Genomic DNA, 41,410 nt, shown 5'->3' on the forward strand with positions numbered 1-41,410 from the left:
AATGCCAGCCTGGCCGCTCGGTTCCGCTACGCTTCACCTCCCGGCCAGGCTGGCATCAGAAGCGCATATCAACTAACTATGAAACCGGACCAGTCATCGCAGGCAGCCCAGAGTAGCCTGTGTCGAGATTGAAGTTCCGAAATGGATTTACAAGGAAGTTACTGACGGTAAGCGGCCGGACGTCCTGACAGTCGATCCTGACTATTTTCTGATTTCCACGGGTATTGGACGTTTTATCTACCGATTGGCACGTCAAGCTGCCGGTAAGGGGCAGGCAAGATGGAGCTTCCAGACAATTTACGAACGCAGCGGTAGCGTCAGTTCATTAAAAGAGTTCAGCCGTATCCTCCGTAAGATTATCGCAACCAATGACCTGCCTGATTACGTCTTGCGAGAAGAGGTGGGGCAGAGGGGGCCGCAACTGATGATGCTTCATCGGAAAGCAGCTTTCGATGAACTTCTGGCTGGTGCCAATGGGGTAGTCGATAGGACGGTTTTGGGTGGGGCGATAAGTGATCAGACCTGTGGATAGGCCGTCTATTACACACTGATCACCGTCTATCGCACACCGTTTACCGTCTATTACACACCAGATGCCGTCTATCACACACCGAACAAACTTATAACCATTTGATATAATTGAATAAAAATTCGTTTTTCGCGACTAAAACTTTAAAACTATATAAAACTCTTAAAACCCCCTTGGGTGTGGATAACTCGTCGACCAGTAAGTGCCTGAAGCTTCCAAAATGAGATGAGGGTTTCTGTGCGGATGTGGTATTGGCCTCCCGAACGTCCATGAGGCATCTCGTACGGTCACCGGAGCAGAGAAAAGCTCAATCTTTCGGCGCAGGGCTGAGCCAGTGTCTGATTTTATCGGGATCTGGATCCGGATCAAAGTGGACGGGACGAGCCGTAAAGGAATGACGTTTGGGAGAGGGTTGTTCTTCAATTGTCGAGCGAGGAGTTGCGACGAGGTTAGGTATCGGCTGAACATTGGTTGAACGCGCCACAGAGGGCTGCACGATGAACTTCTGGATATGCCGAGTGAACTGGCTGTAGCTCATTAGCAGAGCATCATGATGCTTTTGGAAAATATCCGTTCTGTTGTAGCCTTGTTCCAACTCTTTGGTGATGACGTCCTTCAGGGCGATAAATCTGACCCGCGCCATACCTTTTTTGCTTGGCGTCATTGAAACGTCTTTTCCTTTCCAAAAGAATGCCTCTCTTGCGGCGATGTGTTTAAACGCATAGGCCTGAGGCTATCATGAAGCGCAAATAAGCTAATATAGGCAATTAAATGCAATTATATGCGAACATAAGCAATAACTTATCATCCTGTTATTTTTGCATATAATTGCACAAAATTGCATAATCTCTGAAAGCAAGATAGGTTGCCCCATAGGGGGCAACGTGCTTGTTCGCCTTCGGCTCAACGCGAAATCAGGAGAGCAGGGGAAACATGTCAGGAGAAAATGACACCAAGAAAAGGCGAGAGAAGCACATCGGTCCGCGCTCAAAGAAACCTATTTGGGTAAGCGTCACAGAGGACGAGAGGAAAGCCATTCAGGATACAGCCCGGCAAGTACGGCTTCCTGTTTCTGCCCTGCTTCGGAAGCTGGCCCTTGGCTATGAACCGCCGAGCATGATTGACCTTGATACCCTCTCGACCCTGACCCGATTGCGGGGTGATTTCGGGCGGTTGGGTGGTCTCTTGAAATTGTGGCTTGTGGACGCGCCTGGCCAAGCTGTTTTAGAGAGCGAAGTGAGAGCCGCGCTCGATACGATTTTGGCTAAGCAAGGCGAGCTTTCCAACCTTATTGTAGCCATGGAGAAAGCAACTGGTAACTGATGGCTCGTTTGGAATGGAGTCATGAGAACAATGCAAGAGTGCCCAGAAAACGATGGTTTTCTAAACGCCATGAAAACATCGCAATTTTCGTCGTGAGAACCGCTTGGGATTTAATATATCCGTCAAGTTTTCAATGTCCTGGTTGAGTTCATGAATCAACGTATAGGGTACGCTCGCGTATCGACTGACGATCAGCACCGCGGCCTACAGCGCGACATGTTTAAGAAGGCTGGACGCCAGCTTAGCTATCGTGACAGGCCGGTGTATAGCTGTTATCGTCACCCTGTTAGTGCATGTTAAGTGCTTTGTTATTGCAAGGGGGCCCGGTTTGGAGCAAACAAACTTTACATGCCGAGTCGATGTTGATCTCAAGCAAGCTTTTCTTAGAGCTGCTAAGGCGAATGATCGCCCTGCTTCCGTGCTAATTCGTGACTTCATGCGTGACTATGTGCAGCAGTCTGTTCAAAGACAGCAAAACAGCCTGCCGTTTGAATGGTAGGCAGACAGTCCCGATGATTGATATGAGTTTAAGGCATGGGAACGGGGTTACATCTTTGAGATGGTAGAGTGTAGATGGAAATAACTCTGGATCAAGAGTTTAATGCAGCTAAAGCGCTCAACTATTCTGCATTTTCTGATTGTGTGCAGCCGAGCGATGATCAGCATTTTCTCGATATTGTTGAAAAGGAGCGTACTAGCGCTTTGCCGTGGAGGGGGCAGTTCAGTCCACAACTCATTGAATACTTACTTGCAAAGCATTGCAAGGAAGGGGACTACATTTTCGATCCTTTTTGTGGGAGTGGCACCGTTCTTCGCGAAGCAGCCAGGGGCGGCTTTAATTCTCTTGGGATGGATGTTAATCCTGCTGCAATCTGCCTTGCCAAAGTTAGTGAGTTGCTAGGGGTTGAGCCAGAGTGTAGGCAGTTGCTTGTTGATTGTGCGCGCAAGTTCTGCCGAAACCTGCAATTAATCTCATCCGGAGATCAAGGGATTATTTTGGTTGAGCAAGCAGTAAGAGTACTCTTTGATGCGGAGTTGAATGAAAAGGAGAGAGTTTTATTGGAGGGTTCTCTTCTGTTTCTATTTTCAAATGGCAATTCAGTTTCAGGCACAAAGTTGTCAAAAGGGATTGAGCGTTATTTGAATGTTGTTTTTGACTTTTATGCTCCTAAATGCTTGATTTCTGCGAGGCTTGGTGATGCTAGATCAGTAGATATTCCGCCGAATACTTTTGATTATCTAGTCACTTCTCCTCCATATATAAACGTATTCAATTACCATCAAAACTATCGCCCTGTTATTGAGGCTCTCGGTCATGAACCTCTCTCTGCCGCTAGGTCTGAGATTGGTGCTAACCGAAAATTTCGACAGAACAGATACATGACTGTTGTGCAGTACTGCATGGATATGGCGCAGTTTTTTATAGAGGCAAGTCGAGTTCTAAAAGAGCAGGCAAAAATAACGATAGTGCTTGGGCGAGAGTCTAATGTTCGATCTGTATCGTTTAAGAACGGAGAGTTGATTAGTGCTGTTGCTTGCCAGGGGATGGGGTATGACCTCATTGAATGGAATGAGCGAAAGTTCACAAATCGTTTTGGAGAATCTATATTTGAGGATGTGCTTACAATGACGCCTCAGCAATTCAGCCTCGATAAAGCTGTGGAGATTGGGCGTGCTGTAGGTGCTCAGGCGTTGAAAAATGCCTTGAAGTATTGCCCTGCAGAGAGGCGAGAAGAAATCTCAGAAGCAATTTGTTCAGCAAATAAAATTTTGCCATCACCAGTGATTAGGGATGCAGCCAATGATTGATGTTGTCTATGTTCGGGCACATGGAGATAAACTTCATGCGTTAGCGCAGAATACTAAGCTTCCTGACAGTGATAAGCCCATGGTAGAGAAGCAACTTCAGGCTTATGCCTCTTGGGTGAAGAGCATGGACTCTCTTACAAGCGAGGGCGATGAACTCCTAGAAGAGCTGGTGACCCTCCTTAATGCATACAAGAAAACGGTAGAGTTCGACCTTATTTTTTGTTCTGGGGAAAACTTTCTTTACAGGCAAAAGGGACAGCTTAAGTTAGACAATACTATTCTTGAAGAGTTTTTGCCTCGATTGTTCGATGCTCGGCTTATTCCGGGTTTTGCTAGACAAAATGGCCTTGAGTGTGGGCCGAAAGCTAGTTTTGCTGGGTTGTCATTCGAAAGTCCGTTGCTTGCGCTGTCTGGTGGAGGAGTTTATATCAAGCGGAAAGATCAAGATTTTTCTGTGACTCGTAGGCATAAAATGCGGATCACGACTCCCTCTAATCCAAATGATATTTTTGAACAAGATTTTCATGTTTCTTATTTCGCTACAGAAATAAAAACTAATCTCGATAAGACTATGTTCCAGGAGGCGGCTGCTACCGCTGGTGAACTGAAAAGAGTCTCGTCAGGGTCAAAATATATTTTACTCTGCGAATGGTTGGATATGACACCAATCAACACAAAACTAACAGCGATGGATGAAGTAATTGTGCTTCGGCGTGCTAAGCGCATAGCTTCTAATCAGCGTTCAGAGTTTTCCACAGCAGCAGGGCGTCAGGAAAAAAGTCAGTGGTATAGCGATTATCTTGATAAACACCCTCTCAGTCTTGAGGGGTTCAAGAGGTTGATTTGGCATCTTAACGAATGTTTTCCTGCTGAGGAGCATGATTCTGAGGACATTGTGCTTGAGCGTGGATATTTTTGAGGGGAGAGCGCATGTCTAATGCTCTAGGCCTGATCGACATTCAGGATTTCCTTTTTGGAATGAGTGATTCATAGAGCAGCATGTTGGCGCACGGAGCATGGGATAGGGATCAAGCGTTATGAGTTGAACGAGGTGCAATGGCAGAGGATTGCGCCTCTGCTATCCGGCAAGGTCGGTGATGCGGGCCGCAGCGGGACGGATAACCGCATGTTCGTGAACGGCTGTCTTTGGGTTCTGCGCTCCCGCGCGCATTGGAAAGACCTGCCTGAGCGGTATGGCAAATGGAAGATGGTACATCGTCGGTTCAACCGATGGTGTCATGCCGGGGTGTGGGAAAAGGTTTTCGAGACGCTGACGGCCGATCGGAACAATCAGTATCTGATGCTCGATTCAACCATCGTTCGCACTCATCAGCAGGCCGCGAGCGGAAAAGGGGGATCAAAGATCAGGCGCTGGGGCGTTCTCGAGGTGGTCTGACGACCAAGATCCATATGCTGGCCGATGCGCTGCGCTCAATTCGTATCGCTTGATCCCCATCGCACGCTCCGCCCATCAACACGGAGACCTATGAAGCAGCGATTAGCCTATTTGGGAATCCTGAATGTCGATTGGCCCTAGATCAGTTTGCTTTCTTGAATGACGAAGAGCCATCTAATGATCTGCCTGCGTTCATCTCCCCACCAACGCCCGCGAGCTATACGGGCTGCGCGAGGGCGAAACCGTGGTTGAAGCCATAGCTCGGCACCGGAGTGACGCGTTAGACATGCGTGACCCTGAATGACTGCGGATTAGCGGCACATGGTATTTTTCATGGAATTTAGATTGATATTTCAATTAACATTTTAATAAATATGATATTTTCTCAGAAATTGATAATCGAGTGGGAATGATTTCGGCCTGCCCGCTCGTATCCCGCAGCGACCCGGAAACCAATCTAACCAATTGATATGAAAAGTTAAGCCGACCGATAGCCTTCGAAGGCTATCGGTCGGCAAAGATCGCGGCTGACGGTCGAAGTCCGCATTGTGAAATGCTGATTTCGGAAGATACCGTCGGAGGAGCGCCGGAAACTCAGCCTTTCCGAACCGCCCCAAGCGTAGCGCGCGGATGGTTCGTGACCAGGATATCGACCGGCCGCGTCCGGACGAAGGCAGCGATTTCGGCGGCAGAAAGCGCATCCATCAGCGCATCGCGGGTCAGCACGTCGCTGATCACGACACAGCCGCGCCGATGGGCGGCGGCGAACAGGTCCGGTGGCGCGGTGCGGGGAATATAGGCCGCAAAGCGCCGCCCGCCCGCCATGGCGGCATAGGTCGAAAGATCCGGCTCCCCTTTCACCAGGCAACTCACCAGGGTCCGGCCGGCCCCGGCAAACGCCCGCGCGGCATTGTCAGCGCTGAAGGTCAACAGAACCGCGCGATCCTCCAGCCCTGCATCCCGAACCAGCCGCGCGACCCGTTCGGGGCCGACGGCCTTGATGTCGAGCATCAGCAGGGCCGGGGGCGTGCCGGCCGCCCAGCGCAGCAGTGCGTCGAAGCCCGGAACACCCTCATCCGTCACCCCGCGCCGATCCCGCAGCCGCAGGCCGTCGATCTCGCGGCGGGTGAGTTCCGCCACGGCACCATGGCCGGTCGTCGTCCGGTCCACCGTTTGGTCATGCATCAGGACAATCGTACCGTCGCGTGTTTCCGCCAGATCGACCTCGACCATGAACGGCCCCGCATCCGTCGTACGCCCGATCTGCGCAAGGTCGTTTTCCGCCTGCTCCGGATCGAGCCACCCCCGATGGGCACAGATCAACGGCCGGGGCGACAGCCGCGCGGGCAGGCCCTCCGACCGGTCCGGCGCAATCCCGGCCGACCGGGCATGCACCGCGTGGAGGGAAGGTGCGAGGCCGCAAGCCGTAACGCTCGCAACAAGTCGGCGGCGGGTCATCATGTCGGCCAGTCCTTTGTCGTTTCTCAATCCGATCCCGTCTCGCCCGCGTCTTTCGGCCGCACCAGTCCGGCCATGAGCGCATCGAACAACACGACGTTCGCAGACCTGATGTCGGCGACGGGCGTACCCTGCATGAACAGCGTCAGTACCCCGTTGGCGGCCGCCCAGACGGCCAGCGCCGCCGTGTCGACGTCGGTCGTCAGGCGGCCGTCATGTCCCAAGCGCTCGACGGTCGCGCGCATCAGCACGAAAGCCTCCTGGCTCGTGCCGGGGTCGGATCGGGTGCTCTCGATCATCAGGCGAAACAGGTTCGGCCGTTCGAGCGCGAACGCGATCCAGCCGTCCCAGCCGCGCTTCAGATCGGCCAGGGCATCCGCCGTCTGACGGTTGGCGCGCTTCTGCGCCATGAACGCGGCGACACCCTGGGCCAGGACGGCGCGCAGCAGGCCCTCCTTGTCGCCGAAATGATGATAGAGCGTCGGCGCGGTAACCCCCGCCACCTGGCAGACGGCGCGCGTCGTCAGCGCCGCGACGCCGCCTTCTTCAAGCAGGCCGGCGGCAGCGGTCAGGATCTGGTCTTCGGTCTTCATGGTCGTTCTCAAAAGCAGGTCTTGCCCTTCTCTATATCGTCGCTATATTCTCACCTATAACGACGCTATAGGTTTATCATGAAAAAGGCATTCGTGACAGGGGGCTCCGGCTTTATCGGCGCGCCGCTGATCCGTCGATTGGTGGCGCAGGGCGTCACTGTCGTGGCCCTGGCCCGCAGCGAGGCCGCGGCGGCGGCGGTCGGCCGGGCAGGGGCCGTCGTCTGTCGCGGCGATCTGCTGGACGCCGGGGCCATTACGGAAGGCATGCGGGGCTGCGACACCGTCTTCCATGTCGCCGGGTATCTGGGCGACTGGGGCCCTTACGCGGTCTTTTACGACACCAACGTCGTCGGCACGCGCACGATGCTCGCCGCCGCGCAGGCCGTGGGCGCCGCGACCTTCGTCGCCGTCGGGGCAGCCGGCGTCGTCATGGGCCGACCGATGCCGATGAAGAACATATCCGAAGACCTGCCGCTCCAGGCCCCGTCATGGGCGCCCTACATCGCGACGAAGGCGGAAGCCGAACGGCTGGTCCGGCAGGCGAATACAGCCACGCTGCGCACAATCGTGATCCGGCCCCCCATGATCTGGGGCGAAGGGATGCCGACGCTCAGGGAAATGGTCGCGGCGGCCGGCAACCGGTACTTCGCGCTGCCCGATGGCGGGCGCCAGATCATATCCACCTGCCACACCGACAATGTCGTGGAATGCCTGCTCCTGGCGGCGGAAAAAGGCCGGGGCGGCGAGGCATACCACGTAACGGACGGCGAGGAGGCAACGCTCAAGACCGTGCTGAACGGCCTTCTCGGCACACGCGGCGTTCCACCGATCGAACGCAGCGCCCCTTTCGGCGTCGTCTGGCGCATGGCGGCCGTCATGGAGGTCGCCTGGCGCTTGTTCCGCCTTCGCGCCAAGCCACCCCTGACGCGCCAGACCCTGCGGATGATCGGCCAGGATTTTGCCCTCGACATCTCCAGGGCACGCCGGGACCTCGGCTACGTGCCGATCATCGACCGCGCCACCGGCATCGCGCGCATGCGCGACAGCCACGGCGAAGGATGACGGCCGAATGGATGCTCCGCGACACCTTTGGCGTCCAGGCGCTCCAGGATCGCCGACAGATCGTCCCCCGCGAAATTGAGCGCCCGGACGGTTCCATGTAGGCACTGGCGCGGTCGAACGCATTCAGCACCAGGACCGGCGGATGGTGCGGCGCATCGTAGGACAGTATCGCGCCGCCCCGGGATTCGATCCTGATGCCCAGCATGTCGCGCGGCCACACGCCGGTCAGGCCGCCAGATGCAATATGCCCAGCACTTCGGTCACCAGTTCGTCCGCCGGTGCCCCCGTATCGATCGTGATGGCGGGTTCGTCGGGGCCGGGCTCTTCAAGCGTGGCGAACTGGCTCTCCAGCAGGCTCGCCGGCATGTAGTGGCCCTGCCTGGCAGCGAGACGCTGCGCGATCGACGGGGAACTGCCGCGCAGATAGACGAAGTGGACATCGTCCGCCCCGCCGGCGATGGTCTCGCGGTAGCACCGGCGCAGGGCAGAGCAGGCGATGATGCCGGCCTTGTCCGCGCCCCGCCAATCCCGGATCGTGCGGGCGATTTCGTGTAGCCAGGGCTCGCGGTCCGTATCGTCCAGCGGGATGCCCTGGCGCATCTTCTCGACATTGGCGGCTGGGTGCAAGGCATCGCCCTCGATGAATTCCCAGTCCAGCCGTCCGGCCAGGAAAGCCGCGACCGTGGATTTTCCACAGCCGGAGACCCCCATGACCACGATGAAGCGCACGGCGCTCATTGGGGCGACGGGATCGGCTCGATCCCCCCCAGGGCCATGAAGATGCGGCCGAAACCGCTGAAAAGAAGCCCGATATCGGTGGCCATGAGGTGAAACGCCGCCCGAATCTGCGGCGCCGCGACCGACAGAGTGATGCGATCGATAGAATTGACAAGCACACCCCTGCCGAGCAACCCGCCAATAATCCAGCGGCGCCGTGGGACTTGCGTGGAAAGGCTGGCCATACTTCCCCCCGATACGTTGATTATGGAGCTTCTCTTGATTGTTGCTTATGAAGCTGCGGTTCGTACCTTGATTGTTGATTTTGGCCTAATTGTTAGCGCTAACATATTTTGCCTGTAAAGTGGAAATTGAGGAGACACCCGATCGATGGCTGCCAGGAAACCACGCACGTCCGTCAGGGGGCGCGTGACGATCGAAGAGGTCGCCGCGGCAGCCGGCGCCAGCACAATCAGCGTTTCCCGCGCTTTTCGGGGCTCCGCCCGGCTCAGTCCCGACCTGCGGGCACGGATCGAGAATGCCGCGGCGGCGCTGGGCTATGTGCCGGACCGGGCGGCCAGCGCGCTCGCCTCCGCACGGTCCATGAATGTCGCGGTACTGGTCCCGTCCATCACCAACATGGTGTTTGTGGACATGCTGGCGGGCATCGACGCGGTGCTGTCGCAGGCGCGTTATCAGATCATCATGGCGACCACGAACTACTGTCCGGCGGAAGAGCAGCGGCAACTGCATGGATTGCTGGCCTTTCGGCCGGATGGGGTGCTGCTGACCGGCATCGACCATCTGCCCGGAACGCTGAACCTGCTGAAGGCACCCGCCCTGCCTGTCGTCCATATGATGGAGCTGAACCATCAGGTGGGCAGCTATTCGGTAGGCTTCTCGCAGGACGAAGGCGGCGCCGCCATCGCGCGGCATTTCGTGGGGCGCGGTTATGGGCGGATCGGTTTCGTGGCGGCGCAACTGGACCCGCGGACCCTGGCGCGCGGGGCCGGATTCCGGCGCGCGCTGAAAGAGGCCGGGCTGGATGCCCCCTACGAACTGATGGTACCGGATCGGTCTTCCATAGCGCTCGGTGCGACGCTGCTGGACCGCGTTCTGACGGAGTGCCCGGACATCGAAGCCGTGTTCTTCTGCAATGACGACCTGGCGCACGGCGCGCTGTTCCGTTGTCAGCGGCTTGGCATCGCCGTGCCGCAACGGCTTGCGATCGCGGGGTTCAACGATCTTCCGGCCTCGTCCTGGACCGTGCCGGCACTGAGCACCGTCGCCACGCCACGCCACGAGATCGGCAGGAAATCCGCCGCGATGCTGCTGGACCTGATGTGCGGTCGAACACCCGAGGCCGCCCGGCTCGACTTGGGGTTCACGCTACACGCAAGGGAAAGCAGCTAGGCGACCTGTGCGCGGGTGATGGAAATCGCCGATCCCGCCATCAAGGCCGTTCCGCTCCGATGCCCGTTCGCGCCGGAATCGAAAATGCGCCGTTTTCCGGAATTATAATGTAATAAGGTCAGGAAATGACGGGATTGGGGCGGGAAGGAATGTCCGAATGTAACACCAGGCGCCCGGTCAGCCTGCTGGACGTCGCGAAGGCGGCAGGGGTTTCGCGTGCGACGGCCTCGCTTGTCTTGCGGCAGAGTCCCCTGGTGGCGGACAAGACACGTTTGCGTGTCGTCGAGGCAATGCAAAGCCTGGGTTATATTTACAACAGGGGGGCCGCCAACCTGCGGCGCAACCGCACCGGGACGATTGGGCTGGTGTTGAACAATATCGGCAGCCCGTTCTACAGCGCGCTGATGGCGGGGGTGGACGAGGTCAACGAGGACGGGTCCGTCGTGACGCTGGTGGCCAACAGCGTCGATTCCCCGGACCGGCAGATACGGCAGATCAGGCGTCTGCGCGAACATAATGTCGATGGGATCATCCTGTGTCCGGCGATCGGGAGCGATGAGACGCTGGCGGTCGAACTGGCGCGGCTGGACCTGCCATGCGTGCAGGCGCTGCGGCATGTTGAATTGCTGGGCGGGGACTATGTCGGTGCCGATTATCGGTCGGGGATCGAAAAAGCGGTGCGCCATCTGGTGGGCTCGGGGCACAGGCGGATCGTGTTCGTGGGGGCCATGGCGCTGCATTCGGCCGCGCGGGAGCGCAATGAGGGCTTTCGGCATGCGACCGGGCTGCATGGCCTGGAGGGCGGCCTGGTCGTGGCGGGCGGGCCCGACAATGTCTATGACGTCGCGGCGTTCGACCGCCTGCTGAAGACGCGCAATTCGCCAGATGCCGCCGTGTGTTATAACGATGTCATCGCCCTGAACGTCATGAACAGGCTCCGCTCCCTCGGGCGCCAGCCCGGCCGGGATTTCGCGGTGATCGGCATGGATAATCTGCCGCAGGCGGCAGGGGCCTTTCCGGCACTGACGACGATCGACACGCGTCCGCACGAAGTCGGGCGGAAAGCGGCGGCACTGTTGCAGAAGCGAATCGCGCAGCCCGGACTGGCGAATGGGGAGCATATCATCGTGCCGCCCAGCCTGATCGTCAGGCAAAGCTGCGGAGAGACGAGCGCCGCGGCCTGAGCGGCACCGTCCGAAGCGGCATTATCCAAAGATGATACAATCGTGAATGCAGGCGGCCTGTATGCCGTGCGCGTGACGGCAGGCGGAATCATGCCCGGGAAACAGTGCCTTGCGGCGCCTGATGCCGGGCTGGCGCCGGATATCCGGCCTGGCACGAAGAGGCAGCCAAAAAAATGATTTTGCATCTTTGCCCGATTTGGATCGATCTATATCCGTCGTAGCAACCTCTTAGCCAAGAACAAGAACAGGCGCGCAGGATGATTCCTGATGCCGTCACGAGGGGGACGCATGAAAAATTCACTCGGCTGGGGCCTGATCGGCGCCAGCAATGTCGCACGGGAGTGGATCGTCGACGCGATCCGTGCCCAGCGCGGCAATCATATCCGGACGGTCCTGAGCCGCGATGCGGCCCGTGGCGCGGCATTCGCGCAGGCGTGCGACATTCCTGCCAGCACGACGGATCTGGACGATATCCTGCGCGACCCGATGGTGGACGCGGTCTATGTCAGCACCGAGAATGCGCTGCACCATGACCAGGTTCTGGCGGCGGCGCGTGCCGGCAAGCATGTGCTGTGCGAGAAGCCGCTGGCGCTGAGTGTCCACGACGCGCAGGAGATGGTCGATGCCTGCCGGGCGGCCGGCGTCGTCATGGCCACCAATCACCATCTGCGGTGTTCCGCACTGCATATCGCGCTGCATGAACATCTGAAGGCTGGGGCGATCGGGCGGCTGAATGCCGTGCGGGTCTTTCATGCCAATTTCCTGGCCATGATGGGCGGCTGGCGGCTGAACGACGCGGGTGGCGGCGTCTTTCTGGACAGTACGATCCATGACGTCGACACGTTGCGCTTTCATCTGGACGCAGATCCGACGGACGTGTTCGCCATGGCCCAGAGCGGCAGGCGGGGTGCCGCAGGGGTCGAGGACGGCATCATGGCCGTCCTGCGCTTTCCCGATGACGTCCTGGTACAGATCCATGGTGCCTACAGCGTGCCTTTCGCGCCGGGCGGGATCTCGTTCTTTGGGGAAAAGGGCGTGCTGGTCGGGCGTGACTGCATGAGCCAGCGGCCGGCTGGCACGCTGGCATTGCGCGACGGAGACGGCGAGCGGGATATTCCGCTGGTGCATCACAATCTTTACCATTTCGCCCTGCGACGCTTCACGCAGGCCGTCGCGGGCGAGGGGCGGCCAGCCGCGACCGGCGAGGATGGCGTGGCGTCGCTGGCGATCGTGCTGGCGCTGAAGGAAGCGGCCAGGACCGGGCGCCAGATCCGGGTCGGTGCAACATGAGCGCGGTCGTGGCAACGCATGGGCGGTCCGCCTATGCCGTGGCGTCCGGCCCGCAGGCCGGTCGCGGCAACGATCATGCGCTGGACCGCGCGTCGGATCAGGAAAGCATGAGCCCGGCGGAACTGCGGCGGGCCACCTGGACCTGCTCGATCGGCAGCGCGATGGAGTATTACGATTTCGCGTTGTACAGCCTGGCGTCGGCCCTGGTTTTCGGCCCGCTGTTCTTTCCCAGCACGGTGCCGTTCATGGGGCTGGTGGCCAGTTTCGCCACCTATTTCCTCGGGTTTGCCGTACGGCCCCTGGGGGGCATCTTCTTCGGGGCCCTCGGCGACCGGGTCGGGCGCAAGACGGTGCTGCTGGCGACGATCACGCTGATGGGACTGTCGAGCACCGCGATCGGCCTGATTCCGACCTATCAGTCGATCGGGGTCTGGGCGCCGATCCTGCTGGTCCTGATGCGGCTGCTCCAGGGGTTCGGCGCCGGGGCGGAGCAGGCCGGGGTCGCCATCATGATGACCGAGTCCGCTCCCCGTGGCCGGCGTGGCTTCTATGCGGCCCTGCCGTTCCTGGGGATCCAGGTCGGGACGGTCGGTGCCGGGCTGGTCTATTTCACCATGCTGGTCGGCGTGCCGAACATCGCGGCCACCTGGCTGTGGCGCCTGCCGTTCCTGGGCAGCGCCATCCTGCTGGTCACGGCGATCTACATGCGGATGCGGCTGAAGGAATCGCCCGCCTTCGCGCGCCTGCGCGAAGAGCGGCATGTGGAGACGACGCCGATCCGCGAGACCCTGCAATCGGCCTGGAAGCCGATCCTGTGCGGGCTGGGACTGCGGATGGCCGAGAACGGCAGTTCATCGATCTATCAGGTTCTGGCCATCAGCTATCTGGTTCATACCGTCGGGATGAGCGGCCGCTGGGGCACGATGGCACTGATCGGCGCCGCCTGCGTCGGGGCGGGGACCATTCCGGTGGCGGGGCTTCTGAGCGACCGGTTCGGGCGGGTGCGCGTCTATCGCGCCTTCGCCATCCTGCAAGTCGTTTCCGCCCTGCCGATCTGGTTCGTCTTCAGTCGCGGCAATCCGTGGCTGTGCCTGGCGGCGCTGTCGCTGGGGTTGGGTATTGCGACTTGGGGCATGTTCGGGACCCAGGGCGCGTTCCTGCCGGAAATGTTCGGGGCGCGGCATCGCTATACCGCTGTGTCGTTCACGCGTGAGTTTTCCTCGGTCATCGCGGGCGGCGTGTCGCCCATGGTGGGGCAGTTCCTGATCGCGATGTTCGTCCATTTTCATGTCGGTGGAACGGATGCCGGCAAGATCGCATGGCTGCCTCTGGCGATCTATGTGGTGTTTCTGGGCGTCCTCGCGATCATCGCGACCTATTTCATCCCCGAGACGCGCGACCGCGATCTGCTCGACGATCGGGATGCCTTCTGAACATGTATGGGAGATCATGCGGTGATGGACAGTCTTGAATGCAGTCGCGTCCCGCCGGATGCGACCGGGCAGGTCGATGCGGACATGATCGCCGTCCTGAGCGACGCGCTGCTGGAGGCCCGACGCGCGCAGGGCGGAACGGTCGATACCCTGCCGGCGGGCCTGTCGCTGCCGGATGACGCCGCGGCCTATGCCGTGCAGGATGCGGTGGCCAGATGCCTGCGGGAAAGCGCAGGGCCGGTGGTGGGGTGGAAAGTCGGAGCCCCCAGTCCGGACGCCACGCCGTTCTGCGCGCCGCTGCATCGCGCGACGCTTTTTTACGGCGATACGCAATTGCCGCCCGGGCTGTGCCGCGTCTTCGGTGCCGAGGCAGAGATCGTCTATCGGATCGGCAGGGACCTGCCCTTCAGGGAGGGCGGCTGGGACGAGGCCGCGGTGCGCGATGCCATCGCCTCGGCGCATCCCGCGATCGAAATCTTCGATACGCGCTTTCCCCGCCCGTTTCAGTATGCGCGGCTGATTCATCTGGCCGATCAGGGCAATCACGGCGCGTTGGTCATTGGCGAGGGCATCACGGACTGGGCGTCGCTGCATCCGGTGACCGAGCCGGTGCGCCTGGTCGTGGATGGCGCGGTCCGGATGGCGCATCGGGGCGGCAATTCGGCCGGAGATCCAATCCGGCTGCTGGTCTGGCTGGCCAATCATGCCGCCGCGCGCGGCATGCCGTTGAAGACAGGGGATGTCGTGACCACGGGGTCGATGACGGGGACCGAATTCGTGCCGGCCGGTACGGTGGTGCGTGTCGAATTCGGGTCGCTGGCGCCCGTCAGCGTCACGATGCCCTGACCGTCTGTCATCATTTTCAGGAGTTGAAGCGTGAAGCCGGAAATACTTTTGATCGAACCCATGATGGCGGAAATCGAGGACGCGCTCCGCTCCGCCTATATCGTGCATCCCTATGACGGCGCGGCCGATCCGACGCATTATGCCAGGACGATCCGGGGCATCGCGACCGGTGGCGGGACGGGTGTCCCCCGCGCGGTAATGGACAGCCTGCCGGCACTGGAGATCATTGCCATCAACGGCATCGGCACCGATGCGGTAGACCTGAAGGAAGCGGCGCGCCGCTCCATCGCCGTGACGACGACGCCGGGCGTGTTGACGGACGACGTCGCCGACCTGGCCCTTGCCTTCATTCTGACGGCGATGCGCGACCTGCTGGCGGGCGATCGCTTCGTCCGGGACGGGCAGTGGGGAAAGGGCACGCTGCCGCTGGCCCATACGGCCTCCGGACGGCGTCTGGGGATTCTCGGCATGGGGCAGGTGGGACGGGCCGTCGCGCGCCGCGCGCGGGGCTTCGACATGTCCATCGCCTATCACGACCTGAAGGATCTCGAGATCGAGGGCGCCGCGTATGTTGAATCGCTGGTGGAACTGGCCCGGCAGAGCGATATTCTGGTGATCGCGGCCTCCGGCGGCCCGCAGTCGCGTCATATCGTCGATCGCGCGGTCATGGAGGCTCTCGGGCCGCATGGCCTGCTGGTCAATGTCGCCCGTGGCAGCGTGGTGGATGAAGAGGCCCTGGTCGCGGCGTTGCGGGACGGCGTTCTGGGCAAGGCGGCGCTGGATGTGTTCGAGCATGAACCGAACGTGCCGCCGGCCCTGTGGTCCATGGAGAATACCGTGCTGCAACCGCATCGGGCGAGCGCCACGGTCGAAACCCGTCTGCGCATGGGGCGTCTGGTCGTTGACAATCTGGCCGCGCATTTTGCCGGCCGGCCATTGCTGACGCCTGTGCGGTAGAGACACGATCCGGCCGGCTGCCTCACGCAGCCGGCCGCGGGCCCGAAGAAGCAAGAATAAAACAAGCAGGCATCCCGCAAGAGATGACCTGCGGACGGGATCCGGTATTCGATAAGCGATTACTGGCATTGGATCGATCCACAACGTCCTGCAATCAGGCGTTGTTTCGAGGCATGTCATCATGAACAAGAAAAAGACGATCGCCCTTTATGGCGTGCTGGCCTGTTTTGTCCTGACGGCTTTTTACGGAACGGCGCGGGCGCAATATCGCGGCCCGGTTTCCTATACGGCGCCGGTTTTTGCGCTGGATGCGCCTGGTGCCTATGCGAATACGCCGTTTACGCCGGATGTCGAGAATATGCTTCTGCCCTGGGAAAGGGTGGTCAAGAAGCTGAATTCCTACGGAATCGGCATTGTCATCGATTATACCAGCGAAAGTGCGATTGCATTGAATGGCGGGCGTCCCGGCGATGCAGCCTATGCCCACCAGATCGGTGCGGAACTCGATCTGGACTGGGAAAAGCTGATCGGCTGGAAAGGACTGATCATGCATGCCGTCTTCGTCAACCGGGCCGGCCGCAATCTGGCATCGGATTTCGGGGATGTATCGCTCAACGGATTCCAGGAAATCTATGGCGGCGGCGGGAATGTGGGCGTCCATATGGTCTACGCGTATGCGACGCAGGATCTGTTCAGAAAGCGCGTGCAGATCGCGGTCGGCAAGATGCCGGTCAATATCGATTTTGCAAATTCCTTTCTGTTCTGCACATTCATGAACAAGTCGAACTGCGGCATTCCGAAATCGCTGACCCGTGGGGCGGCCGGGTTTGGCACCTATCCCGGCTCGACATGGGGCATGCGCGTTCGCTACTGGCCGCTGCATGGCGTTTACGGGCAGTTCGGGCTGTATGGCGTCAACCCTTATCTGAATACCAACCAGTATGACCGGACGGGATTCAATGTCGGCACGGATCTTTACACCGGGGTGTATGTGCCGGTGGAAATCGGCCTGGTGCCGTCCTTCGGGCCGAACCGGCTGCTGGGGCACTACAAGGCCGGCTTCGGGTACGATTCATCGCAATATCGCGATGTCTATTACGATGCGCAGGAAAGGCCGGCGCTCGCGACCGGGCAGCCTTATCGCTGGACGTCCGGCAAGACGCAGTTCTGGCTGGAAGGCGACCAGATGCTGATGCGCAACGGCAAGGGGGCCATGGACGGCCTGTATCTGCTGGGCGGCATGGTACGCAACGAGCCGGGGAACGGACCTTATCTGTATCAGTTCTATGCCGGTGTCGTGGATCGCGGCATGTTTAGCGCGCGACCGAAGGACATGTTCGGTATCGAGTGGTCGCGTACGACGGTGAGTCCCGATCTGCAATCTTCGCAATGGCTGGCCTATGACAATGGAAGTCGCACCTTGCCCGGCAAGGCGACCTATCCACAGAGCTATGTCCAGACACTGGAAGTCACCTACGTCATTCACGCTTTCCGGGGGCTGTCGATACAGCCTGACTACCAGCATATCTGGCGTCCGAACCTCCAGCGCAACAAGTCCCAGATCGACGCGCTGGGACTGAAGATCCATGCGGCCCTGTAGGGCGGCGCGACACCCCGGCCGACGCCGGCAGCCCCAGGTCCTCGCGGCCCCGATCGGTGCCCTCCGCCATGCCCCTTGATCGCGCGCCCCCGCCCCGGCACGGTTCGGGGGGCACGTGCCGGGGAGGAATCGGAGGTCCGATGCACAAGCGTTTTCTCATGGCCGGTTTTTTTCTGCTGGCCGCTTCCGTCGCCAGAACGAATGCTCCGGCACGCGCGGCCCCGGTCTCGGCCGCGTCGGAAGAGGCCATGTCGGCCAGCCAGACACAGCGGGCCGTCGCGGCCGCAACGGCGTTTCTCGCGACGTTCGATGCACGGGGCAGGGCGGCAGTGCAGTTTCCCTTCGTGGCGGAAAAGCACGGCATGTTGGCACGGTTCCGCCGCAGCACGCCCGACGGGCCCTCGGTACCGGTAACCGACGCGCAGGCAGCGGCTCCGGCGGCACGCGGACCGGGCATGGGGCCGCCGGGCGGCTTCATCGGCGAGCGGTACGGGGCGGCGGTATGGTCGAACTTTCCCGTCAGCGACGTGCCGCGCCCGGGTGTGCGGATGGGGCAACTGACCGGGGCGCAGCGTGCGGCGTGCATGCACCTGCTGGAGGTTCTGCTGAGCGCGAAGGGCTACCGGAAGGTCCTCGACATCATGGGCTCGGACCAGGCGCTGGCCGATAGCGGCACACCGTTCGCCTCCGGCCGCGCGGTCTATACGATCGCCCTGTTCGGCACGCCATCGGCCACGGCACCGTGGATGGTGCAGTTCGGCGGCCACCATCTCGGGCTCAATCTGGTGATCGACGGCGCGCATGGGGCGATGACGCCGACCCTGACCGGGGCGCAGCCGGCGGTGTACCAGGCGGATGGCAAGACGGTGCGGGTGCTGGCGGGCGAAAACGACAAGGCCTTCGCCCTGCTAAACGCACTGGACGCGACGCAGCGCCGGCAGGCCATCCTGCCCTATGCGGTGGACGACCTGGTATCCGGCCCGGGGCATGACGGCGAGACGCTCGTCCCCGAAGGGATCCGGGGCGCCGCGCTGACCCCGGCGCAGAAGGACCTGCTGATGGATGTGATCGGCGAGTGGGCCGGGATCATCGACGATGCCTACGCCGCGCCCCGCCTGAAGGAAATCCGCGACGACCTGGACGAGACCTGGTTTGCCTGGAGCGGACCGGTCACGCACCCGCAAGGCCGGAACGGCTCCTCCTATTACCGCATCCAGGGACCGCGCCTGCTGATCGAATTCTCGCCGCAGGGCGTGGGCGGCGACGCGACGATGCACGTTCATACGGTCTATCGCGACCCGACGAACAGCTACGGCAGCCGGTTCACCCTCCGATGAGGCACGGAGGATGGATGGCCCTCATGGCCCTGCTGGCGGCCATCGGGGCCCCGGCGCAGGCGCATCGGCTGGATGAATATCTCCAGGCGACGACGATCGACCTCGCGCGCGACGGCATCACCCTGCGGCTGCGGCTGACCCCCGGGGTGGACGTGGCGGCGCGGGTGATCGGGCAGATCGACCGGAACGGCGACGGTGTGCTGTCGGCGCAGGAACAGCAAAATTATGCGGAGCAGGTCGCGCGGACCCTGTCGCTGTCGCTGAACGGCACATCCATTGCCCTTCACCCCGACGCGGGCGCGTTCCCGACCGTGGCGGCGATGAGGGGCGGCGCCGGAACCATCGATCTTGCGTTCGACGTGCGGACCCGCCTCGAAAACGGGGCCTATCGTCTCGCCTACAGCAACGGTGCCTCCGGCCCCGATACGGTCTGGCTGGCGAACTGCCTGCTGCCCCGGGATTCGTCCATCCACGTCACGCAGCAGCACCGCTCGGCGGACCAGTCATCCTACCGGCTGGATTTCGTCGTCGGTGACGGGAAATCCGCGCGATAACCCGATCTTGTCGGGTCTTTTCCTCAAGGCGCCCACCGACCCGGTCGCGCACGATGACGCTGTATTGCGCGCAGGACAATTGCGGATCGGGGCGATTGGGCGTTTGCTCCCGGTGCGGGAGGTCAGCCACCGGGGCGGCTCCCATGACACAGGAGGCCATCATGTCCGACCTTGTGGTACTCGGTTTCGATACGCTCGACGGCGCGACGCTTGCCCGCGAAGAGATATGGAAACTTGAAAACGAATATCTCGTTGATGTGGAGGATGCGGTCGTCGTCCGTCGCACCGGCGACGGCAGGCTGCATCTCGATCAGTCCGTGCATACGGTGGCCCTCGGGGCACTGGACGGATTCTGGAGTGGAATGCTGCTTGGAACATTGGTGGGGCTGGTTTTCCTCAACCCCCTGGCCGGTTTCGCCATCGGCGCGGTGGCGGGGGGAACGGCCGGCACCGTCGGGGGTGCCCTGACGGATTTCGGCATCAATGACGACTTCATCCGGCATGTCGGCGAGAGCCTGGCGCCCGGCACGTCGGAACTCTTCGTCCTGGTGCGGAAGGTGGAGCCGGAAAAAGTCGTCGCGCATCTGCGGGCGCTGACGGGCCATCCCCATATCGTCCAGACCTCGCTTTCACCCGAGGCCGAACAGAAGCTGCGCCTGGCATTCACCCAGGCAGGCCCCCAGGGAAGCGCCGGCACGGTCTGACCTTCGCGCGGATAACGGGAGAGATAGTGTGGCAACCATCTACGATCAGGTTCAGCGGCTTCGCTCCGACCTCGAGACACTGGGCGCCGACCTTCTGGATACGGACCAGGCGCTGCGGACCGAATTCAAGTCCTGGGGATTGCGGAGCGGCGCGAAGGCGCTGCGAAAAACCGCCAAGCGCCTCCAGGACCTGGGCGATACCGCCGTGAACCAGGCCAACGACCTGAACGCGAAGATCCTGGAAAAGGTCGGGGATTCGCAGGAACGCGCGCAGAAGGTCTCCGTGCTTCTCGGCGAGACCGCCGCCAGGCTGGAACGGAGCAATCAGGTCGTCAAATCGGGCGGCATCGGCCGCAAGCTGGCCGGCGTGGCCATCGGGCTGGCCGCCGCCGGGGCCATCGCGGCGGTGGCCAGGGAAATGTGCCGCAAGCCATAGTCGCCTCCGTCCCGGAACAAGGATGTCGCCATGGCCGCGCGGGCAAGCTGGAAGGGCACGCTCACGATCGGGAAGCTGGCCTGCCCGGTTGCGCTCTTCGCGGCGGTATCGACGTCCGAGCGGATTGCCCTGCACCTGGTCAACCGCGCGACGGGCAACCGCGTGCATCGCCATTATGTCGACAGCGAGACCGGCGACGAGGTTGCGCGCGACGACCAGGTCAAGGGCTACGAGACGAAAAACGGCGACACCGTGCTGCTCGATCCCGAAGAGATCGCGGCGGCGGTGCCCGACAGCGACAAGAACCTGGCAGTTTCCGCCTTCATCCGCTGCGGGGAGGTGGACGATGTCTATCTCGACCGGCCCTATTATCTGGGCCCCGCCGAACCGGCGGCGGAAGAGGCCTTCGCGCTGATCCGCGAAGGCCTCGCGCAACGCAAGGTCGTGGCCCTGGCCCGGACCGTCCTGTTCCGCCGCGTGCGGACCCTGCTGATCCGGGCGCACGAAGGCACCCTGATCGCCACGACCCTGAATTTCGATGACGAGGTACGCGCCTCCCAGGACGCGTTCAGGGATATTCCCGACCACCCGCTGCCGCAGGAAATGCTGGATCTGGCGGCCCATATCATCGAGACCAAGAGGGGCCATTTCGACCCCTCGGCCTTCGAGGACTGGTACGAGGCAGCCCTCGCCGCCCTGGTCGAGGCCAAATTGAAGGGAAAGGCGCCCGTCCCGCCGCCCCATCCGGCCGAAAGCAAGGTCGTCAACCTGATGGACGCCCTGCGCCAGAGTGCCGGGGCATCATCGCGGCCACCCGGGCGGAAAAAGCCCCGGTCGCGCGCGCGACCCACCGGTGAAAGTCGCAGGGCGAGCTGACCGATGGCGCTCGACACCTATCGCCGGAAGCGCGATTTCACCCGGACCGGCGAACCGGCGGGCGAGAGGGCGCAGGCCGAGGGACATCGCTTCGTCGTCCAGAAGCATGACGCCCGGCGGCTGCATTACGATTTTCGGCTGGAACTGGATGGTGTCCTGAAAAGCTGGGCCGTGACCAAGGGCCCCAGCCTGGTGCCGGGCGAAAAGCGCCTGGCCGTCCATGTCGAGGATCACCCGCTGGATTATGGCGATTTCGAAGGTACGATCCCGCAGGGCCAATATGGCGGCGGCACGGTCTCCCTATGGGACCGGGGAACGTGGACACCGCTCGAGGATGCCGAGAAAGGGCTGGCCAAAGGCCATCTCGATTTCGAACTGCATGGCGAAAAGCTCACCGGGCGCTGGCATCTGGTCCGGATGAAAGCCAGGCCGCGTGAAAAGCGCGACAACTGGCTGCTGATCAAGGGCGATGACGACGCGGCCCGCGACGCCGACGACCCGGATATTCTCGAAGAACAGCCGGATTCCGTCAAAACCGGCCGCACGCTCGCCCAGATCGCCGGCGGCGCACCGTCGATCGAGGGGGCAAAGGCAGGCAACCTGCCCGCCTTCGTCGCGCCCGCCCTGGCCACCCTGGTCGCCACGCCGCCCTCGGGCCCGCGCTGGATTCACGAAATCAAGTTCGACGGCTATCGGCTGGAGGCCCGGATCGCGGATGGCGCGGTCAGGCTCCTGACGCGGAGCGGCCTGGACTGGACGGCGAAATTCGGCAGCGCCATCCGCGATGCGCTGGCGGCGCTGCCGGTCGAAACGGCCCTGATCGACGGCGAACTGGTGGTGGAAATCCGCTCCGGCGCCAGCGATTTTTCGGCATTGCAGACCGATCTCAGCGACGGACGGACGGACCGTTTCCTCTTCTACGCCTTCGACCTGCTGTATCTGGACGGCAAGGATCTTCGCGCGTCACCATTGCGCGACCGCAAGGCGGCGCTCCGCCGCATCCTGCCGGAGACACCCGGCATCCTGCGGCTCAGCGCGGATTTCGCCGATGACGGCGCGCGCGTGCTGGACCATGCCTGCCGCCTGGGCCTGGAAGGGATCGTCTCCAAACAGGCGGATTCGCCCTATCGCTCCGGCCGGGGCAAGATCTGGGTGAAGGCGAAATGCTCGGCGCGGCAGGAATTCGTCATCGGCGGCTACGTGCCCTCGACCACGGGCCGCAGGAGCATCGGCTCGCTGGTGCTGGGCGTGCACGACGCACAGGGTCTTCGCTATGTCGGCCGCGTCGGGACCGGGTTTTCGGCCCATGTCGCCCGGGATCTGTTCGGCGCGCTGGAAGCCATAGGCACGCCCAAAAGCCCATTCGCGGACCGGCTGTCCGCCGACGAGGCACGCGCCGTCCACTATGTGCGCCCCGAGCGCGTGGCAGAGGTGGAATTCCGGGCCTGGACGGCCGATGGCCGGCTCCGGCACGCTGCGTTCCGGGGCATCCGTGACGACAAGCCAGCAGCGGAGATCGTACGCGAAATGCCCGTTCCCGAAACGCCGCCCACCCGATCCGCGCCCGCGCGGAAACGCACCATCGCCCTGACCCACCCGGACCGGATCTACTGGCCCGATGCCGGTGTCACCAAGCAGGGGCTGGCCGAGTATTACACCGCCATATGGCCGCATATTGCGCCGTTCATCGTGGACCGTCCCCTGGCCCTGCTGCGCTGCCCGGAGGGCATTGCCGGCCCGCGTTTCTTCCAGAAGAATGTCTGGAAAGGCATGAACGCCCATATCCGCGCGCTGGACGATCCCGCCGGCGATGCGGAGGAGCACCTGATCGGCATCCACGATCTCGACGGCCTGATGGGGCTGGTGCAATCGGCGGCGCTGGAAATCCACCCCTGGGGCGCCTCCTGCCGCGACTGGGAGAAACCGGACCAGCTGGTCATGGATCTCGACCCCGGCGAGGACGTGGCGTGGGAGAGGGTGATCGACGCGGCGCGGCAGGTCCGCGCGCGCCTGGAAGCCTCCGGCTTGACCCCCTTCGTCAAGACCTCCGGCGGCAAGGGGCTGCACGTTGTGGCACCCCTGAAGCCCGAGGCGGATTGGGAAACGGTCAAGAGCTTCTCCAAAACGCTGGCGCAGACGATGGCCGCCGATCGTCCGGACCGCTTTATCGCAACGATCACCAAGGCGAAGCGGCACGGGAAGATCCTGCTCGACTATCTGCGCAACCAGCGGGGCGCGACTTCCGTGGCCCCTTACTCGACACGGGCACGCCCCGGCGCCCCCGTCTCGATGCCGCTGGCATGGGACGAACTGGGGGCAATCGTCGGGTCGGCGCAGTTCACGGTGGGCAACGCCATGGCCCGGCTGGCATCGCTCCGCACCGACCCGTGGGAAGGATTCCACGCGGCGCGATGTCCGGTTCCTAGCCCTTCGGCGCCGATTTCAGGCTCGCCCTGAGCGCGTCCATGATGTTCACGACACGATCCTCCGCAACCGGTTCGGCCCGGGCCGGCTTCCTGGGCCGCCCACGCTTCTTGGCGGCGATAATGCCCTGTAGCCGCGCCTGCACAGGGTCCTGGATCATCTCCGGGTTCCAGGACCGCAGGCGCTCACCGATCACCTTGCCCAACTGCGTCAGGGCCTCCGGCTCGGGCCTCGATGCCTTTTCCGCCGGCAGACATTCCGCCGGCGGGCGAACCTCCTCGCCATAGCGGAGCGTCCAGACCACGATCCCCTTGCCGCGCGGTTCCAGCAGCACGGCATGTTCCCGCCGATACAGCACCAGTCGCGCAATGCCGACCGTGCCCGTATGGCGCATGGCATCGCGGATGACGGCAAACGCTTCCGCGCCGACCGCGTCATCCGGCATCAGGTAATGGGGCGTATCGTACCAGATCCAGCCGATCTCATCCGCATCGACAAAGCGTTCGATCTCAATGGTATGCGTGCTGTCCAGGGCCACGGCATCCAGTTCGTCATCCTCAAGCAGCACATAGCGGTCGCCCCCGCGCGGATAGGCTCTCACCAGGGCATCGTCATCGACCGGCTTGCCGGTCGCGGCGTCGACATACTGGACGACGACCCGATGCCCGGTCTTTCGGTTCATCATATGGAAGCGGATGCGCTCCGCCTGTGTCGTGGCCGGCGTCATCGACACGGCACAGGTCACCAGCGAGAGCTTCAGATATCCCGTCCAGAAAGGTCGCGGCGCCATCGGCCGGTCCTCCTCCATTCACTGGTTTCCCCGCGCCCGCCACCCATATCGACAGACGACCCCATGGCCGAGGAAGGGAGCCGTTTCATGACCGTCCGGAAGAACGCCGACCCGCCTGCGCAGCCCAGGCGCTGGTCGGCAGACGTCACCCACCACAGCGACGCGCTCGATCTCGAACCCGATATCTTCAACTCCGACGATCCGCACCGCATCGCGGAATCCCTGAAACAATCTGCCGAGCGCAGCACCCGCCGAAAGGCCCCGCCGTTCCGCTCGGCCATGTCGATGCTGGTCTTCTACATCAACCGGGCAGGGCGCGCGCTCTCGCCACAACGGCGCAAGGTGCTCGACCGCGCGAAGGTGGAACTCCGCCGGGTGTTCGGCCGCCAGGGTTGAGCCCGTGGGCCGCGTACACCCTATTCCACCGTTTTCTTCCGGCGGGTCTCGGCGGCCTTCCGCGCGGATGCCGAGCGCTCCTCCGCCGGGCGCCCGGCGGCGGCGGCACCCCCCAGCCGGCCACCCTTGCGGGACGGCTCATGCGTCACCGCATGCCCCCTGCCGGAGCCACTTTTCTTGCCACCCCCCGTCTCCTTGTTGACGGTGGCCCATGCCCGGCGCTCGGCTTCCTCCTCGCCCACGCCACGCTGTTCATAACTTTGCTCGATATGCTCGGCCTGTCTCTTCTGCTTGTCCGTGTATGCGGACTTGTCGCCACGCGGCATGGCTCATGCTCCCGTTCGCAGGAAATGGGCGCGGCCCCATGCCCCATGCGGGGGCGCGACCGCGTCCGATAACAAGGCCGGACAGCGGAGAAAGTTCTCCCGATGTGCCGTGCGGGGCAAGGATGTGCGGCAGGGCGCGAGCGCATGGCATATGCAGGATCATCGCCCCTCTTCGACGCGCCGAAATGGTGAATGAACTGAAAATTCATATATTTTATCAGGAAAAATATTACGAATAGCCAATCATGGGTAAACATGATTGCGGAACCTCTCCGCCCACTGTGCGTAGCAGGAGGATGATGTCGGGCGTGGGCGGTCGGTCTCCCGGAACGGCGATCCTGGCGCCCCGTCAGCAACGGCGGCGAGGAGAGAGATCATGACCCTCAAGGGCAGGAAGTCGGGAGACGCGCCGAAAAAGACCCCGGCCGCGCAGGCCGGACCAGGTAGCGAGGCGCCCCTGGGCGCGGGCGGCGAGACGCACCAGGTGGCGGGCGGCGATGTCGCGACGCTGACGACCGCGCAGGGCGCGCCGGTCGCCGACGACCAGAACACGCTGCGCTACGGCGCGCGCGGCCCCGCGCTGATGGAGGATTTCCATTTCCGCGAGAAGATCTTCCATTTCGATCATGAACGCATCCCCGAACGCGTGGTCCATGCGCGCGGATACGGGGCGCATGGCTATTTCGAACTGACCGACAGCCTGGCGGACGTGACGCGCGCGGATATCTTCCAGCGCGTGGGCGAACGCACGCCGGCCTTCGTGCGCTTCTCGACCGTCGCGGGCTCGAAGGGCTCGTTCGATCTCGCCCGCGACGTGCGCGGCTTCGCGGTCAAGCTCTACACGCAGGAGGGCAACTGGGACCTGGTTGGCAACAATATTCCGGTCTTCTTCATTCAGGACGCGATCAAGTTTCCGGACATGGTCCATGCGGTAAAGCCCGCACCCGACCGCGATTTCCCGCAGGCGCAGTCGGCCCACGACAATTTCTGGGACTTCATCTCGCTGACGCCGGAAAGCCTGCACATGATCATGTGGGTGATGTCCGACCGGGCGATTCCGCGCTCCTTCCGCTTCATGGAAGGGTTCGGCGTCCATACATTCCGCCTCCTCGACGCGCAGAACCGCTCGACCTTCGTGAAATTCCATTGGAAACCCAAGCTCCGATTGCAATCGGTGGTCTGGAACGAGGCGGTCAAGATCAACGGCGCCGACCCCGATTTCCATCGCCGCGATCTGTGGAACGCCATCACCAGCGGCGATTTTCCGGAATGGGAACTGGGCGTGCAGCTTTTCGACGAGGCATTCGCCGAGAATTTCGCCTTCGACGTGCTCGACCCCACCAAGCTGATTCCCGAAGAGGACCTGCCGGTGCGGATCGTCGGCAGGCTGGTGCTGGACCGCGTGGTCGACAATTTCTTCGCCGAGACCGAGCAGGTGGCCTTCTGCACCCAGAACGTGCCGCCGGGGATCGATTTTTCGAACGATCCGCTGCTCCAGGGGCGCAATTTCTCCTATCTCGACACGCAGGTGAAGCGTCTGGGCAGCCCCAATTTCACCCATATTCCCATCAATGCCCCCAAATGCCCGATGGCCCATTTCCAGCAGGACGGGCACATGGCGATGCGCAATCCGATCGGCCGCGCCAATTACGAGCCCAATAGCTGGGGCGCCGCCGGCGGCCCGCGCGAAGACCCGGTGCGCGGCTTCCGCAGCTTCGCGGCAGAGGAAGCCGGCCCCAAAGTCCGCCTCCGCCCCGAGAGCTTCGCCGACCATTACAGCCAGGCACGGCAATTCGTGATCAGCCAGACGCCCATCGAGCGGAAGCATATCGGCGACGCCATCACCTTCGAACTGAGCAAGGTCGAACGCCCCGATATCCGCGCCCGCGTCGTCGCGCATCTGCGCCATATCGACGAGGACCTGGCGGGCACCGTCGCCAACGGGCTGGGCCTGCCCCTGCCCGAACCGGCGAAGGCGGCATGGCCCCCCATCACCGACCTGCCGCCCTCGAATGCGCTCAGCATCGTCAGGAACGGCCCCGACAGCTTCGCCGGGCGCAAGTTCGGCATCCTGCTGACCGACGGCGCCGATGCGGGCCTGTTCGACGCGCTGGTCACGGCGGCGGAGAAGGAAAAGGCCGTTTACGAGATCGTCGCGCCGAAGATCGGCGGCGTGACCCTTTCCGACGGCAGGCATGTGGCGGCACAGCAGAAGATCGATGGCGGCCCGTCGGTGCTGTTCGACGCGGTGGCGGTGATCGCCGCCAAAGACGGCGCGGCACTGCTCGCCGGCGATGCGGCGGCCAAGGATTTCGTCACCGATGCCTTCGCCCACTGCAAATTCATCGGCTACACGCCGGAGGCGACCATATTGTTCGACAAGGCCGGCCTGGGCGGCGATCTCGACGCCGGTTGCATCGCCCTCAAGAGTGAGGGCGACATCGCAGCCTTCGTGACGGCATGCCACGCGCTGCGCTTCTGGGATCGCGAAGCGAAGGTCGATCTCGACGCCAAAGCGTGACGCCCTTGCCCACTGCGACCCTCCCCGCCATGCGCCCCACTTACGCCATCGCCATCCCGGCGCGGGACGAGGACAGGCGCATCGTCCCGTGCCTCGACGCCTGCCGCGCGGCCATGGCGCGATGGCCCCAGCCTGGGGTCATCGCCCTTCTGGTCAATAACAGCCGCGACCGCACCGTGGCGCGCGCGCTGGCATGGGCACGGAAAACGGGCGCCCCGCTTCGGCTGGCGGAACGGCGCTTTCCCGACCGGGCGGCTCATGCCGGCACCGCGCGTCGCGCGGCATTCGATCTCGCGCGCGCCCAACTCGAAACGGGCGGCTATCTGCTGGCGACCGATGCCGATTCCCGGCCCGACCCGGACTGGGTCCGCGCCTGCCTGGCCCCATTGGAGGCAGGCCGGGCGGCCATGGTGTGCGGCACCATCGCACTCGATCCAGCGGAATTCGCGCAACTGCCCGCCTGGGTCACGGCCAATGGCGCGGTCGAGGACCATTACCGCCGCACCGCACTGGAACTGACGAGCCTGCTCGACCCCGACCCCCTCAATCCATGGCCGTTCCACGGCACGATATCGGGGGCCAGTCTCGCGATGTCGGTGGCCGCCCATGACCGGATCGGCGGGGCGCCGATCGTGCCATATGGCGAAGATCGCGCATTGGTCCGCCGCTTTCTCGACCACGACCTGCCCGTTCTCTACAGCGACGCCGCGCATGTCGTCACCTCCTGCCGGCTGAAGGGACGGGCACCGGGCGGCATGGCGGACACCATCGCCTCCCGCCTCGCGGGCGGGCCGCATTGGTGCGACGAAACCCTGGAGCCCGCGCGCCAGACATGGTTCCGGGCGCAGGCGCGCGCGCACCTGCGCAGGGCGTTTCGCGACCATCGGCACCGGGACGAGGCCTTGGCCGAGGCCGGATTGTCCGCCGACCAGCGCCGGACGATACCGGCCTTCACCGGCTTCGGCGCCTTGTGGGCCTTTGTCGAAACCGCCAGTCTCCGCCTCGCGCGGCGCCGGATGTCGTGGGACGAGATGGCGGCCGAACTCCCCCGCCTGGAAGTGTTGCGGGACGAAGCGGCGGCGGCTGCGACGGGCGCGCGGATCAGGTCGTCGGGGGAAATCGCATGAACCATCCGGCCCTGTCCCCCGGGCGCCATCAGGCGGACGGATACGACGCGTTGATGCGCCGGATCGCGCAGCGCGCCGACAGCGCCGAAACCGATCCGGCGGGCCTGGCGCCGGAGATGGACGCACTCCGCCAGGCCGGCCTGCTGACGGCCTGCCTGCCCACTTCCGAGGGCGGGCAGGGTCTGGGGCTCGGGGCCGATACCGCGCGCGTCGCCTTCGACCTGCTGCGGCGGCTGGGTCGCGCCAACCTCTCGGTCGCACGCCTGTTCGAGGGCCATATGAACGCGGTGAAACTGCTGCATCTGTACGGCACCCCGGGCCTGCGGCAGCATGTCGGGCAGGCGGTCCGGAACGGCGCCCTGCTCGGCGTCTGGGGCGCCGACGGGACGCATCCGCTTCGCTGCTTCGGGGTCGGCGGCCGCCTGTGGCTGGAGGGCGAAAAGATCTTCGCCTCCGGCCTGGGCCTGGTGCGCCTCGCCGTCGTCACCCTGCGCGCCGACGATGCCGATGACGGGCTGTCCCGTCTGGCCCTGGTCGACGTGTCCGACCCCGCGCGCCAGGACCTGTCCTCCTGGAGGGCGTCGGGGATGCGCGCCACGGCCTCAGGCTGCTTCGCGTTCACCGGGCTGGAACTCGACCCCGGCCATATCGTCGGCCGGCCGGGCGATTACACGCGCGAGCCGTTTTTCGAAGGCGGAATCTGGCGCTATTGCGCCGCCCATCTGGGGGGCGCCGAGGCGCTGGTCGATCTGTGGCGCGACGCGCTTGCCGCGCGCGGCCGGCTGGACGACCCGATGCAACTCGGGCGCTATGCGCGCGCGGTCGGCCTCTGCCACGCCATGGCCAGCCTGCTGCGGGAGACAGGCCACACTGTCGAGGCCGCGGCGGAAGACCGAGACAGCATCGATGCAGCCGTGGCCGGCGCCCTGCTGGCGCGCCAGTTCGTCGAGGAAAGCTGCGTCGAAATCCTGCAACTCGCCGAAAAATCGCTGGGGACCGCCGCCCATATCAGCGGGACCAGCATCGAGCGCATCCGGCGGGACCTGTCGATGTTCCTGCGCCAGGCGGCGCCCGACGCCAAACTGCTCCAGGCCGGCCGGCTCCTGGCCGGCGCGGGCGGCGGTGGTCCGCCATGGTGACACCCTTTGCCGAGGGCGTCATCGTCCGGGCGGCCGGCCGCGCGCCCTCCATCGCCATCGCGACGCTGACCGGGCCGGGCAACGTGCTGGTGCTGACGCCGCATCCCGACGATGAATCGCTGGGCTGCGGCCGCGCCATCGCGGCGGCCAGCCACGCGGGCAGGGAGGTCCTGGTCGTCGCCCTGACCGACGGCCGGCTGTCGCACCCCCACTCGCATCTCTTCCCGGCGGACAGGCTGATCGCGCTCCGGCAGGCGGAACTGGTCGCGGCGACGGCGATCCTGACGCGGGGGACCGGCGATACCATCATGCTCGGCTTTCCCGACCAGGGCGCCCCGGAGGCACCGGCCGACCGCGCCGCCGTGCGCAACCGGCTGCTGCACCTGATCGACGCCCGGAACGTCAGCGCGCTGTGGACGACCTGGGAGAAGGACCCCCATCCCGATCACCGCTGCGCAGCCGTCATCGCCCGCGAGGTCGTCCGCGCCCGGCCCGCGCTCCGGCTCTGGCGCTTCCCGGTCTGGGGCCGCTTCACCGAGGACGCGCCGGGGCCGGGCGATGTCCTCTACCGTTTTGACGGCGCGCCGTTCGCGCCGGAAAAGCGCGCGGCGCTGGACGCCCACCGCTCGCAGATGACGGCGCTGATCCCCGACGATCCCGACGGGTTCGTCATGGACGCACGCGCACGACGCCATTTCCTCGACATGCCGGAACTGTTCCTCGGCGATGGCGGACATGTCTGAGCGCGCCACGCGGTTCGACCGGCTCTATACGGGCGATATCGACCCATGGGGCTTCCGAAGCTCGGCGTACGAGAAGGAAAAATACCAGGCAACGATGCTGGCCCTGCCACGCGCGCGCTATGCGCTGGCGATCGAGGCCGGCTGCTCCATCGGCGAACTGACCCGGCTGCTCTCCTTTCGCTGCGATCGTATCATCGGGATCGACATTTCATCGGTTGCGCTGGACGAGGCGACGCGGCGGAATGCGGATCGGCCGAACATCGTATTTCGCAGGGGCGAACTGCCCGGCGCGTGGCCTGGCGAAAACGCGGCCGACCTGCTTGTGCTGTCGGAAGTCCTCTATTTCCTTTCGCCGCAGGAAATTGAAGACCTCGCGGATCGGATCGTGGCGAACTGGTGCCCTGGCGGCCATTGTGTGCTGGTCAATTATCTCGGCCCCACGGCAGAAGCCCTGCAGGGTAGCGAGGCCGCGAATCTCTTTATCTCCTGCATGAAGGCACGGACCGGCATCCGGCATGATGCCGTCGCAACGGCGGAGCACTATCGGCTCGATGTTCTGGAGCGCTGCGCTGTGACCGGTGCGGAACAAGGCATCAATCCATAATTTATTCCTATATCGTCAAAGATATCTTGAAATTGACAGGAGCCTCCTTCTGTCTGGATATTTTGATATCGATATATTTGTCGCCTTGATTCGATTGGCCGACATCCTCCCGAACCGAAAGAGACATGAATGCTGAAGCGGAGAACGATGCTGGGCGGGGCAGTCGCGGGGGCCGGCATGCTCATGATCGGACGATCGCACGCGGCATCCGGTGTCCGGCCCGCGGGAAGGCAGCCATGGTGGAAAGAGGCCGTCATCTATGAAATCTATCCTCGTTCGTTTCGGGATTCGAACGGCGACGGGATCGGCGATCTTCCAGGCATTCTCGAAAAACTGCCCTATATTCGCGATCTTGGCGTGGATACGATCTGGCTCGCGCCGATCTTCCAATCCCCTAATCGCGATAACGGCTACGATATCAGCGATTATCGGGCGATCATGCCCGAATTCGGGACCATGGATGATTTCGACAGGCTGATGGCCAAGGCATCCTCTCTCGGCCTGCGTATCATCCTCGATCTGGTCGTCAATCATACCAGCGACCAGCATCCATGGTTTCAGAAAAGCCGCGCCGCGAAAGACAGTCCCTATCGCGATTACTATATCTGGCGCGATACCCCGCAGGGCCATCCGCCCAATAACTGGCCCTCGGTCTGGGGCGGCAGCGCCTGGGCATCCGATCCGGCGACCGGAAGCAGCTACCTTCATCTCTTCTCCCCACAACAGCCCGACCTGAACTGGGATAATCCAGCCGTTCGTGAGGAGGTTTTCTCCATCATGAAATTCTGGCTGGACAAGGGGGTCGCGGGATTCCGCATGGATGTCATCACCATGATTTCCAAAATTCCCTCTTTCCGCGACATGACGCCCGAAGAACTGAAAGCGCCGGAATATGTCTATGCGGCAGGCCCGCATCTGCACGCATATCTACGCGAGATGAACGATCGTGTTCTCTCCCATTACGACGTCATGACCGTAGGCGAGGCATACGGCATGCGCGCCCGGGATATCCCCCTGTTCACGGACAGCGCGCGCCGGGAACTCGATATGGTCTTCGCGTTCGACATCGTGCATGTCGACCGGCAGGGTTGGCGCAAGATCGACTGGCCGCTCTCCAAACTGAAGCAGGTCTACGCGGCAGCCGGAAAACCGCGCTCACCCGATTCATGGAATACGGTCTTCCTCGACAATCACGACCAGCCACGCGCCGTTTCCCGCTTCGGCAACGACAGCCCGCCGTTTCGCGAGGCCTCGGCCAAGGCGATTGCGACCATGCTTCTCACCCAGTGCGGCACTCCCTTCATCTATCAGGGCGAAGAACTGGGCATGACCAATCTTCCGTTCAGCGGCGTGGAAGATTTCGACGATGTGCAGGTTCCTATCCAGTGGGAAGCGCGCGTAAAGCGCCAGGGGGTAGATCCGGATGCGTTTCTCGAAAGCCTGAAGGACATGGGCCGCGACAATGCGCGAAGCCCCATGCAGTGGGATGCCACGCGGAACGCCGGATTCACCACGGCGAACAGACCGTGGTTTCGGGTCAATCCGAATTATACCGAAATCAACGCCCAAGCCTGCATGCAGGACCCGAACTCGGTCTACCATTACTTCCAGGCTCTTCTTGCGCTGCGTCGTAAATATCCGGCATTGATCCATGGCACTTATCAGGACCTGGATCCCGATCACCATGCGGTCTTCCTCTACGCCCGCGAACTCGGCAGAAGCAGGCTTCTGATCCTGATGAACATGTCGGACCGGGGCTTTACCTATGAATCCTCGTCTCTGACCAGGGCATCGCTTCTGATCTCCAACATGCAACACCGTGGTGCAACGCAGGGGGTAACATGGCTGGAACCATGGGAGGCACGCATCTATCGGGCCTGACCCCGACATGAGACATCCGCCGCAAGGGGCGGCGGTCCCGGCTTATGAACGTTCTTTCCAGACGCTGACGGCATCGATGCCCGTCTTCAGCAGCGCCGCCGCACGCTCCGGCGTATCGGCCTCGACATAGACGCGCAGTTCCGGCGCGTTGCCCGAGGGGCGCAGATGGATGATCTCGCCATTGGCGAAGGTCATGCGCAGCCCGTCCGTCCGGTCGACATGCGCCAGGTCGCCCGGCGTGTCGATAAAGCCCAGCCCCACGGCACCCTCGGCCGGATTCCCGCCCAGCTTTTCGATTTCCGCCTGGCTCTGCGCGGTCGGCATGTTCTCCAGCCGGTCGCTGAGCGTAAAGCGCGGCGGCAGCGTGCCGACAAGGGCGGCAAGGCCGGTGCCTTCCCGACGGGCGGCAACCAGCGCGCACAGCATCGGCAGCACGGCATCGCGCGTCGGCAGCGCCTGCAGCGTGCGCCCATTCTGCGGGATATCGGTCGCCAGCAGGAAGCCGCCATTGGCCTCGTAGCCGACCGAGGGCGTGATGCCGGCCCCGGCGGCCTCGGTCATGGCGGCGACGACGAAGGGCGACCCGATCCGGGTGCGCCGGACATCCCGCGCAAAGCCGCTCTTCTCCAGCGCTGTATTGCTGCTGACGGGCGTGGTGACGGAGGCAGCGCCGAGAAAGCGCGCGGCGAGGATGCCCAGCACATCCCCCCGCAGCCAGTTGCCCCGCGCATCGGCCAGCAGAGGGCGGTCGGAATCGCCGTCGGTGGTCAGGATGGCATCCAGCGTGCCGCCGGCCGCCCAGTCGCGGGCAAGGGCGGCATCCTCGGGGCGCACGGCCTCGGTGTCGACGGGGATGAAGCTCTCCGCGCGGCCCAGCGGCACAGCCGTGCCGCCCAGCGCCTCGACCACCTGCACCAGCACGTCGCGGCCGACGGCGGAATGCTGGTAGACGCCCAATGTCAGGCCCGACAGCGCGTCCGGGCCGAAGAAGGCCCGATAGCGCGCGACATAGGCGGGGACGATATCGGTGGGCCGGGGCAGTTCAATGGGCACGACCAGGGCGCCATGCGCATCGAACCAGCCGTCCGGCAGCGTCGCATCCAGCGTCCGCATGGCGGCTTCGTCGGATTTCAGAAACTCGCCGCACGCGCGGTTGAACTTGATCCCGTTGCGGTCGGCGGGGATATGGCTGCCCGTGACCATCAGCGACGGATATCCGTGCGCGAACGCATGCAGGCACAGCGCCGGGGTGGGGACAAAGCCGCAGAAGACCGGCTCGCCCTGCATATGCCGGATGGCGGCCACGCAGGCGCGCAGGATGCGGGGCGTGCTGGGCCGCAGGTCGCCCGCCACCGCAACCGGCGTGCCGGGCGCGAACTCGCCGAGGTTCGCGAGATGCCGCAGATAGCCGACAGTATAGGCAAAGCAGACCGCATCGGTCATCGCGGTCACAAGCCCCCGGGCGCCGCTGGTGCCAAAGGCAACGCCGGACTGAGTCATCCACTCGGCTATCTTCATTGAGACTCTCTCTCGAACAGAGACGATGCGAACAGAGACGACGATCCGTCATCGCATCCCGCAAAAACCATTTTCGGCAAACGCGCGATACGGGCAACGTTTCCGTGCGGCGTCGAAGCTTTTGAAACGATCTCCGCACCCGGCCCCTGTACCATCAGCCTGAAATATCGTCCATTCCAGCCTGCGCGGCATCGTCCCCCTCGTCGTGCAGCAGGCGACTTGGCCAGCCGATGCGCACAAGCAGGTCGTCGGGGCCGTTGAGGGCGAATTCGTACATGCCCCACTCTGTATGGCGGGGTGCCTTTACCGCGCCGAGGATGGCATTCCCCGCCGCTTCGGCCAACCGGTCGACGCGGGCGGTCGAAAGATAGACGCCGAACGGGTTTCGCCCCGCCACCAGCCATCCGGCAATGGCAGGCTGAAGATGGATCGTCGCGCCGTCGGCATCGGAGAGGATGCGATAATCCGTGGGGTTTTCACCAGCGGGGCCGAAGAAACCCAGCCCGTTCCACCAGCGTTCCGCCGCATCGATGTCGGTGCAGGGAATGATGGCGCTGACGCGGCTGGCGGGCGGACTGCGCATCAGGGCTCTCCCGATGCCGGGCGGGGCGGGGTGAGCGCCTGGGCGGCAACATACCCCGCCGTCACGCTCGCCATGCCCAGCGTGACGGACAGCACGATATTGAGCAGCGCGCGCCCCGGCGCCCCGCCGCGCAGCAGGTCCAGCGTCTGGAGCGTGAACGAGGAAAAGGTCGTGTATCCGCCGCAGATGCCCACCATGAACATCAGCCGTGCGGTATCGGACACCTGGAAGCGCGCATTGCCCAGCGTCAGCGTGCCGAAGAACGCGATGGCGAACGAGCCGCTCATGTTGATCAGGATCGTTCCCCACGGAAGGGTCTGGCTGATCCGCGCGGTCGCCAGCCCGACCCAGTAGCGCATCAGGGTTCCGCAGGCACCGGCAAGGGCGATGCCCAGGGTCGTCACAAGGTTGGAATTCATGCGATAGAGTCTTCGAAGCCGTGATGACAGGTCAGGATCGGGAGCGTGGCGTGGGCGAACAGGTCGCGCGTCGGCCCGCCGAACAGCCATTCGACGAAGCGCGAATGCGTATAGGCGCCCATGATCAGCAGGTCGCCCCCGGCGGTCAGCGCATGGGCGCGGATCTCCTCGCCCATCCGCTCGCGCGGGGCGGTGAAGCGGTCGATCGTGACCGGAACGCCGCGCGCGGCCAGCATCCGCGCCCACTCCGGCGACGCATCCTCCGTCTCGTGCTCCGAACCGATCACGAAAGTGACATGCCCGGCCGATTCCAGAAGCGGCCGGGCCAGGTCCAGCGCCCGGTCGAGCGCGGGCGAGGGCGCCCAGGCGACGATCGGGCGCAGGCCCACGGTGTCGTATGCCTGCAAGGGGGCGACAAGGACGGGTGCCCCGGCATCGTACAGCGCCCCGGCAAGAGCCTGCCCGACATCGTCCCGGTCATCGGCGCGCGGGCGGCTGACGACCACCAGGCCGGCCTCCCGGGCCTCATGGGTCACGATCCTGCGGATATCGCCGGCGGTCTCGACCCATCCGGCCCGGGCGGCCAGCGGGTCGCCGGCCGCGTCGCTCCAGTCGCGGGCGATGTCGTGCAGCTGCTTCGCACGGCCGGCGACCTGCCGGGCGAATGCTTTCCGCCGCGCGGGCGTGGGCATGCCTTCGTCGGGCGCCTGAAAGGCCGGGTCGGTCATCGGCCGGGGATGCAGCAGCCGGATTTCGCGCGCGTTCAGCCGCCGGGCCATGTCTCCGGCGGCCCGGAGGGTGAACAGGGCCGTCTCCGGCCGGTCCAGAATGGCGAGTATGCGCATCGGCGGCCCCTCCGTCGCCGATTCCGGGGCAATCGTGGAACAGGCGCACATGGACGGATTCCTCCCTTCACGCCCTGTCGGGCCGGGTAGGAATCATCAGCCCGGTGGCGGGCGGTTCGACCCGTGCGGGGTCAGGCAGAATCCATTGCCGGCCCTCAGCAGGCCACCGGGGCCGCCTTCCTGTCAAGTCTCGCGGACCGGCACGTCGCGCGGCCGGCGGCGCAGGCGCCGCCGGCCGCGTGGGTCAGAAACGCTGCTCGATGCCGGTCAGGATGGTGCGGCGCAGGCCGTATTGCGGCGCGCCGACGCCGATGCCGGTGCCGCTGCGCAGTTCGTAGCGCTTGTCGAACAGGTTGATCACGTCCAGCCGCAACTGGGTGCGCTTGAGGAACGGGATATGGAACAGATCCTGGAACGACTGCACGGCAGACAGGTTGAACGTCGCATATTGCGGGATCACGCCCCCGTTGGGGATGTCGCTGTCCTGGCGCAGGCCGCTGCCATAGACCATGGTGGCCGACAGGCGCAGCGGGTGGCCGGTCCTGTAGAAGGCGGTGTAGCTGCCTCCGGCCGACGCGGTCCAGCGCTGGTCATGGTCCAGATGAATCCACCGGTGCTGGATATAGGCCAGCTCGTCGGGGTCGAAATTCCACTGGGCGGTGGTGATGTCCTTGCCGATCGCCCGCGACCAGGCAAAATTGCCATAGACGCTGAAGGGCCCGCGCGTGTAATCGGTGGCGAATTCGTAGCCATGTACCTGCCCGCGCCGGTAATTGAAGGCGGAAAGGATGATGGGCGACCCGAACTGGCCCTCATCGATCAGGTTCTTGGCCAGCTTCAGATAGGCATCGAACGATGCGTGCCATCCGGGCAGGATCTCCTGGGCGAAGCCGGCATCGAAATAATGATCGCGTTCCGCCTTGACGGTGGTGTCCTGCAACGTGGCCGGCGCCGCCGAGGTATTGGCGAACTTGTTCAGCGACGTGCCCCCCACCAGCTCGAACGGCGGCGGCGTGAAATAGCGCGAATAGCCGGCATGGAACGTCCCGCCATGCCAGGGCTGGTAGACGATGTTGATGCGCGGGCTGACCTGCTTGGAATGGGTATATTCGTCCACCCCGTCGAAACGCAGCCCGTAATTGACGGTCAGGTTGCGCACCGGGTGCCATTCGTCCTGAGCATACAAGCCATAGAGCCACCCGGTGCGGCCATTGCCGTCATGGACCGAAAGCGGCTGGTCGCCAAAGATCGCGTTGCCGTCCGCATCCGTTCCGGTCTGCGGATAGACGGTCGAATCCGTCTTGGAGATATTGCGTTCGACATAGATCTGGTAGCCGAAGCGCACCGTATGCTGCGCGCCCGCATGCCAGGTGACATCGGTCTGCGAACCGGACGAGAAGACCGAGCGCTGGGCGCGCTGGGCAATGCCGTTATAGACCAGGTCGCCCAGCGGGTCCGGCGAATAGCCCAGCGAACTGTAGCGGACCACGGCCGAGCTTTGCAGGCTGATATTCCCCATATCCTTCTGTAGCGACAGGATGCCGAAATCGGTGATCTGCTTCTGGCGCTCGTTCAGGCTGGCACTGTCGACGCTGCCGTACAGATTCTGCGACAGCGCGCTGTCCAGGAAGGACGGGTTGGCAAACTGCCTCTGCTGGCCAGGATTGTTCGGAAGCTGGTATTCGGCGTTCGACACGCCGGCCGTCAGGCTGATGCGCGTATTCTCATCGGCCGTGTAGCGCAGATGGCCCAGGAAATGGTACTGGTTCGTCAGGTCGTGCAGGGCATTGAAATCCGGCGTCGGGTTTTCCACCCCCACGCGGTCATGCACGAAATCGGCGGTCGCGAAATAATCCCATTTTCCGGCATGGCCGCCATATTGCAGCGACGGAAAGAAGTAATCGCGCGCCCCGCCATAGATCGACACGTCGCCGCCCGGGTCGGCGCTGCCGGTCTTGGTCGTGATGTCGATCACGCCGGCCTGCAGAAAGCCGTATTCGCTGGGCAGCGCGCCCGTGGTCAGCGCCATGGAATGGGCAAAGCGCGTCATCAGCGTCTGGCCGAACACGCTCATCCCCTCGGGCAGTTCCACGCCGTCCAGGCGGAACTGCACCTCGTTATGGTCGCCGCGGATATGGATCTGGCCGTAACTGTCCTGCGCCACGCCCGGGGCCTGCAACAGGACCGAATTCAGCGGCGCATTGTCGCCGCCGGGAATGGTCTCGATATCGCGCCGCGTGAAGCGATAGGTCGTGGCCCCCGTCGCGGATTGCAGGGCCGCGCGCGTCACGTCCAGATGCGCGTTGACCAGGATATGCTCCTCATTGGCGGCGGTCGCCTCCACGGTGCCGTCAGGCAGCACCCGGTCGGCCGCACCCGCCGCACCGAAGGTCGAGCGGGACGACGCCCCCTGCGACGCATTCGTGCCCGGGGCAGGCTTCGAAGCCGGGGCAGACGTAGCAGAGGTGGCGGACGTAGCAGACGTAGTGGATGTGGCGGAGGACCGGGACGGATCGGGCGTGGCCGCACGAACTGCCTGAGGCAGGGCAAGTGCGGTTCCTGCCAGTAAAACGGCCGTGCGCAGCGCAGGTCGAGACGGGCTCATCAAGGCGATCCTGTTCGTATGAAAGCGTCCTCAGCCTGATAGATGGTATGTTATAATGTTGCAATTGATCGACGGAAAAAGACCGCATTGCGTGACAATATGTTGTATATCTGCAACAGAAATCGCGCTCACCGGCCTGGACACAGGCACCACGCTGCGTCCAGGAACGCCGCCCCGTCAGGCCGGCGGCGTCTCGAGCGATCGGGCAACCACACGCGCAACGCTGTCGCGCCACCAGGGCAGACGGATGCCGAACACATCGTGCAGCCGGGTGCAGTCCAGTCGGGAATCCTGCGGCCGGGCGGCCGGGGTCGGCCAGTCGGCGGTGGCAATGGCCAGCACTTCCGGCATCGGCTGGCCGGCCCGCGCGGCCTCCTGCAACGCCGCCACGGCCAGCCCGTGCCAGCTCGTATCGCCGCTGCCGGCGGCATGGAACAGGCCGGCATAGGCATCGTGCCAGCCATCCCGGTCGATCGTGTCGACGATCGCCAGAATGGCATCCGCCAGATCGTCGGCGCTGGTCGGGTTGCCATGCTGGTCGCCCACCACGCGCAGGACCGGGTTCTTCGCCCCGGCATTCAGCATGGTACGCACGAAATTGCGGCCATAGGGCGAATAGACCCACGAGGTGCGCAGGATGATCGCGCGGTCATGCGCCGCCAAAATCGCGCGTTCGCCTTCCGCCTTGCTGCGTCCATAGACGGTGCGGGGCGATGTCGGGTCGGTCTCGACATAAGGCGCGCCCTTGCTGCCGTCGAACACATAATCGGTCGAGACATGGATCAGCGGAATGCCGCGGTCGGCGCACAGCCGGGCCAGCAGGGCAGGGCCGTCGCGGTTGGCGCGCGCCGCCCCCTCGGGGTCGCTTTCCGCCGCATCCACCGCCGTCCAGGCGGCGGCGTTCACCACCAGGGCGGGGGCGTGTGCGGCAAACGCCGCCGCCAGCGTCTCCGGCCGGTCGAAATCAACGTCGGGCCGGCCGATGCAATGCAACCCGGCCCGGCCCGACCGTGCCAGCGCGGTGGCAAGCTGGCCCGACCGGCCGATGACCAGGATCGTGAAGGGCCGGGCCGGGGCGCCGGCCATCAGAACCAGTCCCGTACCGTGGAGAAGGACGGCGCCTCGGCATCTTTATCGGACAGGATCGCGGCACCCGGCGCCACCGGCCAGGCGATGGCCAGTTCCGGCGAATCCCATCGCACCGATCGCTCGCTGTCCCGGTCCCACAGGTCGGTGCATTTATACTGCACCTCGGCATCCTCGCTCAGGGTGCAGAACCCGTGCAGGAAACCGGGGGGGATCCACAATTGCGACCCGTTCTCCGCGTTCAGCTCCGCCGCGACCCATTTGCCAAAACTGGGCGAGGCCTGCCGCGCGTCGATCGCCACATCCCAGATCGCGCCGCGCGTGCAGCGCACCAGCTTGCCCTGCGGATGCGGCGCAAGCTGGCAATGCAGGCCCCGGATCACGCCGCGCTGGCGGGACAGGCTGTGATTATCCTGCACGAAGGGCTGCGTGATGCCGGCCTCGGCCATCGTGCGGATATTGTAGGTCTCGCAGAAGAAACCCCGCGCATCGGCAAAACGGCGCGGCGTCAGCAGCAGGATGTCGGGAATGGCCAGGCGTTCGATCTGCATGGGCGTCTCACACTCCGTCGGCGATGTCGCGCAGCACGCGACCCAGTTCGGTCTTGGGAACCTTGCCGGCGATCTCGCGCAGCCGGGCGGCATCGATGAAGCCCATGCGGAAGGCGACCTCGGCGGGCGAGCCGACCAGCATGCCCTGCCGGGACTGGATGGTCTGCACGAACATCCCGGCCTGGAGCAGCGCATCGGGCACGCCGGCATCCAGCCAGGCGCAACCCCGGCCCAGTCTTTCGACCTGGAGCGAGCCTTCCTCGAGATAGATCCGGTTCAGGTCCGTGATCTCCAACTCGCCCCGGGGCGAGGGGCGGATCTGGCGGGCGAACTGG

At 63.6% G+C, this 41,410-nt stretch carries 39 protein-coding genes, 2 pseudogenes and 1 riboswitch; of the genes and pseudogenes, 26 read left to right on the forward strand and 15 right to left on the reverse strand.

Annotated elements, in window-relative coordinates; all coding sequences use genetic code 11:
- Window positions 1-112: 112 nt before the first annotated feature.
- Window positions 113-532, forward strand: a pseudogene (locus HLH27_RS16330) (replication initiator protein A); the annotation flags it as partial.
- A 304-nt stretch (window positions 533-836) separates the two neighbouring features.
- Here HLH27_RS16330 and HLH27_RS16335 read toward each other — a convergent pair.
- On the reverse strand, window positions 837-1,193 hold the full coding sequence (locus HLH27_RS16335; RefSeq protein ID WP_182951108.1) for a hypothetical protein: 357 nt from the start codon (window positions 1,191-1,193) through the stop codon (window positions 837-839).
- 269 nt (window positions 1,194-1,462) lie between these two features.
- On the opposite strand from HLH27_RS16335, the gene HLH27_RS16340 reads away from it, so the two are divergent.
- From HLH27_RS16340 to HLH27_RS16355, 4 genes and pseudogenes are all read left to right on the forward strand, one after another.
- The gene (locus tag HLH27_RS16340; RefSeq protein WP_182951109.1) at window positions 1,463-1,852 is read left to right on the forward strand and encodes a plasmid mobilization protein; all 390 of its coding nucleotides are present in this window, start codon (window positions 1,463-1,465) and stop codon (window positions 1,850-1,852) included.
- A 573-nt stretch (window positions 1,853-2,425) separates the two neighbouring features.
- Window positions 2,426-3,661, forward strand: coding sequence for a DNA methyltransferase (locus HLH27_RS16345; protein ID WP_182951110.1), 1,236 nt, complete (start codon window positions 2,426-2,428; stop codon window positions 3,659-3,661).
- On the forward strand, window positions 3,654-4,580 hold the full coding sequence (locus HLH27_RS16350) for a Bpu10I family restriction endonuclease (RefSeq protein ID WP_182951111.1): 927 nt from the start codon (window positions 3,654-3,656) through the stop codon (window positions 4,578-4,580). Before HLH27_RS16345 ends, HLH27_RS16350 begins: the two co-directional genes overlap by 8 nt.
- A 108-nt stretch (window positions 4,581-4,688) precedes the next feature.
- Window positions 4,689-5,086: pseudogene (locus HLH27_RS16355) on the forward strand (IS5 family transposase); the annotation flags it as partial.
- Between the two features lie 565 nt (window positions 5,087-5,651).
- On the opposite strand, the gene HLH27_RS16360 reads toward HLH27_RS16355, so the two are convergent.
- The gene (locus tag HLH27_RS16360; RefSeq protein WP_182951113.1) at window positions 5,652-6,518 is read right to left on the reverse strand and encodes a glycerophosphodiester phosphodiesterase family protein; all 867 of its coding nucleotides are present in this window, start codon (window positions 6,516-6,518) and stop codon (window positions 5,652-5,654) included.
- 23 nt (window positions 6,519-6,541) lie between these two features.
- Window positions 6,542-7,108 carry a TetR/AcrR family transcriptional regulator gene (locus HLH27_RS16365; protein WP_182951114.1) on the reverse strand — a complete coding sequence of 189 codons (567 nt, stop codon included), beginning with the start codon at window positions 7,106-7,108 and terminating at the stop codon, window positions 6,542-6,544.
- Window positions 7,109-7,201: 93 nt separating this feature from the next.
- Here HLH27_RS16365 and HLH27_RS16370 point away from each other — a divergent pair, with 93 nt between their 5' ends.
- Window positions 7,202-8,170, forward strand: a complete 969-nt coding sequence (locus tag HLH27_RS16370) for an NAD-dependent epimerase/dehydratase family protein (RefSeq protein ID WP_338029938.1) — start codon at window positions 7,202-7,204, stop codon at window positions 8,168-8,170.
- A gap of 225 nt (window positions 8,171-8,395) precedes the next feature.
- Here the strand turns inward: HLH27_RS16370 and HLH27_RS16375 are convergent, their stop codons facing one another.
- Together HLH27_RS16375 and HLH27_RS16380 are read right to left on the reverse strand one after the other, a co-directional pair.
- A complete protein-coding gene (locus tag HLH27_RS16375) occupies window positions 8,396-8,908 on the reverse strand; it encodes a gluconokinase (RefSeq protein WP_182951116.1) in 513 nt (170 codons plus the stop codon).
- On the reverse strand, window positions 8,905-9,132 hold the full coding sequence (locus HLH27_RS16380; protein ID WP_182951117.1) for a hypothetical protein: 228 nt from the start codon (window positions 9,130-9,132) through the stop codon (window positions 8,905-8,907). The genes HLH27_RS16375 and HLH27_RS16380 overlap by 4 nt, the downstream gene beginning before the upstream one ends.
- Before the next feature lie 145 nt (window positions 9,133-9,277).
- Here HLH27_RS16380 and gntR point away from each other — a divergent pair, with 145 nt between their 5' ends.
- The 13 genes from gntR to ligD all read left to right on the forward strand — a co-directional run bounded on the left by gntR (window position 9,278) and on the right by ligD (window position 23,974).
- The gene (gene gntR, locus HLH27_RS16385; protein WP_182951118.1) at window positions 9,278-10,300 is read left to right on the forward strand and encodes an HTH-type transcriptional regulator GntR; all 1,023 of its coding nucleotides are present in this window, start codon (window positions 9,278-9,280) and stop codon (window positions 10,298-10,300) included.
- A gap of 149 nt (window positions 10,301-10,449) precedes the next feature.
- A complete protein-coding gene (locus tag HLH27_RS16390; RefSeq protein WP_182951119.1) occupies window positions 10,450-11,484 on the forward strand; it encodes a LacI family DNA-binding transcriptional regulator in 1,035 nt (344 codons plus the stop codon).
- Window positions 11,485-11,772: 288 nt separating this feature from the next.
- Window positions 11,773-12,774 (forward strand): Gfo/Idh/MocA family protein, encoded by a 1,002-nt coding sequence (locus HLH27_RS16395; RefSeq protein ID WP_182951120.1) that lies wholly within the window; start codon window positions 11,773-11,775, stop codon window positions 12,772-12,774.
- Window positions 12,771-14,207, forward strand: a complete 1,437-nt coding sequence (locus HLH27_RS16400) for an MFS transporter (protein WP_182951121.1) — start codon at window positions 12,771-12,773, stop codon at window positions 14,205-14,207. The genes HLH27_RS16395 and HLH27_RS16400 overlap by 4 nt, the downstream gene beginning before the upstream one ends.
- Window positions 14,208-14,231: 24 nt before the next feature.
- A complete protein-coding gene (locus tag HLH27_RS16405) occupies window positions 14,232-15,053 on the forward strand; it encodes a 2-keto-4-pentenoate hydratase (protein ID WP_246375973.1) in 822 nt (273 codons plus the stop codon).
- 30 nt (window positions 15,054-15,083) lie between these two features.
- Window positions 15,084-16,010, forward strand: coding sequence for an NAD(P)-dependent oxidoreductase (locus tag HLH27_RS16410; RefSeq protein WP_182951122.1), 927 nt, complete (start codon window positions 15,084-15,086; stop codon window positions 16,008-16,010).
- 181 nt (window positions 16,011-16,191) lie between these two features.
- Complete coding sequence (locus HLH27_RS16415) at window positions 16,192-17,610, forward strand: carbohydrate porin (protein WP_246375968.1); 1,419 nt, start codon at window positions 16,192-16,194, stop codon at window positions 17,608-17,610.
- Window positions 17,611-17,858: 248 nt separating this feature from the next.
- Complete coding sequence (locus tag HLH27_RS16420; RefSeq protein WP_408870865.1) at window positions 17,859-18,947, forward strand: DUF3500 domain-containing protein; 1,089 nt, start codon at window positions 17,859-17,861, stop codon at window positions 18,945-18,947.
- 14 nt (window positions 18,948-18,961) lie between these two features.
- A complete protein-coding gene (locus HLH27_RS16425) occupies window positions 18,962-19,501 on the forward strand; it encodes a hypothetical protein (RefSeq protein WP_246375969.1) in 540 nt (179 codons plus the stop codon).
- 161 nt (window positions 19,502-19,662) lie between these two features.
- Entirely contained in the window at window positions 19,663-20,205 is a 543-nt protein-coding gene (locus HLH27_RS16430; protein ID WP_182951125.1) for a DUF1269 domain-containing protein, read from the forward strand.
- A gap of 28 nt (window positions 20,206-20,233) precedes the next feature.
- A complete protein-coding gene (locus HLH27_RS16435) occupies window positions 20,234-20,641 on the forward strand; it encodes a hypothetical protein (protein ID WP_182951126.1) in 408 nt (135 codons plus the stop codon).
- Between the two features lie 30 nt (window positions 20,642-20,671).
- Window positions 20,672-21,517 (forward strand): non-homologous end joining protein Ku, encoded by an 846-nt coding sequence (gene ku, locus HLH27_RS16440; RefSeq protein WP_182951130.1) that lies wholly within the window; start codon window positions 20,672-20,674, stop codon window positions 21,515-21,517.
- 3 nt (window positions 21,518-21,520) lie between these two features.
- A complete protein-coding gene (ligD, locus tag HLH27_RS16445) occupies window positions 21,521-23,974 on the forward strand; it encodes a DNA ligase D (protein WP_182951132.1) in 2,454 nt (817 codons plus the stop codon).
- Here ligD and ku (HLH27_RS16450) read toward each other — a convergent pair.
- Entirely contained in the window at window positions 23,940-24,731 is a 792-nt protein-coding gene (gene ku / locus HLH27_RS16450; protein WP_182951134.1) for a non-homologous end joining protein Ku, read from the reverse strand. The two genes, ligD and ku (HLH27_RS16450), sit on opposite strands and share 35 nt — an antisense overlap.
- A gap of 87 nt (window positions 24,732-24,818) precedes the next feature.
- Here ku (HLH27_RS16450) and HLH27_RS16455 point away from each other — a divergent pair, with 87 nt between their 5' ends.
- Complete coding sequence (locus HLH27_RS16455) at window positions 24,819-25,127, forward strand: DUF3175 domain-containing protein (RefSeq protein WP_220790461.1); 309 nt, start codon at window positions 24,819-24,821, stop codon at window positions 25,125-25,127.
- Between the two features lie 20 nt (window positions 25,128-25,147).
- Here HLH27_RS16455 and HLH27_RS16460 read toward each other — a convergent pair whose 3' ends face one another.
- Window positions 25,148-25,453, reverse strand: coding sequence for a plasmid stabilization protein (locus tag HLH27_RS16460; RefSeq protein WP_182951138.1), 306 nt, complete (start codon window positions 25,451-25,453; stop codon window positions 25,148-25,150).
- Window positions 25,454-25,829: 376 nt separating this feature from the next.
- On the opposite strand from HLH27_RS16460, the gene katE reads away from it, so the two are divergent.
- The 6 genes from katE to HLH27_RS16490 all read left to right on the forward strand — a co-directional run bounded on the left by katE (window position 25,830) and on the right by HLH27_RS16490 (window position 33,468).
- Entirely contained in the window at window positions 25,830-27,974 is a 2,145-nt protein-coding gene (gene katE, locus HLH27_RS16465) for a catalase (RefSeq protein WP_182951140.1), read from the forward strand.
- A gap of 5 nt (window positions 27,975-27,979) precedes the next feature.
- Window positions 27,980-29,101: a glycosyltransferase gene (locus HLH27_RS16470; protein WP_182951142.1), complete on the forward strand. Its 1,122-nt coding sequence runs from the start codon at window positions 27,980-27,982 to the stop codon at window positions 29,099-29,101.
- Window positions 29,098-30,240 (forward strand): acyl-CoA dehydrogenase family protein, encoded by a 1,143-nt coding sequence (locus HLH27_RS16475; protein WP_220790462.1) that lies wholly within the window; start codon window positions 29,098-29,100, stop codon window positions 30,238-30,240. Before HLH27_RS16470 ends, HLH27_RS16475 begins: the two co-directional genes overlap by 4 nt.
- Window positions 30,234-30,983, forward strand: coding sequence for a PIG-L deacetylase family protein (locus HLH27_RS16480; protein ID WP_182951144.1), 750 nt, complete (start codon window positions 30,234-30,236; stop codon window positions 30,981-30,983). Before HLH27_RS16475 ends, HLH27_RS16480 begins: the two co-directional genes overlap by 7 nt.
- Window positions 30,976-31,587, forward strand: coding sequence for an SAM-dependent methyltransferase (locus HLH27_RS16485; RefSeq protein ID WP_275943931.1), 612 nt, complete (start codon window positions 30,976-30,978; stop codon window positions 31,585-31,587). The genes HLH27_RS16480 and HLH27_RS16485 overlap by 8 nt, the downstream gene beginning before the upstream one ends.
- 129 nt (window positions 31,588-31,716) lie before the next feature.
- Complete coding sequence (locus HLH27_RS16490) at window positions 31,717-33,468, forward strand: alpha-glucosidase (protein WP_220790463.1); 1,752 nt, start codon at window positions 31,717-31,719, stop codon at window positions 33,466-33,468.
- A 42-nt stretch (window positions 33,469-33,510) separates the two neighbouring features.
- Here the strand turns inward: HLH27_RS16490 and HLH27_RS16495 are convergent, their stop codons facing one another.
- From HLH27_RS16495 to HLH27_RS16530, 8 genes are all read right to left on the reverse strand, one after another.
- Window positions 33,511-34,968: a phosphomannomutase gene (locus HLH27_RS16495; RefSeq protein WP_182951146.1), complete on the reverse strand. Its 1,458-nt coding sequence runs from the start codon at window positions 34,966-34,968 to the stop codon at window positions 33,511-33,513.
- Between the two features lie 172 nt (window positions 34,969-35,140).
- Window positions 35,141-35,569, reverse strand: coding sequence for a VOC family protein (locus tag HLH27_RS16500; protein WP_182951147.1), 429 nt, complete (start codon window positions 35,567-35,569; stop codon window positions 35,141-35,143).
- Window positions 35,569-35,988 (reverse strand): fluoride efflux transporter CrcB, encoded by a 420-nt coding sequence (gene crcB / locus HLH27_RS16505; protein ID WP_182951148.1) that lies wholly within the window; start codon window positions 35,986-35,988, stop codon window positions 35,569-35,571. Before crcB ends, HLH27_RS16500 begins: the two co-directional genes overlap by 1 nt.
- Window positions 35,985-36,833, reverse strand: coding sequence for a universal stress protein (locus tag HLH27_RS16510; protein WP_182951149.1), 849 nt, complete (start codon window positions 36,831-36,833; stop codon window positions 35,985-35,987). The genes crcB and HLH27_RS16510 overlap by 4 nt, the downstream gene beginning before the upstream one ends.
- Before the next feature lie 80 nt (window positions 36,834-36,913).
- A riboswitch (Fluoride riboswitch) is annotated at window positions 36,914-36,992 on the reverse strand.
- 85 nt (window positions 36,993-37,077) lie between these two features.
- Window positions 37,078-39,195, reverse strand: a complete 2,118-nt coding sequence (locus tag HLH27_RS16515) for a TonB-dependent receptor (RefSeq protein WP_182951150.1) — start codon at window positions 39,193-39,195, stop codon at window positions 37,078-37,080.
- A gap of 420 nt (window positions 39,196-39,615) precedes the next feature.
- Complete coding sequence (rfbD, locus tag HLH27_RS16520) at window positions 39,616-40,524, reverse strand: dTDP-4-dehydrorhamnose reductase (RefSeq protein ID WP_182951151.1); 909 nt, start codon at window positions 40,522-40,524, stop codon at window positions 39,616-39,618.
- The gene (rfbC, locus tag HLH27_RS16525; protein WP_182951153.1) at window positions 40,524-41,075 is read right to left on the reverse strand and encodes a dTDP-4-dehydrorhamnose 3,5-epimerase; all 552 of its coding nucleotides are present in this window, start codon (window positions 41,073-41,075) and stop codon (window positions 40,524-40,526) included. Before rfbC ends, rfbD begins: the two co-directional genes overlap by 1 nt.
- A gap of 7 nt (window positions 41,076-41,082) precedes the next feature.
- On the reverse strand, window positions 41,083-41,410 hold a 328-nt coding region (locus HLH27_RS16530), incomplete at its 5' end, for a sugar phosphate nucleotidyltransferase (protein WP_246375972.1).

The sequence above is a fragment of the Gluconacetobacter takamatsuzukensis genome (genome assembly GCF_014174275.1).
Taxonomy (GTDB): domain Bacteria; phylum Pseudomonadota; class Alphaproteobacteria; order Acetobacterales; family Acetobacteraceae; genus Gluconacetobacter; species Gluconacetobacter takamatsuzukensis.

Bases quoted from the DNA above. Each gene is read 5' to 3' on its own strand.
- HLH27_RS16335 (WP_182951108.1), bottom strand. From the start codon at position 1,193: ATGACGCCAAGCAAAAAAGGTATGGCGCGGGTCAGATTTATCGCCCTG.
- HLH27_RS16340 (WP_182951109.1), top strand. From the start codon at position 1,463: ATGTCAGGAGAAAATGACACCAAGAAAAGGCGAGAGAAGCACATCGGT.
- HLH27_RS16345 (WP_182951110.1), top strand. From the start codon at position 2,426: ATGGAAATAACTCTGGATCAAGAGTTTAATGCAGCTAAAGCGCTCAAC.
- HLH27_RS16350 (WP_182951111.1), top strand. From the start codon at position 3,654: ATGATTGATGTTGTCTATGTTCGGGCACATGGAGATAAACTTCATGCG.
- HLH27_RS16360 (WP_182951113.1), bottom strand. From the start codon at position 6,518: ATGATGACCCGCCGCCGACTTGTTGCGAGCGTTACGGCTTGCGGCCTC.
- HLH27_RS16365 (WP_182951114.1), bottom strand. From the start codon at position 7,108: ATGAAGACCGAAGACCAGATCCTGACCGCTGCCGCCGGCCTGCTTGAA.
- HLH27_RS16375 (WP_182951116.1), bottom strand. From the start codon at position 8,908: ATGAGCGCCGTGCGCTTCATCGTGGTCATGGGGGTCTCCGGCTGTGGA.
- HLH27_RS16380 (WP_182951117.1), bottom strand. From the start codon at position 9,132: ATGGCCAGCCTTTCCACGCAAGTCCCACGGCGCCGCTGGATTATTGGC.
- gntR (WP_182951118.1), top strand. From the start codon at position 9,278: ATGGCTGCCAGGAAACCACGCACGTCCGTCAGGGGGCGCGTGACGATC.
- HLH27_RS16390 (WP_182951119.1), top strand. From the start codon at position 10,450: ATGTCCGAATGTAACACCAGGCGCCCGGTCAGCCTGCTGGACGTCGCG.
- HLH27_RS16395 (WP_182951120.1), top strand. From the start codon at position 11,773: ATGAAAAATTCACTCGGCTGGGGCCTGATCGGCGCCAGCAATGTCGCA.
- HLH27_RS16400 (WP_182951121.1), top strand. From the start codon at position 12,771: ATGAGCGCGGTCGTGGCAACGCATGGGCGGTCCGCCTATGCCGTGGCG.
- HLH27_RS16405 (WP_246375973.1), top strand. From the start codon at position 14,232: ATGGACAGTCTTGAATGCAGTCGCGTCCCGCCGGATGCGACCGGGCAG.
- HLH27_RS16415 (WP_246375968.1), top strand. From the start codon at position 16,192: ATGAACAAGAAAAAGACGATCGCCCTTTATGGCGTGCTGGCCTGTTTT.
- HLH27_RS16420 (WP_408870865.1), top strand. From the start codon at position 17,859: ATGTCGGCCAGCCAGACACAGCGGGCCGTCGCGGCCGCAACGGCGTTT.
- HLH27_RS16425 (WP_246375969.1), top strand. From the start codon at position 18,962: ATGGCCCTCATGGCCCTGCTGGCGGCCATCGGGGCCCCGGCGCAGGCG.
- HLH27_RS16430 (WP_182951125.1), top strand. From the start codon at position 19,663: ATGTCCGACCTTGTGGTACTCGGTTTCGATACGCTCGACGGCGCGACG.
- ku (WP_182951130.1), top strand. From the start codon at position 20,672: ATGGCCGCGCGGGCAAGCTGGAAGGGCACGCTCACGATCGGGAAGCTG.
- ligD (WP_182951132.1), top strand. From the start codon at position 21,521: ATGGCGCTCGACACCTATCGCCGGAAGCGCGATTTCACCCGGACCGGC.
- ku (WP_182951134.1), bottom strand. From the start codon at position 24,731: ATGGCGCCGCGACCTTTCTGGACGGGATATCTGAAGCTCTCGCTGGTG.
- HLH27_RS16455 (WP_220790461.1), top strand. From the start codon at position 24,819: ATGACCGTCCGGAAGAACGCCGACCCGCCTGCGCAGCCCAGGCGCTGG.
- HLH27_RS16460 (WP_182951138.1), bottom strand. From the start codon at position 25,453: ATGCCGCGTGGCGACAAGTCCGCATACACGGACAAGCAGAAGAGACAG.
- katE (WP_182951140.1), top strand. From the start codon at position 25,830: ATGACCCTCAAGGGCAGGAAGTCGGGAGACGCGCCGAAAAAGACCCCG.
- HLH27_RS16475 (WP_220790462.1), top strand. From the start codon at position 29,098: ATGAACCATCCGGCCCTGTCCCCCGGGCGCCATCAGGCGGACGGATAC.
- HLH27_RS16480 (WP_182951144.1), top strand. From the start codon at position 30,234: ATGGTGACACCCTTTGCCGAGGGCGTCATCGTCCGGGCGGCCGGCCGC.
- HLH27_RS16485 (WP_275943931.1), top strand. From the start codon at position 30,976: ATGTCTGAGCGCGCCACGCGGTTCGACCGGCTCTATACGGGCGATATC.
- HLH27_RS16490 (WP_220790463.1), top strand. From the start codon at position 31,717: ATGCTGAAGCGGAGAACGATGCTGGGCGGGGCAGTCGCGGGGGCCGGC.
- HLH27_RS16495 (WP_182951146.1), bottom strand. From the start codon at position 34,968: ATGACTCAGTCCGGCGTTGCCTTTGGCACCAGCGGCGCCCGGGGGCTT.
- HLH27_RS16500 (WP_182951147.1), bottom strand. From the start codon at position 35,569: ATGCGCAGTCCGCCCGCCAGCCGCGTCAGCGCCATCATTCCCTGCACC.
- crcB (WP_182951148.1), bottom strand. From the start codon at position 35,988: ATGAATTCCAACCTTGTGACGACCCTGGGCATCGCCCTTGCCGGTGCC.
- HLH27_RS16510 (WP_182951149.1), bottom strand. From the start codon at position 36,833: ATGCGCATACTCGCCATTCTGGACCGGCCGGAGACGGCCCTGTTCACC.
- rfbD (WP_182951151.1), bottom strand. From the start codon at position 40,524: ATGGCCGGCGCCCCGGCCCGGCCCTTCACGATCCTGGTCATCGGCCGG.
- rfbC (WP_182951153.1), bottom strand. From the start codon at position 41,075: ATGCAGATCGAACGCCTGGCCATTCCCGACATCCTGCTGCTGACGCCG.